At 74.3% G+C, this 56,919-nt stretch carries 50 protein-coding genes and 1 tRNA gene (1 of these 51 only partly in view); 20 read left to right on the plus strand and 31 right to left on the minus strand.

Annotated elements, in window-relative coordinates; genetic code table 11:
* Positions 1-696: 696 nt before the first annotated feature.
* Positions 697-1,482, minus strand: coding sequence for an anti-sigma factor (locus QRT05_RS10885; protein ID WP_289447253.1), 786 nt, complete (start codon positions 1,480-1,482; stop codon positions 697-699).
* The gene (sigK, locus tag QRT05_RS10890; protein WP_289447254.1) at positions 1,479-2,126 is read right to left on the minus strand and encodes an ECF RNA polymerase sigma factor SigK; all 648 of its coding nucleotides are present in this window, start codon (positions 2,124-2,126) and stop codon (positions 1,479-1,481) included. Before sigK ends, QRT05_RS10885 begins: the two co-directional genes overlap by 4 nt.
* A 178-nt stretch (positions 2,127-2,304) precedes the next feature.
* Here sigK and QRT05_RS10895 point away from each other — a divergent pair, with 178 nt between their 5' ends.
* The 3 genes from QRT05_RS10895 (at position 2,305) to QRT05_RS10905 (ending at position 3,943) form a co-directional block, all read left to right on the plus strand.
* The gene (locus QRT05_RS10895) at positions 2,305-2,709 is read left to right on the plus strand and encodes a DoxX family protein (RefSeq protein ID WP_289447255.1); all 405 of its coding nucleotides are present in this window, start codon (positions 2,305-2,307) and stop codon (positions 2,707-2,709) included.
* Between the two features lie 198 nt (positions 2,710-2,907).
* Positions 2,908-3,486 (plus strand): DinB family protein, encoded by a 579-nt coding sequence (locus QRT05_RS10900; protein WP_289447256.1) that lies wholly within the window; start codon positions 2,908-2,910, stop codon positions 3,484-3,486.
* A 34-nt stretch (positions 3,487-3,520) separates the two neighbouring features.
* Positions 3,521-3,943, plus strand: a complete 423-nt coding sequence (locus QRT05_RS10905; protein WP_289447257.1) for a nitroreductase/quinone reductase family protein — start codon at positions 3,521-3,523, stop codon at positions 3,941-3,943.
* A gap of 111 nt (positions 3,944-4,054) precedes the next feature.
* On the opposite strand, the gene QRT05_RS10910 is transcribed toward QRT05_RS10905, so the two are convergent.
* Positions 4,055-9,238, minus strand: a complete 5,184-nt coding sequence (locus QRT05_RS10910; protein ID WP_289447258.1) for a discoidin domain-containing protein — start codon at positions 9,236-9,238, stop codon at positions 4,055-4,057.
* Positions 9,239-9,615: 377 nt separating this feature from the next.
* Between QRT05_RS10910 and QRT05_RS10915 the strand changes: the two genes are divergently transcribed.
* The 5 genes from QRT05_RS10915 to QRT05_RS10935 all read left to right on the plus strand — a co-directional run bounded on the left by QRT05_RS10915 (position 9,616) and on the right by QRT05_RS10935 (position 14,234).
* A complete protein-coding gene (locus tag QRT05_RS10915) occupies positions 9,616-10,662 on the plus strand; it encodes a LacI family DNA-binding transcriptional regulator (protein WP_289447259.1) in 1,047 nt (348 codons plus the stop codon).
* A gap of 182 nt (positions 10,663-10,844) precedes the next feature.
* Positions 10,845-11,384 (plus strand): DoxX family protein, encoded by a 540-nt coding sequence (locus QRT05_RS10920; protein WP_289447260.1) that lies wholly within the window; start codon positions 10,845-10,847, stop codon positions 11,382-11,384.
* A gap of 233 nt (positions 11,385-11,617) precedes the next feature.
* Positions 11,618-12,535 (plus strand): metal ABC transporter solute-binding protein, Zn/Mn family, encoded by a 918-nt coding sequence (locus tag QRT05_RS10925; protein ID WP_289447261.1) that lies wholly within the window; start codon positions 11,618-11,620, stop codon positions 12,533-12,535.
* Entirely contained in the window at positions 12,532-13,326 is a 795-nt protein-coding gene (locus QRT05_RS10930) for a metal ABC transporter ATP-binding protein (RefSeq protein ID WP_289447262.1), read from the plus strand. The genes QRT05_RS10925 and QRT05_RS10930 overlap by 4 nt, the downstream gene beginning before the upstream one ends.
* A gap of 5 nt (positions 13,327-13,331) precedes the next feature.
* Positions 13,332-14,234, plus strand: coding sequence for a metal ABC transporter permease (locus QRT05_RS10935; protein WP_289447411.1), 903 nt, complete (start codon positions 13,332-13,334; stop codon positions 14,232-14,234).
* Between the two features lie 50 nt (positions 14,235-14,284).
* On the opposite strand, the gene galE is transcribed toward QRT05_RS10935, so the two are convergent.
* The 3 genes from galE to galT are packed head-to-tail and all read right to left on the minus strand — an operon-like array spanning position 14,285 to position 17,740.
* Positions 14,285-15,268, minus strand: a complete 984-nt coding sequence (gene galE, locus QRT05_RS10940; RefSeq protein WP_289447263.1) for a UDP-glucose 4-epimerase GalE — start codon at positions 15,266-15,268, stop codon at positions 14,285-14,287.
* A 1-nt stretch (position 15,269) separates the two neighbouring features.
* Positions 15,270-16,511 carry a galactokinase gene (gene galK / locus QRT05_RS10945; protein ID WP_289447264.1) on the minus strand — a complete coding sequence of 414 codons (1,242 nt, stop codon included), beginning with the start codon at positions 16,509-16,511 and terminating at the stop codon, positions 15,270-15,272.
* Positions 16,508-17,740: a galactose-1-phosphate uridylyltransferase gene (gene galT / locus QRT05_RS10950; protein ID WP_289447412.1), complete on the minus strand. Its 1,233-nt coding sequence runs from the start codon at positions 17,738-17,740 to the stop codon at positions 16,508-16,510. The genes galK and galT overlap by 4 nt, the downstream gene beginning before the upstream one ends.
* A 179-nt stretch (positions 17,741-17,919) precedes the next feature.
* On the opposite strand from galT, the gene QRT05_RS10955 reads away from it, so the two are divergent.
* Entirely contained in the window at positions 17,920-18,957 is a 1,038-nt protein-coding gene (locus tag QRT05_RS10955; protein ID WP_289447265.1) for a LacI family DNA-binding transcriptional regulator, read from the plus strand.
* A 69-nt stretch (positions 18,958-19,026) separates the two neighbouring features.
* Here QRT05_RS10955 and QRT05_RS10960 read toward each other — a convergent pair whose 3' ends face one another.
* From QRT05_RS10960 to QRT05_RS10970, 3 genes are read right to left on the minus strand one after another with little or no spacing between them, the layout of a single operon-like run.
* The gene (locus QRT05_RS10960) at positions 19,027-19,308 is read right to left on the minus strand and encodes a hypothetical protein (protein ID WP_289447266.1); all 282 of its coding nucleotides are present in this window, start codon (positions 19,306-19,308) and stop codon (positions 19,027-19,029) included.
* 32 nt (positions 19,309-19,340) lie between these two features.
* Positions 19,341-21,041: an alpha-glucosidase gene (locus QRT05_RS10965; protein ID WP_289447267.1), complete on the minus strand. Its 1,701-nt coding sequence runs from the start codon at positions 21,039-21,041 to the stop codon at positions 19,341-19,343.
* On the minus strand, positions 21,038-21,499 hold the full coding sequence (locus QRT05_RS10970) for a hypothetical protein (protein WP_289447268.1): 462 nt from the start codon (positions 21,497-21,499) through the stop codon (positions 21,038-21,040). Before QRT05_RS10970 ends, QRT05_RS10965 begins: the two co-directional genes overlap by 4 nt.
* 222 nt (positions 21,500-21,721) lie before the next feature.
* Here QRT05_RS10970 and QRT05_RS10975 point away from each other — a divergent pair, with 222 nt between their 5' ends.
* Entirely contained in the window at positions 21,722-22,219 is a 498-nt protein-coding gene (locus tag QRT05_RS10975) for a DUF427 domain-containing protein (protein WP_289447269.1), read from the plus strand.
* 12 nt (positions 22,220-22,231) lie between these two features.
* Here QRT05_RS10975 and QRT05_RS10980 read toward each other — a convergent pair whose 3' ends face one another.
* From QRT05_RS10980 to QRT05_RS10995, 4 genes are all read right to left on the minus strand, one after another.
* On the minus strand, positions 22,232-22,720 hold the full coding sequence (locus QRT05_RS10980) for a beta-class carbonic anhydrase (RefSeq protein ID WP_289447270.1): 489 nt from the start codon (positions 22,718-22,720) through the stop codon (positions 22,232-22,234).
* Between the two features lie 79 nt (positions 22,721-22,799).
* Entirely contained in the window at positions 22,800-23,555 is a 756-nt protein-coding gene (locus QRT05_RS10985) for a class F sortase (RefSeq protein WP_289447271.1), read from the minus strand.
* Positions 23,555-24,349, minus strand: coding sequence for a CHRD domain-containing protein (locus QRT05_RS10990; RefSeq protein WP_289447272.1), 795 nt, complete (start codon positions 24,347-24,349; stop codon positions 23,555-23,557). Before QRT05_RS10990 ends, QRT05_RS10985 begins: the two co-directional genes overlap by 1 nt.
* A gap of 133 nt (positions 24,350-24,482) precedes the next feature.
* The gene (locus QRT05_RS10995; protein WP_289447273.1) at positions 24,483-25,280 is read right to left on the minus strand and encodes a M15 family metallopeptidase; all 798 of its coding nucleotides are present in this window, start codon (positions 25,278-25,280) and stop codon (positions 24,483-24,485) included.
* A gap of 43 nt (positions 25,281-25,323) precedes the next feature.
* Between QRT05_RS10995 and QRT05_RS11000 the strand changes: the two genes are divergently transcribed.
* From QRT05_RS11000 to QRT05_RS11010, 3 genes are read left to right on the plus strand one after another with little or no spacing between them, the layout of a single operon-like run.
* Positions 25,324-25,713, plus strand: coding sequence for a nuclear transport factor 2 family protein (locus QRT05_RS11000; protein WP_289447274.1), 390 nt, complete (start codon positions 25,324-25,326; stop codon positions 25,711-25,713).
* Entirely contained in the window at positions 25,703-26,476 is a 774-nt protein-coding gene (locus QRT05_RS11005; protein WP_289447275.1) for an alpha/beta hydrolase family protein, read from the plus strand. Before QRT05_RS11000 ends, QRT05_RS11005 begins: the two co-directional genes overlap by 11 nt.
* Positions 26,473-27,060, plus strand: coding sequence for a mycothiol transferase (locus QRT05_RS11010; RefSeq protein ID WP_289447276.1), 588 nt, complete (start codon positions 26,473-26,475; stop codon positions 27,058-27,060). Before QRT05_RS11005 ends, QRT05_RS11010 begins: the two co-directional genes overlap by 4 nt.
* On the opposite strand, the gene QRT05_RS11015 is transcribed toward QRT05_RS11010, so the two are convergent.
* The 8 genes from QRT05_RS11015 to QRT05_RS11050 form a co-directional block, all read right to left on the minus strand.
* A complete protein-coding gene (locus tag QRT05_RS11015; RefSeq protein WP_289447277.1) occupies positions 27,054-28,010 on the minus strand; it encodes a helix-turn-helix transcriptional regulator in 957 nt (318 codons plus the stop codon). The two genes, QRT05_RS11010 and QRT05_RS11015, sit on opposite strands and share 7 nt — an antisense overlap.
* Positions 28,011-28,042: 32 nt before the next feature.
* Complete coding sequence (locus QRT05_RS11020; RefSeq protein WP_289447278.1) at positions 28,043-28,438, minus strand: HNH endonuclease; 396 nt, start codon at positions 28,436-28,438, stop codon at positions 28,043-28,045.
* 36 nt (positions 28,439-28,474) lie between these two features.
* Entirely contained in the window at positions 28,475-28,966 is a 492-nt protein-coding gene (locus QRT05_RS11025) for a hypothetical protein (RefSeq protein WP_289447279.1), read from the minus strand.
* Positions 28,963-29,382 carry a Fur family transcriptional regulator gene (locus tag QRT05_RS11030; protein ID WP_289447280.1) on the minus strand — a complete coding sequence of 140 codons (420 nt, stop codon included), beginning with the start codon at positions 29,380-29,382 and terminating at the stop codon, positions 28,963-28,965. The genes QRT05_RS11025 and QRT05_RS11030 overlap by 4 nt, the downstream gene beginning before the upstream one ends.
* A 72-nt stretch (positions 29,383-29,454) precedes the next feature.
* Complete coding sequence (locus QRT05_RS11035; protein ID WP_289447281.1) at positions 29,455-32,079, minus strand: AAA family ATPase; 2,625 nt, start codon at positions 32,077-32,079, stop codon at positions 29,455-29,457.
* A 46-nt stretch (positions 32,080-32,125) separates the two neighbouring features.
* Complete coding sequence (locus QRT05_RS11040) at positions 32,126-32,356, minus strand: hypothetical protein (protein WP_289447282.1); 231 nt, start codon at positions 32,354-32,356, stop codon at positions 32,126-32,128.
* Entirely contained in the window at positions 32,353-32,637 is a 285-nt protein-coding gene (locus QRT05_RS11045; protein WP_289447283.1) for a DUF4242 domain-containing protein, read from the minus strand. Before QRT05_RS11045 ends, QRT05_RS11040 begins: the two co-directional genes overlap by 4 nt.
* Positions 32,638-32,800: 163 nt before the next feature.
* Positions 32,801-33,589, minus strand: a complete 789-nt coding sequence (locus QRT05_RS11050) for a TetR/AcrR family transcriptional regulator (protein WP_289447284.1) — start codon at positions 33,587-33,589, stop codon at positions 32,801-32,803.
* A gap of 97 nt (positions 33,590-33,686) precedes the next feature.
* On the opposite strand from QRT05_RS11050, the gene QRT05_RS11055 reads away from it, so the two are divergent.
* On the plus strand, positions 33,687-35,147 hold the full coding sequence (locus tag QRT05_RS11055) for an MFS transporter (RefSeq protein WP_289447285.1): 1,461 nt from the start codon (positions 33,687-33,689) through the stop codon (positions 35,145-35,147).
* Positions 35,148-35,215: 68 nt separating this feature from the next.
* Here the strand turns inward: QRT05_RS11055 and QRT05_RS11060 are convergent.
* Positions 35,216-35,289, minus strand: a tRNA-Met gene (locus QRT05_RS11060).
* Between the two features lie 48 nt (positions 35,290-35,337).
* Positions 35,338-38,319 carry a UPF0182 family membrane protein gene (locus QRT05_RS11065; protein ID WP_289447286.1) on the minus strand — a complete coding sequence of 994 codons (2,982 nt, stop codon included), beginning with the start codon at positions 38,317-38,319 and terminating at the stop codon, positions 35,338-35,340.
* Positions 38,320-38,486: 167 nt separating this feature from the next.
* Here QRT05_RS11065 and QRT05_RS11070 point away from each other — a divergent pair, with 167 nt between their 5' ends.
* Positions 38,487-39,050 (plus strand): PPA1309 family protein, encoded by a 564-nt coding sequence (locus tag QRT05_RS11070; RefSeq protein WP_289447287.1) that lies wholly within the window; start codon positions 38,487-38,489, stop codon positions 39,048-39,050.
* Positions 39,051-39,066: 16 nt separating this feature from the next.
* On the opposite strand, the gene QRT05_RS11075 is transcribed toward QRT05_RS11070, so the two are convergent.
* Together QRT05_RS11075 and QRT05_RS11080 are read right to left on the minus strand one after the other, a co-directional pair.
* The gene (locus QRT05_RS11075) at positions 39,067-40,227 is read right to left on the minus strand and encodes a YlbL family protein (RefSeq protein WP_289447288.1); all 1,161 of its coding nucleotides are present in this window, start codon (positions 40,225-40,227) and stop codon (positions 39,067-39,069) included.
* A gap of 20 nt (positions 40,228-40,247) precedes the next feature.
* Positions 40,248-41,330, minus strand: coding sequence for a Rossmann-fold NAD(P)-binding domain-containing protein (locus QRT05_RS11080; RefSeq protein WP_289447289.1), 1,083 nt, complete (start codon positions 41,328-41,330; stop codon positions 40,248-40,250).
* A 68-nt stretch (positions 41,331-41,398) separates the two neighbouring features.
* Between QRT05_RS11080 and QRT05_RS11085 the strand changes: the two genes are divergently transcribed.
* Positions 41,399-42,787: a zinc-dependent metalloprotease gene (locus tag QRT05_RS11085; protein ID WP_289447290.1), complete on the plus strand. Its 1,389-nt coding sequence runs from the start codon at positions 41,399-41,401 to the stop codon at positions 42,785-42,787.
* Positions 42,788-42,793: 6 nt separating this feature from the next.
* Here QRT05_RS11085 and QRT05_RS11090 read toward each other — a convergent pair whose 3' ends face one another.
* Positions 42,794-43,453 (minus strand): YgjP-like metallopeptidase domain-containing protein, encoded by a 660-nt coding sequence (locus tag QRT05_RS11090; protein ID WP_289447291.1) that lies wholly within the window; start codon positions 43,451-43,453, stop codon positions 42,794-42,796.
* A 193-nt stretch (positions 43,454-43,646) separates the two neighbouring features.
* Here QRT05_RS11090 and QRT05_RS11095 point away from each other — a divergent pair, with 193 nt between their 5' ends.
* Positions 43,647-43,805 (plus strand): DUF5679 domain-containing protein, encoded by a 159-nt coding sequence (locus QRT05_RS11095; RefSeq protein WP_191788260.1) that lies wholly within the window; start codon positions 43,647-43,649, stop codon positions 43,803-43,805.
* 127 nt (positions 43,806-43,932) lie between these two features.
* Positions 43,933-44,895, plus strand: coding sequence for a ThiF family adenylyltransferase (locus QRT05_RS11100; protein ID WP_289447292.1), 963 nt, complete (start codon positions 43,933-43,935; stop codon positions 44,893-44,895).
* A gap of 39 nt (positions 44,896-44,934) precedes the next feature.
* Here the strand turns inward: QRT05_RS11100 and QRT05_RS11105 are convergent, their stop codons facing one another.
* Both QRT05_RS11105 and QRT05_RS11110 read right to left on the minus strand, forming a co-directional pair.
* On the minus strand, positions 44,935-45,282 hold the full coding sequence (locus QRT05_RS11105) for a WhiB family transcriptional regulator (RefSeq protein ID WP_289447413.1): 348 nt from the start codon (positions 45,280-45,282) through the stop codon (positions 44,935-44,937).
* A 546-nt stretch (positions 45,283-45,828) separates the two neighbouring features.
* Positions 45,829-47,820: an ATP-dependent helicase gene (locus QRT05_RS11110; RefSeq protein WP_289447293.1), complete on the minus strand. Its 1,992-nt coding sequence runs from the start codon at positions 47,818-47,820 to the stop codon at positions 45,829-45,831.
* A gap of 174 nt (positions 47,821-47,994) precedes the next feature.
* Here QRT05_RS11110 and QRT05_RS11115 point away from each other — a divergent pair, with 174 nt between their 5' ends.
* Positions 47,995-48,258 carry a mycoredoxin gene (locus QRT05_RS11115; RefSeq protein ID WP_289447414.1) on the plus strand — a complete coding sequence of 88 codons (264 nt, stop codon included), beginning with the start codon at positions 47,995-47,997 and terminating at the stop codon, positions 48,256-48,258.
* A 33-nt stretch (positions 48,259-48,291) separates the two neighbouring features.
* Here the strand turns inward: QRT05_RS11115 and nudC are convergent, their stop codons facing one another.
* The gene (gene nudC / locus QRT05_RS11120) at positions 48,292-49,329 is read right to left on the minus strand and encodes an NAD(+) diphosphatase (RefSeq protein ID WP_289447294.1); all 1,038 of its coding nucleotides are present in this window, start codon (positions 49,327-49,329) and stop codon (positions 48,292-48,294) included.
* 208 nt (positions 49,330-49,537) lie between these two features.
* On the opposite strand from nudC, the gene QRT05_RS11125 reads away from it, so the two are divergent.
* On the plus strand, positions 49,538-50,479 hold the full coding sequence (locus QRT05_RS11125) for a phosphotransferase (protein WP_289447295.1): 942 nt from the start codon (positions 49,538-49,540) through the stop codon (positions 50,477-50,479).
* Here QRT05_RS11125 and QRT05_RS11130 read toward each other — a convergent pair.
* Both QRT05_RS11130 and QRT05_RS11135 read right to left on the minus strand, forming a co-directional pair.
* A complete protein-coding gene (locus QRT05_RS11130) occupies positions 50,437-53,940 on the minus strand; it encodes an ATP-dependent DNA helicase (protein ID WP_289447296.1) in 3,504 nt (1,167 codons plus the stop codon). The two genes, QRT05_RS11125 and QRT05_RS11130, sit on opposite strands and share 43 nt — an antisense overlap.
* Positions 53,937-56,919 carry the 3' portion of an ATP-dependent helicase gene (locus QRT05_RS11135; RefSeq protein WP_289447297.1) on the minus strand. Its footprint extends 206 nt past the window's final position, so the window shows 2,983 of its 3,189 coding nt (coding positions 207-3,189); its start codon lies off the right edge, out of view; its stop codon occupies positions 53,937-53,939. The genes QRT05_RS11130 and QRT05_RS11135 overlap by 4 nt, the downstream gene beginning before the upstream one ends.

The raw sequence follows: 56,919 nt of genomic DNA on the forward strand, positions 1-56,919 counted from the left end.
CAGGCGCCCCGCCGCGTGCGCCGACCGCGGGTCCCGCGGGGTCGTGCTGGCGCGCCGACCGCGGGTCCGCGACCCCGTCGCGCGCGCCGACCGCGGGTCGGCGCCCCCGTCGCGCGCGCCGACCGCGGGTCGAACGGTGCGAGCGCTGGTCGCGCGCCACGCGCGCTCGCGCCGCAGAACCCACGCTCGGTGGGCAGCCCGCCGCAGGGTGACCGGGCGGCGCAATGCGAGCGGACACGCGGCCTCGTCATGCACGCGCACCGGGCGGGGGCCTTCGTGATGCACGCGCGCCGACCGCGGGTTGCGCGGCACGAGGGCTGGCCGCGCGCCACGCGCGGTCGCGGCGTAGGACCCGCGTTCGGCGCGACGGGCGCCCTCGCGCGGCAGCTGAACGGGCGCGGGTGCGAGCGGACGCAGCCGGCCCCGTCGTGCGCGTGCGCCGAGCACCGGTGGGGCCCGCGCAATGCACGCGCGCCGAGCGCGGGTTGCGCGGCGCGAGCGCTAGTCGCGCGCCACGCGCGGTCGCGCCGTAGGACCCGCGCTCGGTGCGACGGGCGGCCGCTGGTTGGTGCGGGTGGTGCGGGTGGTGCGGTCGGTGCGGGTGGTGCGGGCGATGCGGTGCGGGCGGTGCGGTGGTGAGGTGCGGGCGATGCGGTGCGGGCGGTGCGGTGGTGAGGTGCGGGCGGTGCGGGTGGGTCAGGTCTGGGTGAGGACGACGACCGGGGTGGTGGTCGGTTGGGCAGAGCCGCCCTGCGGCTCGACGGTCATCGCGAGGGCGTCGCCCGACGAGAAGTCGTCGGCCAGGCGGCGCACCGTGCCGCCGTCGGCGGACAGCACCCCGGCCGACGTCGCCTGGTCACCGCTGACGACCCACAGCTGGTAGACCTTCCCGTCCGCGAGCGCCGGAAGGCCGGTCGCGCTGAACAGGGCGTCGTCGGCGGCCAGCACGGCGGTCGCGGTGCCGCCGCCGGCCACGTCGCCGTGCACGAGCACGGCCGACGGGTCGCGCAGGATCTCGGCGAGCGCCTGCTGCTGGCTCGCGGCGTCCTCGGCCCGCTGGTGCTGCTGCACGAGCAATGCGCTGGGCACGGCCGCGCCGATGACGACGGCGGCGGCCAGCGACCACCAGCGCTGCGCGCCGCGCGGCTTGGCGGGACCGGGCGACGCCCCGGTGGTGCCGACCGGGCGCACGACGGGCGTGGCGCCGGGGGGCACCTCGGTGGCGCTCGCTGCGCGTTCCTCGCGGGCCACCGCGGCGAGCACAGAGGCGCGCAGTCCGGGGGGCGGCTCGGCGGCCACGGCCGAGCCGAGGCGGGCCGCGACGGCCTGCAGGTCCGCGAGCTCGCGAGCGGCCTCGGCATCGCTCGCCACGAGCCTCTCGACGGCGCGGCGCTCGATGTCGTCGACCGCGTCGAGCGCGTACGCGCCGAGCAGGGAGCGCACGTCGTCGCCGGCGGCGCGGGCGTCGTCGTTCTCGCTCATGCCGCCACCCCCAGGCAGCCCTTGAGCCGGAGCAGCCCGTCGCGGATGCGTGACTTCACGGTGGGCAGGGCGGCGCCCAGCGTGTCCGCGACCTCGCGGTACGTCTTTCCGCCGTAGTACGCGAGCACCACGGCGCGGTGCTGGGTCTCGGTGAGGGTCTTCAGGCAGTCCCGCACGCGGACCTGCTCCAACATCCCCTCGACCTCGTCGGCGACGACATCGAAGGGCCGCTCGCCGCTCTGGTCGAGCACGCGCTGGTCGCGGTCGCGCTGGGCCTGGACCGAACGGACCCGGTCGACCGCGCGGCGGTGCGCCAGGGTGACCACCCACGTGCGGGCCGAGCCGCGCAGCGGGTCGAAGCGCGAGGCGGTGCGCCAGATCTCGACCCACACCTCCTGGGCGACCTCCGCGGCGTGGTCCGGGTCGCGCAGAACGCCGAGGCAGGTGCCGAACACCGGGCGCTCGAGCTGGTCGTAGAGCTCCTCGAACGCGGACTGCTCCCCGGACGCGACGGCCGCGAGCAGATCGGGGGCGTCGCTCGTCGGTTCGGGGGCCTGCACCACGCGCGCCAGTGTGCCCCACGTGCGCGCAAACTGCGCGCGCGACGGGCTCAGGGCGAAGCTCGGGGCCAGCAGGTAGGGCACCAGACACCTTCCGGGGCGGTCGACGAAACCGGGTCGATGGAGGTTCGGAGTCGAGGTGGTCATGGATGGCTCCGGGCGCACGATCCGTCCGCAGCGCCGTCGCGGGCGGGTGAGAAGCGCACCGCCGCCGCAAGGCGGGTGAGGAGCGCACCGCCGCCGGCCGACGTAGGTTGCCGGGATGTCGACCCTCGCCGCCGCGCGCCGCCAGCTCGTCCAGCACGGGCCCGCGCTCGCCCTCGCCGCGCTGCTCGCCGCCTCCGGCGCCCTTCACCTGGTCAAGCCGGGCGTGTTCCGCCCGCTGATCCCGCGCAGGCTCGGCGACCCGGACCCCTGGGTGGTGGGCAGCGGCGTCGCCGAGCTGGCGTGCGCCGGCGCGCTCGCCGTGCCCGGTACGCGACGGGCCGGCGGGATCGCCTCCGCCGCGCTGCTGGTCGGCGTGTTCCCCGGCAACGTCACGATGGCCGTACGCTCGCGGCCCGACGCACGCTCCTGGGCCGGACGACCGGCCGTCGCATGGGGTCGCCTGCCGCTGCAGGTCCCGCTGATCGCGTGGGCCCTCTCCGTCGCCCGACGTGCGGCGTAACCCGGCGCCCGACGTAGCCCGTCATCCGACGCGCGCCACTCACCGTGCAGCTGCGCGACCCGGCCGGCCGGCCGGCGCACCGTGCAGCTGCGCGACCGGCCCGACGCGCGGCGCAGCCGCGCAGCCGCCCGACCGGCCGCCGACCGGCACGCGCGCAAACAAGAGGCGCACGCCGGGCAGTTCCCCCACAGTGGTCCGATGGACGAGAAAGCCACCCTGCTCCACCACCTGCGCACAGCCCGCTCCGACCTGCGCTCCAAGGTCGACGGCCTGGACGACTACGACGCCCGGCGGCCGCTGACGCCCACGGGCACCAACCTGCTGGGGCTCATCAAGCACGTGGCGAGCGTGCAGGTCGGCTACTTCACCGACACGTTCGGCCGACCGGCAGCGATCGCCGTCCCCTGGTTCGAACCGGACGCCGAGCCCGATGCCGACATGTGGGTGCCCGCCGACGAGAGCACGGCGTCGGTGCTCGCGTTCCACGACGCGTCGGCGCAGGCGTCCGACGCGGCGATCGAGGACCTCCCGCTCGATGCGCCGGGGACGGTGCCGTGGTGGCCCGACGACCGCAGCAGCGTGACCCTGCACCAGATCCTGGTGCACATGATCAACGAGACGGCCCGGCATGCGGGTCATGCGGACATCGTGCGGGAGCTCATCGACGGCGCGGCGGGGCGCAGGCCCGACGACCCCTCGATGCCCCAGCGGCCCGAGGAGGAGTGGGCGCGGTACCGCGCGCGCATCGAGGAGGCAGCTCGCGCCGTCGGCTCCTGAGGCGGCCGGCGCCGCCCGGGTCCACGATGTGCTCATGGTCGATGCCCAGCAACGCGAGATCAACGCGCGCGTGATCGAGCAGTTCCGCGCGGGCGGCGAGGTCGAGGGCATGCACCGCGAGCGGCTGCTGCTGCTCACGACGACGGGGCGCACCTCGGGCGAGCGCAGGACCACCCCGATGATGTTCCACGTAGACCCGGGGCCGCCCCCGCGCCACGTCGTGATCGCGTCGAACATGGGCGCCGCCGACGACCCCGCCTGGTGCACCAACCTGGTGGCCGACCCAGCCGTGCACGTCGAGCTCGCCGACGAGGAGTTCGACGCCCGCGCCGTGGTCGCGAGCGGTGCCGAGCACGACCGCCTCTGGGCCGACATCACCGCCGCCTACCCGTTCTTCCTGGACCACCTGGCACGGGCCGGGCGCACCATCCCCCTGGTCGTCCTCGAGCACGCCTGACATCGGCACGGCCCCCGGCACGACGCCCGGCGGCGCGACACCCCGGCACGACGAGGGCGGGGCGGGTGACCCGTGGCCACCCGCCCCGCCTTGTCGATCGTCCGCCGGGTGCTACGCCGAGGCGCCACCGCGACGGCTCCGTGCCACGACGAACGCCGCACCGGCCAGCAGCGCGACGAGCGCCGCGAGCGCGAGCCCTCGAGCGTCCGAACCCGTCGCGGCGAGGTCGTCGGCGGCGAGCACGCGCAGGTCCGCACTGCCCTCCGCACCCGAGGTGGCGCCGACCACGACCACCCGGTGGTCGCCCGCGGCCGTCTCGGTGGGCACCGTGACGACCACCGAGACGTGGCCCGCGGCATCCGCGGGGACCCGCGCCAGGAGCACGGGCCTCGAGTGCAGCCACACCGACACGTCCTCGCCGGCGAGGAGGCCGTCGGCCGCGATCGTCAGCTTCTGCCCGGCCGTGACCCGGGGGGTCGAGACCGAGACGTCGACGTCGCCGGGCGCCGCGGGGGCGGTCGGCTCCGACGGCTCCGTCGGCGCGCCCGTGGGGCTACCCGTCGGGGCCGCGGTCGGAGTACCGGTCGGCGTCGCCGTCGGCGTCCCCGTCGGCGTACCGGTCGGCGTCCCCGTCGGCGTACCGGTCGGCGTCCCCGTCGGCGTACCGGTCGGCGTCCCCGTCGGCGAACCCGTCGGCGTCCCCGTGGGAGTACCGGTCGGCGTCCCCGTGGGAGTACCGGTCGGCGTCCCCGTGGGGTCGTCGGAGGGCACCGTCTCCGGGTTGGTCCGCGGGTCCGTGGGCGCAGCCGGCGGCTCGATCCCGGCGCCCGGGTTGGCGGGGTCCGGGTACTCGGCCACGTAGCTGGGGATCGTCTGCGAGCTCTCGTTGCGCGCACCCACCCCGTTGATCACGTGCTCGAAGATGCCCTCGCCACCGAGCGAGACCACGAGCATGTGGTGCAGCTTCACGTCGGCCGTCTTCGGCACCTCGAACCCACCGTCCACGGTGATCTCGTCCGCCTCGGTGTCCGACGTGAAGTTGGAGTAGGAGCCCAGGCCCCACGCCTCGTGCTTCTCCACGGAGCTGTCGACCTTGTACGCGGCCCACCCCTTCACGCCGTCGTGGTTCCACGCGGCCTGGTCCGGGACGTCGTACGGCAGCTCGTTCTGGAAGAAGATCGTGCGGCCGTTCTCGCCCTTCCACAGCACGTTGTACCGCTGGAAGTGCTCGACGAACAGGCCGTACGCCGACACGTCGTCGCCGTTGACCACGAACCCGTAGTCCGAGGTGTTCTGGTCCCAGCCGATGCCGGCACCGTGGTCACCGCGCCACGACCAGACGTGGTCCACGATCGTGTCGTCGGCGTCGACCACCATCGCGGCGTCGACCTTGCCGGCCACGGCACCGCCCACACGCATGAACACGTCGCTGAGCACGATCGGGTTCGCGGCGTGGTCGACGTGGACGTCCTTGTCACCCACCACGAGCAGCGCGGGCGACTCGGTCACCGCCGCGTCGAAGAGCAGCCCCGCGACCCGGATCCCCTCGGCGTCGGCGACGTGCATGCCGATCCCACCACCCGTCGGGATGATCGTGGCCAGGCCGAGGCCCAGCACCACCGTGCCCGGGCGGGCGACCTCGATCGTCTTGTCCATCCGGTACACGCCGGGCGTGAACAGGAGGTTCTTGCCGTCGGCGAGGGCGGCGTTGACCTGCGTCGCGGTCGCGCCCTGCTTCACCACGTAGAAGTCCGTCAGCGGCAGCGAGACGCCGGGGGTCGTGCCGTTCTTCCAGGTGGTGCCGGTGGTGCCGTCCCGCAGGGCGGGAACCCGCACGGCCCAGTCGGCCGCCGATCCCTCGTCGTCGCCCGTGAGGTACAGGTACGGCTTCTCGGCGATCGTGCCCGTGTGCTCCACCGCGGTGATCGGCGGGGTCGGGAACGCGCCGTAGCTGTCGGGCAGCGTCGCCGTGGGGTCCCCCGGCCCGTCACCCTTGGAGACCTTGCCCGTGACACCCGAGTACACGAAGTTCCACACCCCGCCGGCCCACGTGCCGACCGAGCTGTCCCGGGCGTACCACTGCTGCTGGGTGAACGACTTGACGTAGCCCGTCACGTTCGAGTCGGCGATGAAGCCGCCCGACGACCACCCGTACCGACCGGAGTCGAGCTGGAGGTTGCCGTTGACCTGCACCCGGCGCAGCGGAGCCGCCTGCGACGTGGCCCAGTGCCCCGTGCCGCCCGTGGGCGTGTACGCGAGGTTCTCGGCCGAGCGCCAGAAGTTCTGCGTGGCGTTCATGTCGAACCACTCGGCGTCGACCCAGTCGCCACCCCGGATCTCGACGTCGGTGGGGTCGAGCCCCGCGCCGGACATCGCGGTGTAGAAGCCCACCCGGGCGTCGAGCGAGTACGTGCCAGGCTTGAAGAAGATCTGCCAGCGACCTTCGCCGAACTGGTCCTTCTCCTGGTCGGCGAACACGGAGTCGAAGATCGCCTGGATGTCCTTGCCGTCCATCGAGGGGTCGAAGACGAGCACGTGCGATCCGAGCAGGTCCGTGGTCGGGAGCTCGATCTTGCGCGCCTCGAACACCTCCAGGTCCCAGATCGAGACGCCGAACTGCGTGCCCCGCGTCACCGCCTCGAGGCGCACGTAGCGCGCTCGGACGGGCTCGAACCGCGTGACGTGCGGACCCTTCTCGCCCAGTCCACGCACCCGGGCCGCGGTGGTCCAGGTGGACCCGTCCGTCGAGACCTTGATGTCGTAGTCCTTGGCGAACGCGCCCTCCCAGTACGGCTTGAGGCCGCAGACGGGCGCCACCTTGCCGAGGTCCAGCTGGATCCACTCGCCGTCACGACCCACCCAGTTGCCGCTGCCGGCGGGGGTCTCCGCGACGCCCGAGTCCCACCGGGACCAGACGTTGTCGTCGATCGCGTCCCGGCCGTTGCCGTGCGACGCGGTCGCCGTGACACCCGCGTCGCGCACCAGGTCGCGACCGCACACGAGGTCACCCGTGCCGGGGACGACGGGCGTGCCCGGGTCGGTCGGGTCCGTCGGGTCGGTCGGGTCCGTCGCCCCGACGGGCTGCCCGGTGGTGGAGAACACCTGGAGCTCGTAGAAGGAGTACCCGAACGTGGACCCGCGGTGGATGCCCTTCATCCGCACGTAGCGTGCCGTGGTCTCGGTGAAGTCGACCGTGTGCGTGCCCTGGACCTGGTTGCGCTGCTGCGCGACCGTGGTCCACGTGGTGCCGTCGGTCGAGACCTCGAGGTCGTAGTCCTTGCCGTAGGCCGCGCCCTCCCACAGGAGCTTGGCCTGGTGGATGGCGTAGGGCGCTCCGAGGTCGACGCGGTACCACTCGTCGTCCTTGCCGTTCCAGCTGCCGTCGAGCGCGCTGCCCCACTTGGTGGCGGTGTTGCCGTCCACCCCGTTGGACGCCGGGTCCTGCGACGACGAGGCCGTCGCGGACTTGCCGAGCGCGACGTTGACGCCCGCCGCGCTCTGGACCTTGACCGAGCGCGTCTCGATGCCCAGGTTGCCGTTCCCGTCCCGTGCCTCGACGTACACCTTCCAGCTGCCCGGCTCCTGCGGTGCGACGACGTCGAACGTGCCGTCGCCCTTCGCGGTGAACGTGGCGGGGACCAGCGCCTTGTTTCCGGTGGCGTAGTTGCCCGACAGCTCGACGGCGTAGGTGATGGCGTCGCCGTCGGGGTCGGTGGCGCTCGCCGCCACGGTGAACGTCGCACCGGGCGCCACGGCCGCCGTGGGCACCGTCATCGAGGAGATCACCGGCGGGGAGTTGTCGTCGGCCGCGGAGCCGCCGTACGCCTTCGCCACCGCGTAGTACCCCAGGCGCTTCTCGCCGCCGGTCAGGACGTTGAGCCACACGCCGCCCATGTCCTTCTCGATGCCGTAGTGGAACAGCGTCGCGCCCAGGGCCTGGCCGGGATGGTCGGTGACGGCCTTCCAGGCTCGCGTGTAACCGGCGGCCTTCTGCACGTCGGTGGGCTCCACCGGCACGCCGTTGGCGTCGTCCGGCACCTCCCACTCGCCGGTGGGTCCGCCTTCGGTGATGACGTACGGCTTGCCGTAGTCGCCGGCCTGCCAGGCCGCGTGCACGTCGCCGATGGCGCCGTAGGAGTTGACCGCGAGCAGGTCGAGCGCGGGCGCGTTCTTCTTGTAGTACGGCCACGCGCCGACGTAGGCGTCGGTCGACGTCACGGGGTGGTTGGGGTCGATCGCGTGGATCGCCACCGCCGCCTCGTTGACGAACGACGTGTACGCATCACGCTGCGCCTCGAGCTGCGCGCCGGTGTAGCAGTTGCCCAGCCCGAGGACGGACTCGTTGCCCACGTCCCAGATGAGGACGGCGGGGTTGTCCTTGTACGCCGTGGTCCACTTCTTGATGTCGGCCAGGGCCGCCGCCTTGTAGCCCGCGGCGTCGACGACGAAGTCGGGGCAACCACCGCTGCCCGGTCCGCCGCCCGGCTGCAGCCAGTAGCCTGCGATCACGCGGATCCCGTTCGCCGCGGCCACGTCGAACAGGTGGGCCGACGACGCGTCGGTCCCCCACGTGCGGATCGTGTTCACGCCCAGCGCCTTGAGCTTGGCGACGTAGTCCTCGGCGTGCGCCTGGTCCGGGCCCCACGTCATGCCCTTGATCTGGTACGGCTCGCCCTCGACCAGCAGCTGCCAGCTCCCGTTCCCGCCGACCACCTCGACCGTCTTGCCCGAGGGCTCGACGGGCGGCGTCGGGACCGTCTCGCCGAACACCTGGATCTCGTACAGCGAGTAGCCGTACCCGATCGCGCGCGCGGTGCCGTTCACGCGGACGTACCGCCCGGTCACGGGGGTCTGCAGCGCGATGTCGTTCTCGTACAGCTCCGGGTTGGACGACCCCGGCAGCAGCGGGTCCGCGGCGGTCGCCGTGTGCACCGTCTCCCAGTGCGTCCCGTCCGCCGAGACCTCGACGGTGTAGGCGCTCGCCCGCGCCCGCTCCCAGTCCAGCTTGACGCGCTCGACGCTGCTGGAGGCGCCGAGGTCCACCTGGATCCACTGCGGGTCGACGTCGTGGACGGACTCCCAGCGGCTCTGCAGGTTGCCGTCGACGACGGCACCGGCCGTCTCGGGATGCGTCGACGCGGTCGCCGTCTTGCCCTGGGAGAGCAGGACGGGCGTGTCGGCGGCCGCGGGCAGCACGGCGGCGGCGACCGTCAGGGCGACGAGCGAGAGCACGCCGATCGATGCGATGCTCGCGCGCCGGCGGCGCCTCGCTGCGGGTGGGGCCAGGGCTGTCATCAGTCCTCCTCGTGTGCCGGTCGACGTCGACCGGTGGGGCACGCGCTGTGGTTCATGAGCTGTCGACGCCGGGCTGCGGCGCCAGTTCCGCGCGGGGGTCTGCGCGGCAAGGTGCGGGGCACGGCTGTGTGCGGGTGCGCAGGCGGGCGTCGGTGCCCGCAACAGAGAGCGCTCTCTGCGCGCTCGCAGTATGTCGACCGGACGCAAGCCGCCGCAAGAGAGCGCTCTATGAATCACCCAAGTGCACCCGTTCGAGGGTCACATCATCCGTTCGGCCTACCGCCCCGGCGGGTCAGATCCGGCCCTGACCAGGGCCGACGCGTCCCGGGCGCCGCGGCACGGCGCCCGGGACCCCGGCATCGCGCTACCGTGCGGGAGTGCAGGACGATGCCCCCCCGACGCGCGTGAGCACCCTCGAGGACGTCGCGCTCGTGGCGGGCGTGTCGAGGGCGTCGGTGTCGCGCGTGGTGAACGGCAAGCCGGGCGTCGCGGCGCACATCGTCGAAGCCGTCACGGACGCGATCGCACGCACGGGCTACGTGCCCAACCGGGCCGCTCGGTCCCTGGTGACGCGCCGGTCCGACACCGTCCTCGTGGTCGTGTCGGGCAGCGACACCAGCCGCGCCGGACCGTGGGGCCCGGGCGAGCTGCTGGCCGACCCGTTCTTCGGGCGCGTCGCCGGCGGGCTGATGAGCTCCCTGCGGCCGCGCGACATCCACCCCGTGCTCATGCTCGCCGTGACCGACGACGAGCGCAGCCGGGTCCTGTCCTACGTGCGCGAGGGCAGCGCCGACGGCGTGCTGCTCGTGTCGGCCCAGGCCGGCGACCCGCTGCCCCAGATGCTCACCGACGCGGGGCTGCCCGTCGTGCTGTTCTCCCGGCCGGACCATCCGCTGCCGCTGAGCTACGTGGACGTCAACAACCGGGCCGGCGGCGCGCTCGCCGCCGACCACCTGGTGGCCCGCGGCTGCCGGTCGGTGGGGATCGTGACCGGCCCGCTCGACATCCCCGGCGCGGAGGACCGGCTGCTGGGCTTCCGTGAGGCGATGGCCCGGCACGGCGTGGCCTACGTGCCGTCGGCGCCGGGGACGTTCTCCGTCGAGAGCGGGGCGACCGCGATGGAGGCGCTGCTGACGCAGCACCGGGTGGACGGCGTGTTCGCCTCGAACGACAACATGGCGGTCGGCGCCATCCTGGCCGCCCAGGAGCGCGGGCTGTCCGTCCCGGACGACGTCGCGGTCGTGGGCTTCGACGACAGTACCGCCGCCCTCATGTGCCGACCGACACTCACCACCGTGCGCCAGCCCATCGAGACCATGTCGGCCGAGATGGCACGCCTCCTGCTGGAACGGCTGGACGCTCCGGACCAGCGCCCCAGCGCGGCGATCTTCGAGCCCGTCCTCGTGGAGCGCGGCTCCGCCTGACCGCTCGCGCCGCCCGCGTCCGCGCCCGGGCGGACGACAGATCCGCGCAAACCGGACGTATCAGGACGCGGTGCGGGGTCTCCTGGTCGATCGTGCGTGCCCGATCGGGCCGCCGGCCCCCGTCCGAGATCACGGACGCCCACGGCCCCGACACGGGGCGCGACCACCTGAAAGGCACAACCATGTCCTCCACCCTGGCCACGAACACGCCGCGCCGCGACGCGTCCACGCCCGTCCCGTCGAACACCTACCGCCCCGCTCCGCGCGTGGCAGGACCGCTCGACGCTCTCGCCGCGCTGCTCGCCCGGTACTCGATCACGGCGCTGCGCATCAGCCTCGGGCTCGTCTTCCTCGGCTTCGGGGCGCTCAAGTTCTTCGACGGCATGAGCCCCGCCGCCGAGCTGGCCCAGCGCACGATTGACGCGCTCACGTTCGGCATCGTCGGGCCGGATGCGGCGCTGCTCATCACGGCGATCCTGGAGACCGTCATCGGTCTCACCCTCATCACCGGGATCTTCCTGCGGGCGGGCCTCGTGCTGCTCGCCGGCGCCTTCGTGGGCATCATGGCGCCGCTCGTCCTGTTCTTCCACGAGCTGTTCCCGCACGGGCCGACCATCGTCGGTCAGTACGTCATCAAGGACATCGTCCTGGTGTGCGCAGCGGCCGTCGTCGCGTCCCACGCGCTGGGTGCGCGGCTCACGCTGCCCGGCGCCCGGTCCTGAACCGGCCGGTCCGCCGCAGGCTCCGCGGCATCGGGGAGTCGCACCATCGGGGCCGCCTCGCGCCCGCCGTCCGCGGCGGCCGGGGCGGCCCCGCGGCGCGTCGCCGCCGGGTCCGTGGGCCAACTTGCTTTTGATAGTCGTTCCCAATAGCGTCGCACCGTCGCGCCATCGGGAAGCTGTCACCGGCACCGGGCGCGGTCACAACCGCCCGACCCACAGCCGCGAGGACCGCCATGACCAAGCCGAACGCCCGCTCCGCGTCCCTGGCCGTCACAGCCGCCCTCGCGGCACTCGCGCTCGCAGGGTGCTCGTCGGCCGCCTCGACGCCGCAGTCGTCGGACGGTGCCGTGCGCGTCGTCGCGTCCACCAACGTGTACGGCGACATCGCCGAGCAGGTGGGCGGCGACCTGGTGCAGGTGACGTCGATCGTCGACGACCCGTCCGCCGACCCGCACTCGTACGAGGCCAGCGCGCAGACGCAGCTCGCGCTGTCCAAGGCCGCGCTCGTGGTCGAGAACGGGGGCGGGTACGACGACTTCGTCGACACCATGCTCGACGCGGTCGACAACGACCCCGCGGTCGTGAACGCCGTCGACGTCTCCGGCAAGGCGGCGGCCGCGGGCGACGAGCTCAACGAGCACGTCTGGTACGACTTCCCGACCGTGACCAAGGTGGCCGACGCGATCGCCACCAGCCTGAGCGCGATCGATGCCGAGAACGCCGCGACCTACGATGCCAACGCCCGGGCGTTCGCGGACCAGGTGGACGGGCTCGTCGCCGCCACCGGGGAGGTCGAGGCCGACCACGCGGGGGCGGGCGTCGCCATCACCGAGCCCGTGCCGCTCTACCTGCTCGAGAACGCGGGGCTGGTGAACAAGACCCCCGCCGAGTTCTCGGAGGCGATCGAGGACGAGACCGACGTGCCGCCGGCCGCGCTGCGCGACACGCTGGACCTGTTCACCTCGGGCGCCGTCTCGGCGCTCGTCTACAACGAGCAGACCACCGGCCCGCAGACCGCCGCCGTGCTCGCCGCGGCGAAGGACGCCGGCGTCCCCGTGGTGCCTGTCACCGAGACGCTGCCGGAAGGCACAGACTATGTCTCGTGGATGACGGCCAACCTCGCCGCGCTGCGCACAGCGCTGGCGTCGTGACGGAGCACGCCCCGCTCGAGCTGCGCGACGCGAGCCTCTCCTACGGGGAGCGCACCGTGTGGTCGGACCTCGACCTCACGCTGCATCCCGGTGACTTCCTCACCGTCCTGGGCCCCAACGGGTCGGGCAAGACGAGCCTGCTGCGCGCGGTGCTGGGGCTGCAGCCGCTGAGCGGCGGCACGCTGAGCATCCTCGGCCGGCCCGCGCGCCGCGGCAGCAAGGACGTGGGGTACATCCCGCAGCAGCGCCTCATCGACCCGGCGACGCCCGTGCGTGCACGGGACCTGGTCCGCATGGGCATCGATGGCGACCGCTGGGGACCCGGCAGGCACAGCCACCGCGAGCGCGTCGACGAGCTTCTTGCGGCCGTCGGAGCCTCGTCGTACGCCGACGTACCGCTCGGCATGCTGTCCGGCGGCGAGCAGCAGCGGGTGCGGATCGCGCAGGCGCTCGGCACCCGGCCGGGCATCCTGCTCTGCGACGAGCCGCTGCTCTCGCTCGACCTGCGCCACCAGCACGAGGTCACCGCCCTGATCCACGAGACCCGGCGCGCCACGGGCACGGCCGTCGTGTTCGTGACCCACGAGATCAACCCGGTGCTGCCCTGGACGGACCGGGTGCTGTACCTCGCGCCCGCCGGCCACGCGATCGGCACCCCCGACGAGGTGCTGACCTCGGCCAACCTGACCTCGCTGTACGGCACTCCCGTCGAGGTGCTGCACTCGCAGGGACGCGTGCTGATCGTGGGCGGGGATGAGCACACGCACCACGTCGACGAGGCGGGCGAGTGAACGCCGTGCTCGCGCTGCCCGCGGCGGCGTCCGACGACTGGTGGCAGCGGCTGTTCAGCTTCGAGAACTACGGCGAGCTGCTGGCGCTCGTGCACAACTCCGTCATCGCGGGCGCCGTGCTGGGGCTCGTGGGCGGCCTGGTCGGCGTGTTCGTCATGCAGCGCGACCTCGCCTTCGCGGTGCACGGCATCAGCGAGCTGTCCTTCGCCGGCGCCGCCGCGGCGCTGCTGTTCGGCATCGACGTGGTGCTCGGCTCGGTGCTGGGGTCCGTCATCGCCGCGGTGCTGATCGGGGTCCTCGGCACGCGCGCGCGCGACCGGAACTCCATCATCGGCGTGCTCATGCCGTTCGGGCTGGGCCTGGGCGTGCTGTTCCTGTCGTTGTACCCCGGGCGCGCGGCGAACAAGTTCGGCCTGCTCACGGGTCAGATCGTGGCCGTGGACGACACCCGGCTGTCGCTGCTCGTGCTGCTCTCCGCGGTTGTCGTCGCGGGCCTGCTGATCATCTGGCGACCGCTGACGTTCGCGAGCATCGACCCCGACGTCGCCGCCGCGCGCGGCGTGCCCACGCGCGCGCTGTCGTTCACGTTCATGCTGCTGCTCGGCCTCGCCGTGGCGCTCGCGGTGCAGGTGGTGGGTGCCCTGCTGGTGCTGTCCCTGCTCATCACGCCGGCCGCGGCCGCGAGCCGGATCAGCGCCTCTCCCGTGGGGGTGCCGCTGCTCAGCGTGCTGTTCGCCGTGACCAGCGCCGTCGGGGGAATCCTGCTCGCGCTGGGCGGCAACGTGCCCATCAGCCCCTACGTCACGACCGTGTCGTTCGTGATCTACCTGGTGTGCCGGCTCGTGGGCAACGCGCGCACGCGCCGGGGCTGGACCCGCCGCGGCGCGCTCGCGGCAGCCCGCTCCTAGCCCCGCCGCATCGGGCCGACGCCAGGGAGCCCGCGGCCGCGCCCCGGACGTCAGCGGGACGCGCTCCCGCGGGCGCGCCAGTCGCTCGCCACCATCTCGGTGAGGTCGTGGCGCATCGCCCAGCCCAGGTCACGGGCCGCGGCCGCACCTGAGGCGACGATGCGGGCCGGGTCCCCCGGCCTCCGTGGGGCGATCGTGGGCTCGAGATCGCTGCCGGTCACCGCCGCGACCGCCGCCATGATCTGCCGCACCGAGACACCGTCGCCGCTGCCCAGGTTGTACGCCGCCTGGAGGGCGTGTCCCGCGTCGAGCGCCCGTGCCGCTGCGACGTGCGCCTCGGCGACGTCCGCCACGTGCACGTAGTCACGCACGCAGGTGCCATCCGGCGTCGGGTAGTCGTCGCCGAAGATCGTCGGGGGGCGTCCGGCGGCGACCGCCTCGAGCGCGAGCGGGAACAGGTTGTGCGGGCTCGTGTCCACCACGCTCTCGTCGCCCGAGCCGACGACGTTGAAGTACCGCAGGCTCGTGTGCCGCAACGGCAACGGGCCGTCGGCGCTGGCGCGCGCCTGGTCGCGGATGAGCCACTCGCCGATCAGCTTGCTCTCGCCGTAGGGCGACTCCGGAGCGGTGGGCGTCGCCTCGGTCACCAGCTCCGTCTCCGGCGTGCCGTACACGGCCGCCGACGACGAGAAGACCAGCGACGCGACGCCGGCCTCGGCCATCGCCGCCAGGACGCTCGCCGTGCCGGTGACGTTCTGCTCGTAGGTGTGCAGCGGGCGCTGCACGCTCACCCCGGCGTACTTGAACCCGGCGAGATGCACCACGCCGGCGACGTCGTGCTCCCGCAACGCCGCGACCACCGCGGGCGTGTCGAGGATGGTGGTCCGCACGAACGGCACGCCGTCCGGCACGAACGAGGCGTGCCCGCTCGACAGGTCGTCGAGCACGACGACGTCCAGGCCCTGCCCGACGAACGCGCGGACGATGTGCGCACCGATGTACCCGGCTCCGCCGGTGACCAGCCACGTGCTCATCTCACTCCCCCGCGTCGTCGAGGACGCGGGCCGCCGCGCCGTCTCCTGTGGCGGACAGCGTCCCGGGCTCGGCCCAGCCGCGCCCGACGAACGCCGCCCGCACGGACTCCGAGACGTCCTCCACCTGGTCCGCCGCGACGAGCGCGATCGCCGAGCCGCCGAAGCCGCCACCGGTCATCCGGGCGCCGAGGGCACCCGCCGCTCTCGCGGCCTCGACCGCCACGTCCAGCTCGGGGCAGCTCACCTCGTAGTCGTCACGCAGCGACGCGTGCGACGCGTCCATCAACGGCCCGACGTCGCGCGCCGCGCCCGAGGTCAGCGCCGCGACGAACTCCTCGACACGGCCGATCTCGGTCACGACGTGACGCACGCGCCGGCGCACCAGCTCGGCCGGCACCGTCGAGCCGTCGGGCAGCCGCACGTCGTCGAGGGCCGCGAGCGCGCTCGGCAGCTCCGCCGGCGCGACCTCGCGCAGGGTCGGGACGCCCAGCCGGGCCGCCGCCGCCTCGCACGTCGCCCGTCGCTGACCGTACTGCCCGTCGACGAGCCGGTGGGGCGCACGCGTGTCGATGACCAGCAGGGCCAGCCCCGCCGCGGCGAGGTCGAACGGGATCGGCGTGCGCGACCCGTCGCGCAGGTCGAGCAGGAGCGCACCACCGGGTCGGCTCAGGAGCGAGGCGGCCTGGTCCATACCGCCCGTGCTCGCCCCCGCCACCTCGTTCTCGGCGCGGATGCACGCCGCGGCCAAGGCCTGGCGGCCCTCGTCGTCAGCGCCCAGCCCCAGTCCGAACACGTCGTCGAGGGCGATCGCGAACGCCGACTCCAGCGCCGCGGACGACGACAGGCCCGCGCCGTACGGGACGCACGAGTCCACGGCGGCGCGGAACCCGCCCACGGCGTGCCCGTCCTGACCGAGCGCCCAGGCGACCCCCGCGGCGTACGCGGGCCAGCCGTCCACCGCGCCCGGGCCGACGTCGGCCAACGCCGCCGACCAGGTACCAGCCTCCTGGCGCGAGACGAGCGTGACGTCGGCAGCCTCCACCGCCGAGAGCGCGACGTAGGTGCGGTGGGCGAGCGCGATCGGCAGGCACAGGCCGCCGTTGTAGTCGGTGTGCTCGCCGATGAGGTTCACGCGGCCGGGCGCGGCCCACACCCCGTCCGGCTCGGCGCCGAACGCCGCCCGGTAGGAGGCGCGCGCACGCTCGGCGCCCTCGTCGAGCGTCCATGCACGGACCTGGTTCACGGCGCGATCTCCTGCAGACGGGCGGCGATCCGCTCGGGTGTGGTGTCACTGATCCACGCGGCCATGCCGGACTCGACGCCGGCGAGGTACTTGAGCTTGCCGGGCGCCCGCAGCACGGAGAACAGCTGGAGGTGCAGGCGGCCCAGGTCGCGGCCCTCGCCGACGACCGCCTGGTGCCAGCCCGAGATGTACGGCAGCGGGATGGGCTCGCCGGTCAGCGGATCGGCGAAGAACTGGTCGAGCCGCCGCAGCAGGGAGCCGTAGGCGACCGCGAGGTCGTCGCGCTCGGCGTCGGTGAGCGCCGGCAGGTCCGGTACGTCTCGGCGCGGCGCGAGATGCACCTCGACGGGCCACCGGGCCGCCGCGGGCACGTACGCCACCCAGTGCTCGGACTCGTGCACCACGCGGACGCCGGCACGCAGCTCGGCAGCCAGGACGTCGGCGAGAAGGGAGCCGCCGGTCCGGTCGCGGTACGCGCGGGCCTCGCGCAGCATCGCGGTGGTGCGCGGGGTGACGTAGGGCAGCGCGTAGATCTGGCCGTGCGGGTGCGGCAGCGTCACGCCGATCTCGCGCCCGCGGTTCTCGAACGCGAACACCTGCTCGATGCCGGGCAGCGCCGACAGGGCCCGGGTGCGCTGCGCCCAGGTGTCGACGATGGTGCGCACCCTCGACACGGGCAGGTCGCCGAACGAGGCGTCGTGGTCGCTCGAGAAGCAGACGACCTCGCACCGGCCGGACGCCGGGCGGACCGGCCAGAGGTCGTCCCCGTCGAGCGCGCTGGGTTCGGTGGACTCCCCCGGGACCTGCATGAGCGCCGGGAAGCGGTTCTCGAACACGGCCACGTCGTAGTCGGTGTCGGGGATCTCGCCGTCGCTGTACGCGGCCCCTGGCTTGGCGGGGCACAGCGGGCAGGAGTCCGCCGCCGGCAGGAACGTCCGGTTCATGCGGTGCGACGCCATCGGGATCCACTCGCCCGTGAGCGGGTCGCGACGCATCTGGGGGCCGACGAAGGTGGTGCTGCGCGCCTCCGGACCGGGGACCGGTGCGAACCGGTCGAGAAGCGGGCGTGGGTCGTCGCGGCGTCGCGTGGCGGCACCCGACAGGTACGGCTCGGTGTCGTCGACATACACGAGCTCTCGTCCGTCGGCGAGCCGGGTCGAGGTGAACCGAGGGCCCGAGGCCGGGCGGTCTCCCGCAGTGGCGGCGTCGCCCTGCGCCTCGTCGCGAATCGCCCCAGACACCTGGTCCTCCTGCGTGTTAACGTCATCATGCTCGGCGCACCGAGCGTGTCATGGCCCCTCAGTGCGTGTCAATCGGGATCGGCTGACCTGCTGCTACACCAGGGCGCCCACAGACGGTGCGGCAACGACGCTGGATGTTCACGTGAACATCGTCTATCGTCGGCGCCGTGGCAGCACCCACGAGCAACCCTGCGGCGCGGCGCCGTCCGGGCCCGTCGATCGGCGACGTCGCCCGGCTCTCCGGCGTCTCGGCCCAGACCGTCTCGCGCGTGGCCAACGAGGCGCCGAACGTGCTCCCGGCCACCCGTCAGCGCGTGCTCGCGGCCATGGAGCAGCTCGGCTACTCGCCCAACCGCGCGGCGCGCGCGCTGCGCACCGGCAGCTTCGCCACGATCGGCGTCGTGGTGCACCGGCTCGCCCGCACCGGCGAGTCCTCGACGGTCGACGCGATCGTGGAGGCGGCACGGCGCGAGGGCTACACGGTCAACCTCGTCGACGTCGCGTCCCCGTCGTCGGACGACGTCATGGCCGCGCTGCGGCAGCTCAGCAACCAGAGCGTGGACGGCCTGGTGATCGTCCGCGCCGAGACCACGACGCCCACCAGCCTGGCCCTGCCGGGTCGCACCCCCGTGGTCGTCGCGGACTCACGGTTCGTCGGCCACCACCCGTCGGTGGGCGCCGACCAGCTCGCGGGGGCGGCCCGCGCGGTCGAGCACCTGCTGGAGCTCGGGCACGACACCGTGCACCTCCTCGCCGGTCCGCCGGAGTCCGGCCCGGCGCAGCTGCGCGCGACGGGATGGCGCGCGGCGCTGGAGCGGGCCGGTCGCGAGGTCCCGTCCGCCGCGCAGGGCGACTGGTCGGCGCGCTCCGGCTACGACGCGGGTCGCCACCTCGCGGCCGACCCTGCCGTGGCCGCCGTGTTCTGCGCCAACGACGAGATGGCGGCCGGGCTGCTGCACGCCCTGCACGAGGCAGGGCGGAGCGTCCCCGGCGACGTGTCGGTGGTGGGCTTCGACGACATCCCCCTGGCCCGCCACCTCTGGCCGCCGCTGACGACGGTGCGACAGGACTTCGCCCAGGTCGGTCAGGAGCTGGTGCGCCTGCTGGTCGAGCAGATCCGTGACCCCGCGGCCTTCGTCACGCGGAACGTCGTGGTGCCCGCTCCCCTCATCGTGCGCAGCAGCACCGCGCCGCCCGCACGGTGAGCCCGCTCGGGGCGATGGGCGCCGGGCGCGCGCTCGGGGCGGTTGGCGGCGGGCGTCGGGCGGCCGCGCTCAGCGGGACGCGCGCTCGGGGCCGACGAGCCAGCTGACCGAGCGCGCCACGTCCCCCGCGCGCAGCCACTCGTGCCGTTCGGAGCGGGGGTCCCGCTCGTCGTCCCGCCACGCCACCATCACGTGCGTGCTCGTCCACCGGACGGCACGCGCCGGCCGCCACTCCTCGGTCCCGTCCGTCCACACCACGCGGACGATGACGGGCACGTCGCCCGTGGGGCGCAGCGGGACGTGCTCCGGGATCTCCCGGTTGGCGACGAGCCGTTCGGTGGGGGGACTCACCCGGGCATCGTATCGAACATCTGTTCGACCAGTCACGCCTCCCTCAGCGCGACCACGGCCGCCCACGGGCCGAGCGTCGCCTCGCCACCGAGCTGTACGCCGGTCACGTTGGCCAGCAGCACGTGCTCGTCCGACCACCCCGGCTCGAGCGAGAGCCGTACCGGCTCCGGCCCCAGGTTCGCGGCGACCAGCAGTCGGTGTCCCTCGTACCGGCGCTCGTAGACGTAGGCGTGCGCGTGCTCGGGGTGCAGCATCCGGAAGTCGCCGTGCGCGACCACCGGCAGCCGGTGGCGGAGCTCGATCAGACGCCGGTAGTGCTCGAACACGGACTCGGGGTCGTCGTACTGGCTCGCCGCGTTGAGCCACGTGTGGTTGGGGTTGACCGCGATCCACGGCTCGCCCGTGGTGAAACCTGCCTGTGGCGAGCCGTCCCACTGCATCGGGGTGCGGGCGTTGTCGCGGCCCATCGCACGCAGCCCGCGCAGGACGTCGCGTGGCGAGTGACCGAGCGCCGTGGCGCTGGCCCAGTAGTTGAGCGCCTCGACGTCGCGCACGTCCTCGATACCGGCGAAGGGCGCGTTGGTCATGCCCAGCTCCTCGCCCTGGTAGACGTACGGCGTCCCGCGGTGCAGGTGCAGCACCGTCGCGAGCGCGGTCGCCGACTCGCGCCACCAGCGCTGGTCGTCGCCGAACCGCGACACCACGCGCGGCTGGTCGTGGTTGTTCCAGTACAGGCTGTTCCAGCCCACGGTGCCGAGCTCGGTCTGCCACCGCCCCAGCGACGCCTTGAGGTCGCGCAGGTCGAGCGGCACGGGGTCGAACTTGCCGCCCACGCCGTGGTCCAGCCCGACGTGCTCGAACTGGAACACCATGTCGAGCTCACCGCGTGCAGGGTCTGTGAACAGCCGCGCCTGCTCCCACGTGACCCCCGGCATCTCGCCGACCGTGAGGAACTGGCCGTCGCGCCCGGCGAACACCTCCCGGTGCATCTCCTGCAGGTGCTCGTGCACCCGCGGCCTGGTCGCGTAGTGCGGCGAGCCGTCGCCGAACCCGCCGCGGGTCGGCGGGCCGTCCGGCAGCGCGGGGTCCTTGCTCAGCAGGTTGATGACGTCCATCCGGAAGCCGTCGACGCCGCGGTCGAGCCACCACCGCATCATGGCGTACACCGCCTGCCTGACCTGCGGGTTCTCCCAGTTGAGGTCGGGCTGCTTGCGGTCGAACAGGTGCAGGTAGTACTCGCCCGTGGCGCGGTCCAGCTCCCACGTCGACCCCGAGAAGAACGACTCCCAGTTGGTGGGCTCCGCGCCCGGGTCGCCCGCCTGGTAGCCCGCACGCGGCGGACGCCACCAGTACCAGTCCCGCTTCGGGTTGTCGGTCGACGACCGCGACTCGACGAACCACGGATGCTCGTCGGAGGTGTGGTTCACCACCAGGTCCATGAGCACCTTGATGCCGCGTCCGTGCGCCTCCGCGAGCAGCTCGTCGAAGTCGGCGAGCGTGCCGAACAGCGGGTCGATGGCCTGGTAGTCGCTGATGTCGTAGCCGTTGTCGGCCTGCGGCGAGGCGTACACGGGCGAGAGCCACAGCACGTCCACGCCCAGGCGCTCGAGGTGGTCGAGTCGCGCGGCGATACCTCGCAGGTCGCCCACCCCGTCGCCCGACGCGTCGGCGAAGCTGCGCGGGTACACCTGGTAGACCACGGCCGACTTCCACCACTGCTGGTCCCCGCTCACGCCGGCTCACCACCGTGCGTCGCGGCCGGCTGCGCCTCGTGCCCGGGCCGTCCCCGCGTCCGCTCGCGCTCCTTGAGCTGGGCCTCGTAGACGTGCTGACGCCCGCCCAGGGTCGCGTCCCGGACCGAGCGCTCGGCGTCGGCGAACGCGCGGTAGTAGCCCGCGTCAAACTCCTCGACGAGCTGGAACGTCCAGCGCCCGTCGATCACGTTCCTGCCGACGACGTCCGTGCGCAGCACCTCCGCGAGGTCGGCGCGCCCGGCGGTCTCGAGCTGATCCAGGGCCTCGACGAGCTCCTTGTCGGCCCGGCCGACGAGCCGGTGGAAGGCGTAGAGCATGCCGCGGGCGTGCTCGATCACCTCGAAGGCGGCGGTGACTCCTCCCACCGCCTCGACGAGCTGGTCGGAGACGCCCGCGGGGGCGGTGTGGTCGGCGTCCGGGCCGTCGTGTGAGGTCATCGCCCCATCGTCACCCGGACGGCGCCACGCCGCGCGGCCGGCCTGCCCGCACGACCGGGGCGCCACAGGCCTGCGCGCCCGGCCCGCGCTCCGCGCCCGCCCGTCGGTCGAGGAGCCCCGGCCCTGCCCGCCCGTCGGTCGAGGAGCCCCGGCCCTGCCCGCCCGGCGGCGAGCGGCTGCGACCGGCTGCGCCCCGCGCGGGGCGGACGTACCGTCGACGCCGTGACCCGTCCCGACCCCGTCCCCGCCGCGCCCGGGCAGGAGTCCGTGTGGGACTACCCGCGCCCCCCACGAGTCGAGCGCTGCACCGCCGAGCTCGTGATCGAGCTCGGCGGCGAGGTGGTCGCCCGGACCACGTCGGCGTGGCGCGTGCTCGAGACGAGCCACCCACCGACGTACTACCTGCCGCGCGAGGCCTTCGCCGCGGGGGCGCTGCAGCCCGCCGACGGCGCCTCCTGGTGCGAGTGGAAGGGCGAGGCGGCCTACCTCGACGTCGTCGGCGGATCGGTCGTCGCGCCGCGTGCCGGGTGGACCTATCCGCACCCGTCGCCCGGGTACGAGGTGCTCGCCGACGCCGTCGCCGTCATGCCCGGAGCCATGGACCGGTGCACGGTCGACGGCGAGGTGGTGCGTGCGCAGGAGGGCGGCTTCTACGGTGGGTGGATCACCTCGGGCGTCGTCGGACCGTTCAAGGGCGGACCGGGCACCTGGGGCTGGTGAGCCCTGCGCCGGCTACTCGACCTCGGTCAGCAGCCCGGTCGCGACGTCGAACACGAAACCCCGCACGGAGTCGGTGTGGGGGACGAACGGGCTCGCCTTGATGCGCGCCACGGACTGCCGGACGTCCACGCCCAGGTCGCCGAACGCCTCGGCCGACCACGGCGGCTTGATGCCCGTCTCCTGCTGGATGGACGCCTTGAACTCGTCGTCCGTGAACGTCAGCATCCCGCAGTCCGTGTGGTGGATCAGGATGATCTCGCGCGTGCCGAGCAGCCGCTGGCTGATCGCGAGCGAGCGGATCTCGTCGTCGGTCACCACGCCCCCGGCGTTGCGGATCACGTGCGCCTCGCCGGCGCCCAGCCCCAGCAGGGCGTAGACGTCCAGGCGCGCGTCCATGCAGGCCACCACGGCGACGTGCTTCGACGGCGGCAGGGGCAGGGGGCCGGTGAAGGTCTCGGCGTAGGCACGGTTGTTGCTCAGGTACTCGTCCGTGACGGACATGGTTCCTCCTGGTCGCAGTCCCCCCGTCGGTCTGACGGTAGCGAAATTCCGACCGAAGCGCTCGGGCATTCACCAGCATTCACTCTTGGTGTGCGAAGACCACGGTGTTGTCGACGTAGTGGCCGGTGCCGCGGTCGAACGCGCCGCCGCAGGTGATCAGCCGGAGCTCGGGGCGAGACGTGTTCGCGTAGACCTTGGTCACCGGGAAGTTCGACTTCGGGTACGACGCCACGCCGTCGACGACGAAGTGCACCTTCGAGCCGTCGGCGCGGGTCACCGTGACCCGCGCGCCCTTGGCGATGGCGCCGAGCTGGTGGAAGACCGACGGTCCGTCGGGGCCGTCGACATGCCCCTCGATCACGGCCGGGCCGACCGCGCCCGGTCGGGGCGAACCGTCGAACCACGCCGCACGGTCGTAGTGCGGGCCCCTCGCGGGGACGGCGATCGTGCCGTCGTCGGCCAGCCCCAGTGTCAGGAGCTTCGAGGAGATCCGGAGCGACGGGATCGAGACCTCGACCGGCCGGGGCACCTTCTTCACGGGGGCGGGGGCACGCGTCGCGCTCGTGGGCGATGCCGGCGCAGGCGGTGCCGGCGCGGGCGGTGCCGGCGCGGGCGGTGCGGCCGGCGTGGTGGCGGGAGCCGGCGCCTCGGCCGCCGCCGGCACGGGCGGGGCCGGCTGCTGGTCGTGGAGACCCACCAGCACGGCCGCCGAGCCCCCGAGGAGCAGGGCGGTGCCCAGCACCGTCGCGACGGTGCGACGGCGCCCGGCCCCGGGCGGGCCCGCCGGGCCTTGCCGGTCGTGCACCTCCCGGGCCCGGGCGTCGTCGCCGGCCATCAGTCGTTGACGGTGACGTCGGCCGTGGTACGGCGGCGGCGAGCGATCAGCAGACCGCCCACCACGAGGGCGGCGCTGCCTGCGACGAGCAGTCCGCCGTCCTGGACGCCGGCCGTCGAGCCGCTCCCGGTCTGCGCGCCACCGGACGGCGTGGCGGACATCTGCGAGACCTCGAGCACGCCGCACAGCGCCGGGTCGGTGGCCTCGGTCGGCAGCGTCGGGTCGAGGTCCGACTTGGTGTCGCCGTCGTACTTGCCGTCGTGGTTGTGGTCGACGCCGTGGATCACGACGGCGGACTGCCCCGCGACGATCGCCTTGGCGACGTCGTCGGAGACCTTGATCGAGCCACGCTGGTAGTTGATCTTCCCGCCCTTGGCGGTGTCGAAGCGGTCGACCGCCAGGCCGGACTTCGGCGAGGTGTCACCCGTCTTCGTGAGCGAGACGACGATGTCCCCGTACGCCGGGCCGCCCTCGCTGGTGTTCAGCGTGCCGTCGCCGCTCGCGTCGTCGCTCGCGGCCGGGCACTCGTGCCGCGCCTCGGCGCCGAAGTGGATGTGCGCGGCGTGCGGGCTGTCCGGCAGCAGGCCGTCGGCCGTGAACGTGACGGTCAGGACGCCGTCCTTGATGGTCGTCATGGCCATGCCGGAACCGTCGACGCCGTTCAGGGCGACGGGCTGCAGGTTGGCCTCGTTGGACCCGTCGCTGGACGCGGCGGATGCGGGCATCGCCATCGCGAGCATGGCCGCCAGGGACAGGGCGGGAGCTGCAAGTGCGACGCGCTTGGTGGTCTTCATGATGTCGTTCCCCTCGGTTCGTCCTGGTGGAGGCCACCAGGAGTCGTTCCCGGAACGCCGCACGTCGTGCGGCCTCGTACGGGGAGTTCGGCGCGGGCGTGCGCGCGGATGGGTGCGGACGGGGAGCAACCGGTCAGCGGTAGTCCGGTCCGCCGTCCACGTCGAAGACCTCTTCGAGGGTCGTCACACCCTCGGCCGCCATGTGGGCGGTCAGGCCACGGCCCACCCAGCGCAGGTGCCACGCCTCGGGTGAGTACCCGGTCACGGCCTGGTTGGCCCGGGTGTACCGCACCAGGAAGCCGTACTCGCCAGCGTGCTCGGCGATCCACCGGCCTTCCGGTGTCCGGGCGAAGCAGGTGGTGAAGTCGCAGTCCGGAGACGTCGCGCTGCCCAGGTCCACGGCGAGGCCGGTCTGGTGCTCGCTGTACCCGGGACGCGCGGAGTACCGCTCGGCGTGGTCCCGCCCGTGGATGGCGAGCATGTTGCCGAAGATGCGCTCCTGGTAGGCGTACGAGCGGTAGCCGCTCTGCATCGTCAGCTCGACGCCGTCGGACGCGGCGGCGTCGACCATGTCCCGCAGGTCCCGGACCACCTTCTCGCGCACCTTCTCGCCCTCGAACCCGACCAGGTCGTCGGGGGCGTACCGGACCGGGTCGAGCCGGTGGTGCTTGTTCGCCACCACCCACGGGCTCGCCGGGTCGGTCGTCGAGTGGGCGGTGAGATCGAACGCGGGCGTCGGGGAGGGGGTCGGACTCACCGGTGCGCGAGACACGGTCGCGGTGGGCGCCGCCCGCGAGGGGGTGGGCGAGTCGAGGGCGTCACCGCGGTGCTGGTCCTGTGCCCGCCCGACGGACCACGCCGCCCCGGCGCCGACCAGCAGGGCCGCCACGACGACGGCCGCACCCAGGGCGCGAGGCGGTCGGTGGCTCACGGGGGTCACGGTATCCCGGGCGCGCCGGTGCCATGATCGGCGCATGACCACGCCGGACCCGCTGGAGTTCGCCGCCGCCTGGGTAGCCGCCTGGAACGCCCACGACCTCGAGGCCGTTCTTTCTCACTTCCGCGAGGACGTCGTGTTCACCTCGCCGGTCGCCACACGCGTGGTGCCCGACTCCGGTGGCGTGATCCGCGGCAAGGGCGCGCTGCGCGCGTACTGGACACGCGGCCTCGAGCTGATCCCCGACCTCCGCTTCTCGGTGGAGCGGGTGTTCGCGGGCGTGGACGTGCTGGTCATCAGCTATCGCAACCAGCGCGGCGCCCTCGTGGACGAGGTGCTCGTGTTCCGCGACGGGCTGGTGATCGAGGGCCACGGGACGTACCTCACGGGCGACGACAACCCGGCCGGGGTCGTCGATGCAGCCTGACGTCGTCGTCCCGTACGGCCCGCACGCCGACCAGGTGGTGGACCTGCACCTGCCCGACCGACGCGACGCGCCGCTCGTCTGCCTGCTGCACGGCGGGTTCTGGCGCGCGGCGTACGACCGCATGCACGTCCGCGTGGTGGTCGACGCCCTCACGGCGGCCGGCTACGCGGTGGCGAACGTCGAGTACCGGCGCGTCGGCTCCGGCGGCGGCTGGCCGGGCACGTTCGACGACGTCGCGGCCGCGCTCGACGCCGTCCCCGCGATGCTCGCCGAACGTCTCCCGGGCCGCGCCAACACGGGCTCAATCGTGTACGTCGGACACTCGGCCGGTGGGCACCTCGCCCTGTGGGCGGCGCTGCGCTCCCCCGCGCCGCGCGTGCTCGGGGTGGTGCCCCTGGCGCCGGTCGCGGACCTCGGAGCCGCCCACGCGCTCGGCCTGAGCCGCGGCGCCGTCTCCGAGCTCCTGGGCGGTTCCCCCACGGACGTGCCCGACCGGTACTCGGCCGCGGACCCGATGGCGCTCGGCCGGCCACACGCCCGCGCGGTGGTGCTGCACGGCGAGCGCGACGACGTCGCACCGCTCGCTCTCTCGCAGGCCTACGCAGCGCGCACCGGCGTCGAGCTCCGTGCGTTGCCGGGCATCGGCCACTTCGAGCTCATCGATCCGACGTCGAGCGCATGGCCGGCCGTGCGGACGGCGATCGACGACGTGGCACAATCAGGACGCGAACCGTCCGGAATGGGTCCTACGGTCGCCCCATGACGAAGATCGCACCGTGGGAGACGCCCCTCGCCCGGAGCGAGGTCGACCACCTGGTCGGCTCGCTCGACCTCATGCGCACGACGTTCCGCTGGAAGGCCGACGGGCTCGACGCCGCCGGCCTCGCCGCGACCGTCGGCGCCTCCACCCTGACGCTCGGCGGCCTGCTCAAGCACCTGGCCGCCGTCGAGGACACCACGTTCTCGTGGAAGCTGGCGGGCCAGCACCCGGGCCCGATCTGGCACCCGGAGACGTGGGAGGAGACGCACTCCGAGCTCCTGGCCGCAGGGGACGACGAACCCGCCGCCCTGTACGCCGTCTGGGACGGCGCGGTCGCCCGCTCGCACGACCGGCTCGAGCGCGCGCTCGACGGCGGAGGTCTCGACCAGCTGGTCGCGGACACCTACGACGACGGCAGCCACCCCAGCCTGCGCCGCCTGCTGCTCGACCTCATCCAGGAGTACGCGCGCCACGCCGGCCACGCCGACCTGCTCCGCGAGACCGTGGACGGCCGGGTCGGCGAGGACCCGCCGCTCGACTGGCGACCCGCCTCCGGCGGACCGCTCACCTGGATCCGCGCCTACTGAGGGTCCGTGGCGGCGAGCAGCCGGCGCCCGACGCTCCGCACGCACGCGACCAGCTCCGGGCCGCCGAGGACGCGCAGCGGCACGGGCACGTCGGCGAGGCGCGCCGCGTACCAGGGCGGGTTGCTGGTGGTCGCGACGAGCCGGCACGACGAGCCGTCGACCGGCTCGAGCCGCCCGAGGTCACGGGGCAGCCACGTCTGCGCCCGGTGGGCGGGAGCGGCGACGACGACGTCGACCGCGTACTCCCACCCGACCGCGAGGTGCGCCTCGAGCTCGGCGACCGCGTCGAGGCCCACCGGTGGCTTGAACGCGTCGGCGAGGACGTGGACCGACGTCACCCGGTCCACCCGGCAGGTCCGCCGAGCATCCACGGCATGCGAGTGGCACAGCAGGTACCAGCGCCCGTGCCGGACCACCACCGCCCAGGGATCCACGTCCGCCGTCCATGTCCGACCGGACTCCGAGCGGTACTCCACCCGGACCCGTCGCCCGGCCGCGCACGCCTGCACCAGCGCCGACGCGGTCGCGGGATCCGGCCGCGCCGCACCCCGGTCCGGCACGGGCGATGCGACGTCGCGCACCGCGCGGACCGGGTCGGCCAGCGCCTCGGGGAGGGACCGGACGATCTTCCCGAGCGCGGAGCCGACCGGCGCGGAAGGGTCGTCGGCCGCGTGGTGCCCGTCCAGGACGGCCATGACGAGGGCCATCGCCTCGGTCGCGGTGAACACCAGCGGCGGCGGGCGCACGCCGCGGCCCAGCCGGTAGCCGCCGTACGGGCCGCGGACGGCCACCACGGGGATGTCGGCGGCGCGCAGCGTCGCGACGTACCGGCGGGCTGCCCGGTCGGACACCCCGAGACGCTCGGCGATGCGCTCCGCGGTGATCCCGGGAGCAGCCTGGATCAGCTCGAGCGCGGCGAGAGCGCGCGCGGTCGGGTTGCTCTCCCCCACCGAGGCCTCCTTCCGGACGCGATCCGTCCGGGTCAGACGCTACTGCCACCGGCGGCGGTGGGTTCCTCGGCCGGCTCGGAGTCGGCTCCGGCGGCCAGGTCCGCCTGGATGCGCACGTGCCGCTCGAGGAACGACCGCTCGTCGAGCCGTTTGCGCCGCAGCCACCCGGTGACCTCGTCGTTGCACTTGCTCGCGTTGCAGGACGCGCAGGCCGGGGCGATGTTCGCCAGGGTGTACCGGCCGCCGCGCGAGATCGGCAGCACGCAGTCGCGCTGCAACGGCACGTCGCGGGCTCCGCAGTAGGCGCAGCCACCCCACGCGGCGGTCAGCGCGGCCCACTGCGCGGGTGTGAGGTCGTGCTCGACGGCGTCCATCCGCTTCTTGCGGCGGCGCGCGTAGCGGGCCTGGCGCGAACGGGTGGCGGGCATGGGGCCGAGGCTAGCCGTCCGGCCCGCGGTGCCGGGTCAGGCGGGGCGGACCAGCTCCACGTCGGTCAGCCGGCTCTGCGCCGCGCTCCGCACCGCCTGGGTCCGGCCCCCCTCGGCCAGCGCCGCGATGACCGACTGGGTCGGCACGTGATCGATGACCCGGCGCTGCAGCCAGTCGCTCCACGCCATCGCCTCGCCGGTCGTCGCGTTCTCGCCGGCGACGAGCTCGCGCAGGCGGACCGCCTCTGCGGCGCGGCGCACGTGGAAGTCCTGCCGCGGTGGCTCGACGAGCGCGATCCAGTCGTCGGCCGGCTCGTCCGCACGCTGCTCGATGATGCGCAGCACGGCCGACCCGACGATCGCCTCGTCCGTCTCCTCGACCAGCGCCGCACGCAGCGGAGCGAGGTCGGCCAGCCGGTCGACGGCTCGCGCGTACACGGGCCAGACGGCCACATCGAGCGACGCGTCGGCGTCCTGCTCGACCGGCACACCCACCAGGTCCGCGAGCCGCACGAACTCCTCGGTCATCGATTGCCCTCCTGCTCGGCGCGAGCCGCCGCCGCGCAAGCCGCGCACGTGCCGAACAGCTCGAGAGTGTGCGTCACGTCGACGAACCCGTGGCGGCGGGCCGTCGCCGAGACGAAGGCCTCGATGTCCGGGCCCTCGATCTCGACCGTCTTGCCGCACGACCGGCAGACGACGTGGTGGTGGTGCGCGTCGCGCTCGCACCGCCGGTAGAGCGACTCGCCGCTCTCGGTGCGCAGCACGTCGAACTCGCCGCTCTCGGCCATCGCGCTCAGGGCGCGGTAGACGGTGGCCAGGCCGATCTCGGCCCCGCGCTCCTGCAGCAGCGCATGGATCTGCTGGGCGCTGCGGAAGTCGTCGAGATCCTCCATGAGGGCGCCGACGGCAAGCCGCTGGCGCGTCACTCGCTGCCCGGTCATCTCGTCCTCCTGGTCTGCGCGTGCGTGCCGCACGCGCGATGGCGGGACAAGCCTACGGGCCCGCCGGCGCGGTCAGGCATGACCAAGGGCGCCGTCGACGTGGGCGACGTCACGCATCTCGCCGGGCCGACCGAGCCCGAGGCTCGCCGCGTTGCGGACGATCTCCCGACGGCTCGACAAGCCGAGCTTGGCAAGGATCGCGGACACGTGATGGTCGGCGGTCTTCGCCGAGATGTACAGCGCGGTCGCCAGCTCCGCGTTGGTGAGCCCCTGCGCCACGAGGCGCGCGACGTCCAGCTGCCGGTTGGTGAGACCCGAGGGGTTGGCGAGGGTGCCGGGCCGAGGGCGCGAGGGCAGCGCACGCAGGCCGCGGGCCGTGAGCATCGCCCGGGCCCGGGCCGCCGTGGCGGGGACGTCGAGCGCGTCGAGGCGCGCGAGGCCGGCCGCGGCGGTGGCGGCATCGCGGGCGTGGACCTCGGCGACCGCCGCGTCATAGGGGGCGCCGAGGTCTCGCCACGCACGCGCCGCGTCGGCGTGCGCACCGTCGAGCTCGAGCCGGTACGGCTCCGGCAGACCCGCTGTCGGCCCGCCGTCGCCACGGCCGGTACGCGCCAACCAGACGCGCAGGTCACCGACGGCCCACTGCGTGCCCGGCCGTTGCTCCGCGTCGGCGAGGCGACGTGCGACGTCGTCGAGGCGTGCGTCGTCGGCGCGCCCGTGCCACACGCCCTCGGCGACCGCACTGCGCAGCGCGAGGGTGACCAGCGACTCGTCGAGGTCACGCGCGATCTGCTCCGCCGACGCGAGGTGCGCTTCCACCCGGGTGGTGTCCGCCCCGGTGCGGATCGCGAGGAGGGCCGCCACGATGTGGGGCCACACGGCGGTGAGCGGAGCGCCCTGGTCGTCGAGCACGGCAGCCGCGTCCTCGGCAGACGCGGCCCAACGGCCACGAAGGAGATGGAGCCGGGATCGCATGCCCGTCTGCCACTGGCGGCACAGCGCGATGTCGAGGTCCACGGTCATGGGGATGGACGTCGCCAGCACCGCCTCCGCATCGTCGAGCCGTCGGTGCTCGACGTCGAACGCCGACAGGTTCGAGTACGCGGTGGTCGCCACCTCGTCGAACGACCGGCTCAGTGCGGCGTTCGCGGCGTCGACGAGCCTCGTCCGCGCCGACGCGCGGCCCTCGACCAGGTCCGCGCCCGCCTCGGTGATCGCCAGACGCAGGTCCGCCGCCCCCGTCGTCGGCCGGTCCCGCTGCGCGTCGGCGATGGCGCGCGCCTCGTCGACGTCCAGGTGGCGGTAGGCGAGGTACGCCCGGGTCGCGTGCGCGGACGCGAGCGCCTCCGGCCCCGCGCTTGCCGCCGCCGCGGCGTCCGCGTGCCGCTCGGCCTCGCGCCGCTGCGCGGAGTAGTACTCGACGACCGCGCGCCGGTCGTGCGCCACGCTGACGCCGTCGCGGTCCCCCAGCAGCTCGCGGATGCGCAGCGCTTCGTCGATGGAGGTCAGAGCCGCGGGGAGTCGGCTGACCATGTACTGCTCGGTGCTCAGCTGCTCGAGGAGCGTCGCGCGCTGCGCGGTCGCGTCGTCGAGGTGCTCGAGTGCCAGGCTCAAGAACGCGACGGCCTCGGTGTGGGCTCCCGCCGCCGTCGCGTCGGCCGCCGCCAGGATCGCGTACCTGCGTGTGCGCTCCACGTCGCCGCCCGCGGCGGCGTGGTGGGTCAGCACCGCGTCGGATCCAGCCCCGACCTGCTCCCAGGCATCGAGCACGCGCAGGTGCAGCAGGGCGTCGACACCGGGCTCGATGCTGCTTGCGACGGCGAGCCGGGCGAGCTCGTGACGGAACGCGACACCTCGCGGCGAGCGCACGAGAAGTCCGGTCGACTCGAGACGTCGGAGCAAGGGCACGTCAAGCCCGAGGTAGGGCAGCAGACGGTTGTCGAGGACGTCGGGAGCCGTCGCGATCAGCTGCAGCGCGTCCACCTCGGCGGGCGCCAGCCCGGCGGTGCTCGAGAGCACCGCGTCCCGCACGGTCGTCGGGAGGACCTGGCCCGGGTGACGCGCGATCTCGGCGACGAAGAACGGGTTGCCGCCCGTGAGGTCCCGGATCGCCTGGTGGTCGACGCCGTGCTCGCCGACACGCTCGCCGACGAGCGCGCGGACGGCCTCGGCGGACAGCGGCGGCAGCGTGAGGCGCTCGGTCGACTCCATCCTCGCGACGTCGCCGAGGAGTGCGAGCAGCGCGTGGCCGATGGGCACGTCCCGGTACGCGACGACCACGACCACCGGGATGCGCTCGATGCGTCTGACGAGGAAGCGCAGGACCTCGACCGACGCGGCGTCGATCCACTGGGCGTCGTCCACGACGAGGACGCTGGGGGTCGTGGAGACGGTCGCGGCGAAGTCCGCCTCGGCGCCGAGCAGGGTCTCCGCCGACGCCGGACCGTCGATCCCGGCCACGACGTCGCGGATCGGCCCGAGCGGGCGCGGCGTCGAGAGCGGGTCGCAGCGGGCGGCGAGCACGCGCAGGCCCGCCGGTCGTGCCGCGAGCGCGGCACCGACGACGCTCGTCTTTCCGGCGCCCGCAGCCCCCGCGATCGTGACGACCGTGCCCGACGCCGAACCATCGGTCCGCAGGACACGCTCCATCGCTCGTCCGAGCGCATCGAGCTGCGGCGCGCGCTCGAACAGCCCCACGGCGCCATGGTAGACGCCGGGGGCCGTCCGAGAACCGGGTGACGTCTCAGCGAAAGAACCGGCCACCGAGCGCCGCCTCGGTCAGTGCGGCGTGGCGGATCGCCTCGACCACGCGGGCCGTCTCGCGGCGGCGGGCCCTCTCCTCGTGGTCGCCGGGCACGCGCGCCGTCGTCGGCCGGGTGTCGCGGCGCACGCGACGTGCCGCCCGAGCCACGACCCCCGGCCGGCCGAGCCGAGCTGGCAGCTCGACCGGCGAGGTGACCACCGCCGTCGTCATGCCGCGACCTCTCCCGCGGTCTGCGGCCCGAACTCGGCGACGACCTCCGCGACGAGGTCGGCGGGGAACCCGCCGCGGCGGGCGTGCTCCCGGACGGTCTCCGGCTCGTCGGTCCGGTGGAGGCAGTAGAGCTTGTCCCCCGCGACGTAGGTGGTCACCCACTCGTAGGGCAGACCGAGCGACTCGACCGCCAGGTTGGAGGTCCGGGCGATGGTGACGAGGTCCTCGTGGCTGAGCTGCGAGGCGCCCGGGACGTTCCGCTCGATGATGAAGGTGTGCATGGTCTCTTCCGATCCCTGAAGCTGCCCGGGCTTTCCGGGCAGGTCCCAGGCTGGTCGGAGCGGGTCGTGCCGACATCGGGAGGTCCTCCCCATGTTCGCGCGGCCCGGTCCCCATGCAGACCCGGCCCGGGAAGCACCGGGGCGGTCGGTGCTCGCGCCCCGGTCAGTCCGATGCGGCTCGGGTGTCGGCGGAGGACGAGCCCGCCTGCAGCCGCAGCCCCGCGAGCATCAGGTCCAGCCCCGCGCGGAACTGCTCGGCGTCGTCGTGCGCCGCGAACTCGTCGACGATGTGGTGCAGGAACGGGAAGTCGTCCACGTCGAGCGCGCGGAGCTCGTCCCGGAAGCTCGCGACGAACGCCCCGCGGTCGACGATTCCGTCGCGGACCTCCTGCGGCGGGTCCTGACCGCGGTCGGCCGCGACGCCGACGACGTACGCCATGACGGCCGACACGGCGTCGAACTGCTGCCGCCGGGTCAGGTCGAGTCGCATGACCTCGCGCCCCATCCGGTCGTAGAGCATCAGCCCGTTGGTCTGGGTGCCGGTGTCCTGCAGGAAGTAGGCGCCGAGCCACGGGCGGCCGACGGTCGCCTCGTAGAACGCGATCGCCATCTCCCGGATCTCGGCGATCGGGTCGTCGCCGGCTCCGAGGTGGTCCGTCTTGGCCAGGACGTCGGCGAGCACGCTGTCGGCCGCACGCTCGAGCAGCTCGTCCTTGCTCGACACGTACCAGTAGATGCTGCCGACGCCGCCGCCGAGCCGCGCCGCGAGGGCGCGGAACGTGAGCCCGGGCTCGCCGGACTCGTCGAGCAGCGCCACCGCCTCGGCGACGACCGCCTCGAGCGAGTGCGAGGCGCGCTGCCGCCCAGCCGCCCCGCGGCCGCCTCCGCGCCCACGCCCGGCACGGGATGCCGGGGTCTGTGACGCAGGGCTCATGCCGTCGTCGGTCGTCATGGTTGCACTGTACCGAACGGCGTTCTACCGTACAGAACAGCGTTCGATAAACGAACACTGATCGATCAAAGAACAATGTTCTCTCGAAGGACTCGCCATGACCACCACTCTCACCGCTCCCGCGGCGAGCCGGACGTACCCATCCCTGCGCGCCGCGTGGATCCCGATGTTCGCGCTCTGTCTCGCCTTCTTCGTCGAGATGGTCGACAACACGCTGCTGACGATCGCGCTGCCCACCATCGGCCGCGACCTCGGCGCCGGCACCACCGCACTCCAGTGGGTCACCGGCGCGTACTCCCTCACCTTCGGCGGCCTGCTGCTGACCGCGGGCTCCGCCGCGGACCGGATCGGCCGCCGCCGCGTCCTCCTGTGGGGCCTCGCCGGCTTCGGGCTCATCAGCCTGCTCGTCGTGGGCGTGTCGACCTCCGGCCAGCTGATCGCGCTGCGCGCCGCGCTCGGCATCACGGCCGCGGCGATGGCGCCGATCACGAACTCGCTCGTGTTCCGCCTGTTCGAGTCGGCGGAGCTGCGGATGCGGGCGATGACGGTGATGATCGTCGTCGGCATGAGCGGCTTCATCCTCGGCCCGCTGCTCGGCGGCACCGCGCTCGCGCACGTCGGCTGGCAGTGGCTGCTGCTGGTCAACGCGCCGATCGCGCTGATCGCGTGGGTCGGTGTGCGCAAGGGCGTCGCGGCCGACGACCCCGCGGGCCTGACGAAGGACCGCCTCGACCTGCCCGGCTCGGTGCTCAGCATCGCCGCGATCGGCTTGGCCTGCTACACGCTCACGAGCGGCGTCGAGCACGGCTGGATGTCGGCGTGGACGTGGGCGACGGGAGTCGGCGCGGTGCTCGCGCTCGTCGCGTTCGTCCGGCACGAGCGCCGGACCGCGCAGCCGATGCTGGACCTCACGGTGTTCCGTGACGGGATCGTCCGCGGCGCGAGCATCGCCCAGGTCGGCACGTCCGTCGCCATGGCTGGTGTCATGTTCGGCCTGATCCTGCACTTCCAGTACGCGTACGGCTGGAGCCCGGTGCGCGCGGGCCTGGCGAACCTGCCGCTGATCGTGACGATGATCGCCGCGACGCCGCTGTCCGAAGCCCTCGCCAAGCGGTTCGGGCACCGCGTCGCGTGCCTGGTCGGCGCGGCATTCCTTGCGGGATCGCTCGCCGGTCTGGCCTGGGGTGTGTCGCACGGCTACCTGGCGATCGCGTTCTTCATGGTCACGTTCACGTTCGGGCTCCGCACCGTCATGACGATCTGCGCCGTGGCCCTCGTCGACGCGATGCCCGAGAACCGCACCTCGCTCGGCGCCGCGCTCAACGACACCGCGCAGGAGGTCGGCAGCAGCGTCGGCACCGCGGTCGTCGGCACCCTCATCGCCGTGCTCGTGACGACGGTGCTCCCGGACGGGGCGTGGGGGGCGGACCTCGTCGCGTCCTTCTTCCACGGGGAGCGGATCGTCTACCTGGCCCTGGCCGTGCTGGTCGGGCTCCTCGCCGGCGCGGGCGCGCTGACCCTCAGCAGCTCCCGCTCGGTCGACGAGCAGCACGACTGACCAGCGAGCCGATGGCGTCGCGCCGACGACGAAGGCCCGGACCATCAGGTCCGGGCCTTCGTCTTTTGTAGCGGGGGCAGGATTTGAACCTGCGACCTCTGGGTTATGAGCCCAGCGAGCTACCGAGCTGCTCCACCCCGCGTCGGCTCCGTAACCATACGTCAGCCACGGAGCGAGGCCAAATCGGCCGCTACTCGCCCAGCCGCGCCTCCGCGTCGAGCGCGTCCTGGATCGCCTTGTCCAGGCGGTCCTGAGCTGCGCCGTAGGCGGCGAAGTCGCCGTCCGCGAGCGCCTTCTGCCCGGCCGCCACGGCGTCGTTCGCCTCCTTGAGCGCCTTGTCGAGGTCGGCGCGGGCGGTGGCCGGCGTTCCCGTCGAGGTGGGTGCGGGAGTCGGCGTGGCGGTCGCCCCCGGCGTCGGGGTCGCGGTGGGGCTCGGGGTCGGCGTGGTCGGCGTCCCGGGCGAGGAGCCCTTGTCGCCCGCGTCGGCGCCGGAGTCGCCCCCGAACACGTCGTCGAGGGCCTTGTCGAGCGTCGCCGCGAAGCCGACCTTGTCGCCGAAGCCGACGATCACGCGCTGGAGCAGCGGGTAGGACGTGCCCGTGCCCGCCGCCTGGACGTAGACCGGCTGGACGTAGAGCAGACCGCCGCCCACGGGGAGCGTCAGCAGGTTGCCCTTCACCACGGTCGAACCGCCGCGGCTCAGGATGTTGAGCTCCTGGGCCACGTCCGGGTCGGTGCTGAAGATGTTGCTCATCTGGCCGGGTCCGGGCACGGACGTGTTGCTGGTCAGCTCGAGCAGCCGCAGCTTGCCGTACTCCGACGAGGGCTTGCCCGCCACGTCGCCCGCCTCGGCGTCGACCGCCAGGTAGCCGGTGAGCACGTTGCGGGCGCCCTCACCGGCGGGGATGAACGTGGACGTGAGCGAGAACTTGGCCGCGTCCTGGTCCGGCATCTGCATGGTGAGGTAGTACGGCGGCTGGGGCGTGCGCGCGTGGTTCGGGTCGTCCGGCGTGGTCCAGAAGTCGTTGCCGACGAAGAACTGGGCCGGGTCCGTGACGTGATACCGCGAGAGCAGCGTGCGCTGGACCTTGAACAGGTCCTCCGGGTAGCGGATGTGGCTCATCAGCGCGCTGCTGATCTTCGACACGGGCTCCAGCGAGGTGGGGAACACCTTCGACCACGCCTTGAGCACCGGGTCCTCGGGGTCCCACGCGTAGAGCGTGACCTTGCCCGAATAGGCGTCGACCGTGGCCTTGACCGAGTTGCGGATGTAGTTGACCGTCTTGGGCTGCAGCGCCTGGATCGTCGTCGACGTCTCCGTGAGGGAGTCGGTCGTGGCGTTCTCCAGCGACCGTGACGCGGCGTACGGGTACTGGTCGCTCGTCGTGTAGCCGTCGACGATCCACACCACGTGGCCGTCGACGACCGCGGGGTAGGTCCGCCCGTCGAGCGTGAGGTACGGCGCCACCTTGGCCACCCGGTCGCGCGGGCTGCGGTCGTAGAGCACCTGCGACGCCGAGGTCACACGGTCCGAGAACAGGATCTGCTCGGACCCGAACTTGATGGCGTACAGCAGCTTGTTGATCGGGTTGCCGATGTCGGGACCGGCCGAGACGGTGTCGGTGGGGAATGCCGTGTTCACCGAGCCCGTGCTGCCGCCCGGGTAGTCCAGCTCCCAGGGCGCCTTGCCCTCGGGCACGCCGACGATCGAGTACGCCGGCGAGGTGGGGCCGAAGTAGATGCGCGGCTCGTACGGGCCCATGTCGCCCGTCGAGGGGATGTCGGCCTCCCAGAACGCGGGCGCACCACCCGGGGCGGTGGTGTTGCCGTACGCGGCGGCCACGCCGTACCCGTGCGTGTACACGGTCGTGTCGTTGGTCCAGTTCCGCTGCTGGGCGGACAGCCCGGCGAGGTTGAGGTCGCGGACCGCGATCACCGTGTCGCGCGTCTTGCCGTCGATCGTGTACTTGTCCACCGACAGCGAGTCGGGGAACTGGTAGAAGTTCTTGTTCGCCTGCAGCTGCTTGAACGACGGGCTGACGATCTGCGGGTCGAGCAGGCGGATCGAGGCCGTGGTCTCGGCGTCCTGGCGCAGCGCGTCCTTCTCCGCCGTGACCACTGCGGAGTACGGCTGGACGTCGACGTCGTTGAGGCCGTAGGCGGCCTTGGTCGCCTCGATGTTGCGCTCGATGTACTCCGACTCGGCGTCCTGCTGGTTGGGCTGCACCTGGAAGCGCTGCACCACCGCCGGGTAGATGCCGCCGACGGCGATCGCGGCGATCACCATGAGGCCCACGCCGATCAGCGGCAGCCGCCAGTTGCCGCGCGCCGCGGTCACGATGAACGTGATCGCGACGAACACCGCGATGCCGGCCAGGATCGCCTTCGAGGGGATGACGGCGTGCACGTCGGTGTACGCGGCGCCCTCGAACTTCTCGCGCGTCTTGGTGAGGATGGAGTAGCGGTCCAGCCAGTAGTTGGCCGCGACCAGCAGCATGAGCACCGCGCCGATGACCGACAGGTGCACCCGCGCGGCCTTCGTCGTGCGGGGTGTGTCGCTCTTGGGACCGCCGATGCGCAGGCCGCCGTACAGGTACTGCGTCGCGACCCCGGCGATGCCAGCCAGCACGGTGACGGCCAGCAGGAACGAGACGACGAACCGCAGCCCGGGCAGGGTGAACAGGTAGAACCCGAGGTCGATGCCGTACTGGGGGTCCGCGGTGCCGACCTTCGAGCCGTGCATCCACAGCTGGATGGTCGCCCACTGCTGGGAGGCGGCCCCGCCGGCGAACAGGCCGACGATGACGGGGGCGACGATGAGCACCAGGCGGCGCAGCGGCTCGACGGCCTCGCGGTACTGGTCGAGGTTGGCCTGCTCCTGCGTGCTGGGCGCGTACACGGGCCGCGAGCGGTAGCCGTACGACAGGCTCCACCAGACCGCGCCGCCCATGATGAGGAAGCCCGCGAGACCGAGCAGCGCGCGCGTGCCCCACTCGGTGCGGATCACCTCGACGAAGCCGAGCTGCTGGTACCAGAGCACCTCCGTCCACACCTGGGCGAGGATCAGGACGATCACCACGATCGCTGCCAGGACGAGGAGCGTCGGGATCAGTGGTCCGCGGCGCCGGCGCGGGCCGGCGGGGCGGGGGCGGGTCGAGCTGGCGAAGGTCACGGAACTCCCAACGGGTCGGTCTGAGCACAGGTTCCCACAAGGTTCCGACGAAACGCCCGCAGACCTGCGGATCGACCGGTGGCCGGCGAGGGGGCCGGCGATGGGCCGTCCGATGGGCCGTCCGGTGGGCCGACGATGGGCCGTCGGGTGGGCCGTCGGGTGGGAGCATGGGACGCGTGACCGAGCCGCTCCCCCCGCACCCCGCCACCGCCGACCTCGCCGACGCCGTCCGGGAGATCGAGCACCACGTCGCCGCCGCCGGGTGGGACGCGCCAGTCCGCGTCTTCGCGCTGGTCCGCACCCAGGCGGCGCTCGAGGCCGAGCCCGGCCTGGCCGACCAGCTGCACGACGACGTGCTCGCCGCGGCCGGGTCCGCGCCCTGGCACCTGACGTCGATCGAGCAGGAGGGGCTCCCGGCGGCGGCCGATCTCGAGGCGCTGCTGGCGGAGCTCTCCTGGCCCGCGTCGGTGGACGGCGTCGCGGTGACCGTCGAGCGCGTGGTGCTGCCGCCCGAGGCCGAGGCGCAGATGCCGCGGGACAAGGCCCAGGCGCTCGACTACCTGCTCACCCACCCCGACCGCCAGGACGTGCGCCTGGCCGTCGGCGTGCTGCGCGACGGGCCGTCGTGGTGCGCGGTCCGCACGCGCGCGAACGACTCCGACGACCAGGTGGGCCAGGGCCCCCACCTGGTGCCCGGTCTGGTCGCCGCCCTGCGCTCCACCCTGGACTGACGCCGCGGGGTCGCCGTCAGCCGGCCGTGCAGGTGGGCAGGCTCGCGCCCTTCCCGGCGCCGATCGCCGTCATCGCCTCGCGCGCCTCGTGCAGCGTGGCGATCTTGGCGACGTGCAGGTCGCCGGGGACGTGACCGACGACCTCCTTGCAGTTGCTGGCGGGGGCGAGGAACCACGTGGCGCCGTCCCGGCGGGCACCCTCGAGCTTCTGCCGGATGCCGCCGATGGGGCCGACCGCGCCGTTGACGTCGATGGTCCCGGTGCCCGCGATCACCTCGCCGTTCGCCTCGTCGAGCTTGGTCATCTTGTCCACGATGCCGAGCGCGAACATGGTGCCCGCACTGGGCCCGCCGATCCCGTCGATGCTGATGGTGATGTCCACGGGCATGTCGAACGTCGGGTCGATGTACACGCCGATCATGGCGCTGCCGTCGACCTTGGTGCCCGTCTCGATCGTCAGGTCCTTCTCGGCGCCGTTGCGGCGCACGGTGAGCGTGATCGTGTCGCCCGCCTCGACACCGGCCAGGCCGTCCAGCAGCGACTGGTAGTCCGGCAGCGGCGTGCCGTCGAGCGCCACGATGATGTCGCCGGTCTGCACCACCCCCTCGGCGTGGCTGCCCTGCACGGCGCCCGCGACGGTGAGCGTGGCCGGCACCTCGTACCCCAGCTCGGTGAGCGCGGCGACGCTCGCGTTCTCCTGGGAGGACACCATCGCCTGCTGGTTCGCCTTGTCGACCTGCTCGCGCGTCTCGCCGGCGTCCGGGAAGAGCACCTCGCGCGGCTGCACGTTGGACCACGGCGAGAACCACCCCTGCAGCACCCGCAGGGGGGTCGAGGGGTAGCCGGGGCCGCCGGTCGCGGAGACCGTGGTCAGGTGCAGCTCGCCCGTCGAGGGGTAGGTGGGCGCGCCCGAGATGGTGATGAGGGGCTTGCCCTGGTCCTCGCCGAGCACGTCCTTGGTGGGGCCGGGCGAGCTGACCGCGTACGCGGTGGGGACGACGAGCATGACGGCGAACACGGCGGCGCTCACGAGCATGCTCAGCGTGAGGGTCACGGCACGCGCGCCGGGCCGCGGGGCGTCCGCGGGCACGTCGTCGGTCCGCGCGACCTCCGCCGGCCCGACGTCGCCGTGCGCGGGCTCGTCGGACGGCGGGAACGGCAGGGGCTCGTCGGGCACGGCCCGATCATGCCCCACGCTCATGCGCGTCGCCGTCCGCGCGCCTGGCGCCACACCGCCGCGGTGCCGATGAGCGCCACGGCGGCGCCCGCGGCACCCAGTGCGGCGGCGTCGCGCGCGCCCACGCGCCGGCCCGCCACCCCCAGCCGGCCACGCACGCCCTCGAGCAGCACGTCGAGGCTGGCCGCGTTCGACCAGCGCGGCGTCCAGCCCGCCGCCAGCAGCCGGTCGGCGGCGACGGTCCACGGGTAGACGACGAACGCGAGCTCGGAGGCCGGCGCCGGCAGCACGCCCACCCGGTGCAGCCGCTCCGCGGTGCCGAAGGCGGTGGTCGCGGCCAGCTCGATGCGGCGCATGCCGGACGCGGCCTCGACCTGGGCGGGCGTCAGCACGTCGGGCGCGCCGACCGTGAGGGCCCCGGTCAGTGCGTGGTCCACCGCGAACCGGGCGGCCGACGCGACGTCCTCCACATGTGCGAACTGCCAGGCCCGGACCGAGCCGCGCACCGTCAGCAGCCGCGGCGCCTCGAAGTGGCGGGTGACGAGCGTGTCCACGCCCGGGCCGACGAGCGCCGCCGGCCTCAGCACCGTGAGCAGGGGCGTGCGACGGCGGGCGGCGCGCGCCACGACGGCCTCGACGCCCAGCAACCCGCCCACGAGCAGCCCGCGGTCCGCCTCGTCGGGCTGGAACAGGTCGTCGCCGTCGTGGATCACCGGCCGGTCGGACCAGGCGCCATGCACCACGGCCGAGGTCACGACCACGACGTGCGCCACCCCGGCGTCCCGCGCCGCCGAGAGGGTGCGCTGGGTGGCGGCGACCAGCTCCGCAACCTCCGCGCTCCCGCCGCGGGACCCCGGCGGGGCGATGTCGCCCGAGTGAGCCACGAGCACGAGCACCCGGGCTCCGTCCAGCGCCGCCGCCGGCTCGCGCTCGGGCAGCGCCTCGAGGGTGCGCACCGGGCCGTCCCAGGCGGCGGTCATCGCGGCCGCGAGCGCTCCTGAGCCGACGACGACGACGTCGCCGCCCGGTCCCGACGCGGAGCCGGGGCTCGCGGCGGCGGCCTTCGCGCGCGCACTGCGCCCTGAGCGAACCTGCGAGATCACCTGCCCTCGTTCCCCGGCCACGTGGTTACGGTGGGCGTAGCCGGCCCCCATCGTCGCAGGAGTCCCTCATGAGTTCCGACACCCCCGCCGTCCCCGGTCCCGACGGGTCGGGCGAGCCCTGGGAGCAGATGCTGCGCGCGATGCTGGGCCCCGGGGCCGACGAGGCGATCCGCGAGCTGCGTGAGCGCGGCATCGACCCGTCCGCGATGCCGGGTCTGCCGACCGACCCGGTGCAGCTGCAGCAGGCGTTCACCCAGATGCAGAGCATGCTCGCGGCGTCGGGCGACGAGCCCGTGAACTGGCAGATGGCGCACGACCTCGCTCGTCAGCAGGCGTCCGCCGAGGGCGACCCGTCGCTGACCCCCGCGCAGACGCGCCAGGTGCTGGAGGCGCTCACGGTCGCCGAGCTGTGGCTCGACGCCGCGACCGAGCTGCCGCCCGCGTCCGGCTCTCCGCGGGCATGGAGCCGCGCGGAGTGGGTCGAGGCGACGCTGCCCACGTGGCGGACGCTGACCGAGCCCGTCGCGACCTCCCTGTCCCATGCGCTGGTCGGGACGCTGGGCGACGCGATGGGTGAGGGGCTCGGCGCCGAGCTCGAGGGCGTGCTGCCGGGCGGCATCGACGCGACCGCGCTCCTGCGCCGCCTCGGCTCGGCCGTGTTCGGGCTCCAGGTGGGCCAGGCCGCGGGGACGCTGGCCCGCGACGTCTTCGGCACCACGGACATCGGCCTGCCGCTGCTGGCCAGCCCGGCGCCCGCGCTCGTCGCGAGCAACGTCGACGCCTTCGCGGCCGGCCTGGACGCCCCCGTGGACGAGGTGCGGCTGTTCCTGGCGCTGCGGGAGGCCGCCGCCACCCGCCTGTTCACGCACGTCCCCTGGCTGCGCGCCCACCTGCTCGCGACCGTCGAGGCCTACGCGCGCGGCATCACGATCGACGCCGAGCAGCTCGAGGAGGCGGTGCGCTCGATCGACCCCACGGACGCGGCCGCCCTGCAGCAGGCGCTGTCCGGCGGCGTCTTCGCGCCGCACACCACGCCCGAGCAGAAGGCCGCGCTCGAGCGGCTCGAGACCGCGCTCGCGCTCGTGGAGGGGTGGGTCGACGAGGTGGCCGCCGCGGCGGCGATGCCGCACCTGCCCCACACGGTCGCCCTGCGGGAGATGATCCGCCGCCGCCGCGCCGCCGGCGGACCGGCGGAGCAGACCTTCGCGACGCTCGTCGGCCTGGAGCTGCGGCCGCGGCGCCTGCGCGACGCGGCGGCGCTGTGGGCGCAGATCGCGCGCGACAACGGCACGCACGCCCGTGACGCGGTCTGGGACCACCCCGACCTGCTGCCCACGGCGGAGGACCTCGACGACCCGGCGGGCTACGCGACCCGGCGGGCCGCGGCGGTCGACGAGGCGGCCGAGGTGGACCGGGCGCTGGCCGAGATCCTCGGCGAGGAGCCCGGCACGCCGTAGCGGGGACTACGCCCGCGGCGGGACGTCGTCGAACAGGGTGAGGCGACCCCCGTCCTCCGGCGGCTCCTCGTCGGTCACCTCGGGCTCGCCGTCCACGAGGTCGGGCGTCTCGTCCTCGTCGGCGTCCGTCGCCTCCGGCCCGGACGGCTCGTCACCGCGGTCGGCGCCGTAGGCGAAGCCCTCGAGGAAGCCCTGGGCGCGCTGCGTGCGCGGGTACGCCTCGAGCTCGGCCCAGAACTCGGGCCCGTGGCCTGCGTGCAGCAGGTGGACCAGCTCGTGCAGCAGCACGTAGTCGATGACCCAGCGCGGCATGCCCCGCACGCGGTCCGAGATCCGGATGGTGCCCTCCGACGGCGTGCACGACCCCCATCGGCGCCCCTGGTTGCTGGACCACCGGACGCTGGTGGGCACCGCGCGGCTCGACAGGTACCGCGCGGAGAGCTCCCGCGCGCGGGTCGCCAGCTCGACGTCCGACGGTCGCCTCCGGCGCTCCTGCGCCGCCAGCCGGGTGACCATGCGGTGCACCCACTCCTTCTCCTGCGCTCGCGTGAACCGGGCCGGGATGGCGATGACCGTCCGCTCCCCCTCCCGCCACGCGCTGACGGTCCGCACGCGCTTGCGCGACCTGCGGACCTCGACCAGCGCCGGGTCGGGATGGGGGCTCACACGGGCACGCTAGCGCGCGGCACCCGCGGCTCACCCGATTGCCGCACGGACATCCCGGCGCGTCACGCTCAGAGATCGGCTCGGCGACCTGCCGCCGCGGCTAGGGTTGTGGCGCCCGACCTGGTCGATCGACCGGTCACAGCGCCGGCCCGCGGAACCCCGGTCCGGCTCACGACACCGAGGGAGAACGGCGATGGCCGAGACCTATGCAGGCGAGTTCTACTGCGTGAAGTGCAAGGAGAAGCGTGAGGCCGAGGGTGACGTCGTCGTCTCCGAATCCGGCCGCAGGATGGCCAAGGCCACGTGTCCGGTCTGCGGCACGAAGCTGAACCGCATCCTCGGCAAGGCCTGAGCACCAGCACCTCCGCGAGGGGCGTCGTCCACCAGGACGACGCCCCTCGCCGCGTCTGCCCGGCTGTGGATGGCGCCGGTCGGCGTCCCCGCGTGCGTGGCAGGGTGAGCGCGTCGAAGGAGGGGCGATGCGCCTGCGAGAAGGGCTGCGGGTGGTGCGCCGCTCAGCGAGCGAGGTCCAGGTCGGCACGGACCCGCGGTGGGCGGTGCGCGTGACCGACCTGACGCCCGACGAGGTCGGCGCGCTGCTCGCCGCGGACGACGGCCATCGCCGCGTGCTGCCGACCGCGACGGCCCGGCTCCGCGCGGTGGCCGGACAGCTCGCGGCGGCTCAGCTCGCCACGGCGCGTGACGAGCGCAGGTCGACCGGCACCGCCGCTCCCGACGCGACCGCCTGGGACCTGCACGACGGGGACGGCCCCGCCCGGGTCGCGGCGCGGCGCGCGCGCAGGGTCGGCGTGCTCGGCCTGGGCCCCACGGGCACCACGACGGCCGTCAGCCTCGCGGCGGCCGGGGTGGGAACCGTGCTGGTCGACGACGCGCGGCCGGTCCGGTCGGTCGACGTCGGGGCGTGCGGGTTCCGGTGGGCCGACGTGGGGCGAGAGCGCGAGGCGGTGGTCGCCCGCCTGCTGCGCGACACGGCCCCGGACGTGGCGATCGATGCGGCCGGCGACCCCGACCTGCTCGTGGTCGTGGAGCACGGAGCGACCGACCCCGTGCGTGCCGCGATGCTGCTGGCCGCCGACGTGCCGCACCTGTCGGTCGTCGTGCGCGAGGCGGACGTCGTCGTCGGGCCGCTGGTGGTGGGCGGCGAGGGGCCGTGCCTGCTGTGCCTCGACCTGCACCGCACCGAGGTGGACCCGGCCTGGCCGCTGGTGGCCGACGGGCTGGCGAGGCCCGCGTGGGACGGCCAGGAGGTGGCCGTGCTGGCCGGCGTCGCGGGAGGGATGGCCGCGGCGGCCGCCCTCGCCTATCTCGACCGGGACGTGCGCCTCGCCGCGAGCTACGAGATCGGGCTCGCGGACGCCGTGCCCCGTCGGCGCGACTGGGCGGTGCACCCCTCCTGCGGGTGCACCGCCCCGTCCGTGTGAGCAGCCGGCCGCGTGGTCACGCGGCCGCCGTCCCGGCCGTCACGCGACGACCGCGTTCTTCCGTGGCCGTCCCCGGCCGCGCTTGGTCGCGACCACGACACCACCGACGAAGACCTCTCCTCCCCAGACGCCCCACGGCTCGGCGCGCTCGATCGCGCCCGCGAGGCATCCCTCGATGAGCGGGCACTCGCGGCACAGGGCCTTGGCGCGCTCGACCTGAGAGGTCTGCTCCGCGAACCAGAGCTCGGGGTCGCCCGAGCGGCACGGGATGAAGTCGGCGACGAGCTGGTCGAAGCTCTGGCGCTCGTCGTTGGTCGTGGTGCTGGCGGCGGCCGGCCACGGACCGGAGCCGGTCCGGTCGGTGTCGAGCAGCGTCGTGAGCCGCACGATGTCCTCCTGATGTCCTTGCTGGTGGATCGAGGTCGGAGGGATCACGGCCCCGATCCCCGCATCAGGGGGAAAGAGAAAGGCCGCGGATCCGGTGACGGACTCCGCGGCCTGCTGATCGGTGAGGATCAGAGTGGCGGTGTCCGAGGGAGTCGGTGATCGGTCGTGCCGATCGCTCCGAGGGCGATGACCTGGGTGTCCCACGTGGCGGGAGCGCCGCCGACGGGCTTGGTCACCTGAACGTCGGTCCCGATGGGCGCAAACCCGTACGTGGACACAGAACGCCCCTGGAACGTCGTAGCGACGGGTGCGAGGGAGCGCAGGCGCGGCTCAGACACAAGCGTCGACGTGACCGTCATGTTCTTCATCGCGGACTCCACCCCCTTCTGCTACGAGCCAGCCTCTCGGCGTGGCCTCTCTACAAGGACGTGACCACCCTAGGCGGGGGCCGGAAGTGCGGACAACCGAATATCGGAGATTTCTTCGACGAGTTTTTTGAGCGCCCGCGAAGGCCGGAAATTCCGCCAGGAATGGGGCGACGACGCCCTAGCGAACCGGCGCGACGGCGTCCGCGACGACCTCGAGGATGCGGTCGCCGACGGTGGCGAGCGTCTGTTGGCCGACGCCTCGCAGCTGTGCGAGCTCCTCGAGCGTCGCGGGCCGGCGGGCGGCGATCGCCTCGAGCGCCGTGGTCGTCAGCACCCTGGTCGCCGTCACGCCCGTCTGGCGCGCCTGCTCCTCGCGCCAGATCGTGAGCCGCTCCGCGACCCTGCGCGCCGCCGGGTCGTCGCTCACCTCGCGGGGGACGTGCGGCTGGGAGCGCGTCGCGCCCGGCCACAGGGGTACCAGGAACCGCGACAGCGACCGGGACGCGCGCCCGCCCGGCATCCGCGAGCGCGCCCAGGAGAGCTGCAGGTGCTCGCGCGCGCGCGTGACGCCGACGTACAGCAGCCGACGCTCCTCGGCGACGGCCGCGGGCGTGTCGGCGAGCGCCGTGGGCAGCAGCCCCTCGCTGAGCCCGGCGAGGAACACCGCGTCCCACTCCAGGCCCTTGGCCGCGTGCAGCGACGCGAGCGTCACCCCCTCGACCGTCGGCGCGTGCTGGGCGGCGGCACGCTCGACGAGCTCGGCGACGAAGTCGGCCACGGTGGCCTCGGGCGTCGCCGCCGCGAGCTCGTCGGCCAGGGTGACCAGCGCCTGCAGCGCGTCCCACCGCTCGCGCGCGGCACCCCGCGTCGCCGGCGGCTCGGGCGTCCAGTGCGCCCCCACCAGGATCTCCCGGACCGCCTCCGGCATCGGCTGCGTGGGGTCGGCCGCGCGCGCACCGCCGCGCAGCAGCACCAGCGCGTCGCGCACGTCGCGGCGGGCGAAGAACCGCTCGCCGCCGCGCACCTGGTAGCCGACGCCGACGGACGCGAGCGCCTCCTCGAAAGCCTCGGACTGGGCGTTGGTGCGGTAGAGGATCGCGATCTCGCTGGGCCGCGTGCCCGCCGCGATGAGGCGTGCCGCGGCACGCGCGATGGCGGTCGCCTCCGCGTCGTCGTCGTCGTAGGTGGTGAATCCCACCTCGGGACCGTCCGGCCGCTGCGCACGCAGCTCGAGGGGGGTCGGGCCGCCCGCGCGCCGGGTCGCGTCGATCACGCGGTTGGCCAGCGAGACGACCTGCGGCGTCGAGCGGTAGTCGCGCACGAGCCGGACCACCTGCGCACCCGGGTAGGCCGAGGCGAAGGACGTGAGGTGGTGCGGCGTGGCCCCCGCGAACGAGTAGATGGTCTGGCTGGGGTCGCCCACCACGCACAGCTCCTTGCGGCCGCCGAGCCACTGGTCCAGCAGGTACTGCTGCAGCGGGCTGACGTCCTGGTACTCGTCCACCACGAAGTGCCGGTACTGGCCGCGCACCTCGTCGGCGACGTCCCGGCGCTCGGCGAGCATGGCGGCGAGCAGCAGCAGCACGTCCTCGAAGTCGATGACGGCGCGCTCGTCCTTGACCTCCTCGTAGGCGGTCATGAGGCGGGCGACGGCCTGCGCGTCGTTGCCGCCGGGCACCACCCGGTCGATGGCTGCCGTCGCCTTGGCGTACTCGTCGGCCACCACGAGCGAGACCTTCGCCCACTCGATCTCCGACGCGAGATCACGCACGGCCGTGCGGTCCGCGGCGATGCCGACGCGGCGGGCGGCCTCCGCCACCAGCTGCGCCTTCTGCTCGAGGATGCGCGGCGGGGCGCCGCCCACCACCTTGGGCCAGAAGAACCCGAGCTGGCGCAGCGCGGCGGCGTGGAACGTGCGGGCCTGGACACCGCCCGCTCCGAGGGCCCGCAGTCGTGTGCGCATCTCGCCCGCGGCGCGGGCGGTGAACGTCACGGCGAGGACGTTGCCCGGCTTGTACACGCCGGCGGCGATGCCGTACGCGATGCGGTGCGTGATGGCGCGCGTCTTGCCCGTGCCCGCACCGGCGAGCACGCAGACGGGTCCGCGCAGGGCGGTGGCGACGGCGCGCTGCTCGGGGTCGAGCGCGGCCAGCAGGTCGTCGGCGGACATCGTGCCCAGTCTCGCAGCCGCCGCCGACAACCACGGACCGTCCACAGGTGCGACCGTGGTCCGACCTCACGCCGCACGCGGGAAGAGGACGGGTACGGTCGCGGTTGCACCAAGCGGCCGGCGTCCGAGGCGTCGGCCATGAGCGAAGCCCACGACGACCACCCCGAGGACTCGATGACCGCGCAGACCCTGCCCGCACCCGGCACCATCACGATGTACTCCACCGCCTGGTGCGGCTACTGCCGCCGGCTCAAGACGCAGCTCGACTCCGAGGGCATCGGCTACACCGAGATCGACATCGAGGACGTGCCGGACGCAGCCGAGCTCGTGGCGTCGCTCAACGGCGGCAACCAGACCGTGCCGACCGTGATCTTCCCCGACGGCTCCGCGGCCACCAACCCCTCGCTCGTCGAGGTCAAGCAGCGCGTCTCGGCCTGACCGCCCGCCCCGCACCGGGGCGGGTCACGGCACTCAGCGCCAGGTGTCGCGCGGGTCGAGCGGCTCCGGCAGCGGACCGCCGAACCAGTCCTCGACCAGCGCCCGCGCGATCGACGCGCGTCCCGGGGGGATCACCTCGCCGGCCCGCACGGCCGCCGCGAGCTCCTCGCGCGTGAACCAGCGCGCGTCGACCAGCTCCTTGCCGTCGGGCCGCGGCACCGTGCCGGTCGCGTGCGCGACGAACCCGACCATGAGCGACGCCGGGAAGGGCCAGGGCTGGCTGCCCTGGTACTCCACCTCGCCGACGACGACGCCGGCCTCTTCGAGCACCTCGCGGCGGACCGCGTGCTCGAGCGACTCCCCCGGTTCGACGAAACCCGCGAGCGTCGAGAACCGCTTCTCGGCCCACGCGGCCGAGCGCCCCAGCAGCAGCCGGTGCTCGGGATCGAGGACGGCCATGATCACCGCGGCGTCGGTGCGGGGGTAGTGCTCCGAGCCGTCGACCGTGCACCGGCGCACCCACCCGGCCTGCTCGACGCTGGTGGCGGCCCCGCACCGCGGGCACCGCGGGTGTCGGGCGTGCCAGGCGTCGACGGCGACCGCGGTGGTGGCCAGCCCGGCCTCCAGCGCGCCCAGCTCTCCGCCGATCTGGCGCAGGGACGACCATCCGGCGGACGAGGCGGACGGGGTGCCCGGGCCGCGGTGCACCAGCACGTCCGCCGACTCGCCCCGCGGCGGCGCCGGGTGGTCGGCGGGGACGCGCAGCGCGAGGTACGTCACGTCGGCGTGCCGGCCGAGCAGCACCCAGGCATCGACATCGGCTGATTCCTGCGCCGCGGCTCGCGCGGGCTCCGGGGTCGTCCGGGCCCCCGAGGCTCCGGACGCGATCGCCTCGGCGACCGTGAGCAGTGCCAACGTGCTCGGCCCCTCGGTGAGCACCTTGCCGTCGGAGACCAGCAGCACGCGGGTCGCGGGATCGGCGAGCGCGTCGGCCAGCGCGCCCGGGCTCGTCCGGAGCTCGGCGGAACGGTCGGCCTCCGCACGCGAGAGGGGCAGCTCGTCGGAGTTCACGGCGCCACCTTAGGCAGGCGCACGCGCGACGGGTCGGGCGACCAGCTGCCGGGCATCCGCCCGGGTCGGTCGTCACGGGCGACGTGGGCATCGCTGGACGCCGGTCTCCCCTCACGCGCGCGCCGACTTCGGCCATGACGGGACGAAGCGGGCAGACACGCCGCGTGGCCCGCCGGGACTGAGCCCGTGCGCGCCCTACTCTGGGCGCGTGCCTCGCTCTCCGCTCGCTCTCGCCGCCCTGGCGACTGTCGCCGTGCCCGGACTGGACGCCTTCGACGTCCGGCGCCCCGCGCACCCGGGGACCGACTACGACATCGCGGTGGTCATCGACTCCACCCGGCGCCGCTGGGTGGTGCGTGCCCCCGTCCACGCGAGCGCGGGAGCGGCGCTCGAGGCCGAGGTCGTGCTGCTCGAGGCGTTGGGCGCCGCCGTCGAGGCGGAGGTCCTCCCGTTCGACGTCCCCCGGCCGGTCGGCTTCGCGCACCTGCCCGAGGGGGGTCGCGCCACAGTCCACGCCGAGATCCAGGGCCGGACCCTGTCACTGGGCGAGCTGCACCCGGGTCCCGGGCTGTCGGCATCGGTGGGCAGGGCCATCGCTGCCATCCACGAGCTGTCGCCGTCGGTCGTCGAGAACGCGGGTCTGCCCGTGTACGACGCCGAGAGCTACCGCGCCCGCCGGCTGGCCGAGGTCGACGAGGCGGCCCGCACCGGACGCGTGCCCGCCACGCTGCTGCGCCGGTGGGAGGAGCGTCTCGAGGACGTCGCGATGTGGCGGTTCCGTCCCGTCGTCACCCACGGCGACCTGACCAACGAGCGCATCCTGGTCCGCGACGGGGTGGTCAGCGGCATCCTGCACTGGGGCGACGCCTGCGTCGCCGACCCGGCAGACGACCTGTCCTCGATCCTGGTGGCCGCGCCGCCGGACGCGACCGACTCGATCATCGAGGCGTACCAGCTGCGCCGCACCGAGCTGCTCGACCCCCACCTGGTGGATCGCGCCCTGCTGGTGGGCGAGCTCGCGCTCGCGCGCTGGCTGCTCTACGGCGTGCGGTCGGGCAGCGCCGAGATCGTCGAGGACGCCGTCGCCATGCTCGAGGACCTCGACGCTCACACGCGCGCAGGCGCCGACGCGGAGCCCTCGCTGGCCTGATCCGCGGCGGTCGACGACCGCAGCAGCGCGACGATCTCCTCCTCGCCGAGCAGCCGCTCCGGGTACACCGTCTCCTGGGCCCGCACGTAGCAGAACGCCGCGGAGACGTCCGCGAGCGGCGTGCCGGTCCAGCGCGACCAGGCGAGCCGGTACACGGCGAGCTGGATCTCGCGGGCAGCCCGCGTCTGCGGGTCGGTGGGTGGCGCGCCGGTCTTCCAGTCGACCACCACCACCCGCCCGCGCGACGATCCGTCGGCTGCGGCTGCCGCTCCGGTCCCCGGCGCCGCTCCGGCCCCCCGCGGCGCGGGCCGCGGATCGGGGAACACCGCGTCGATCCGCGAGCGCAGGACGTAGCCGTCGACGCTCGTCTCCACGTCCACCTCGACCGCGACCGGCGTACGGTGCGCCCACTCCCCGGCCATGAACGCGGCGCGCAGCGCGCCGACGTCCGCGTCGAGCCCCGTGGGATCGGCGTCGCCGTCGCGCGCGTCCTCCGCTCCGGGCAGCGCGTCCACGTCGACGAGGGCGGCCGAGCCGAAGTAGCCCTCGACCCACGCGTGGAACAGCGTCCCGACGCGGGCCTGGGCCGACGGCTCCTGCGGCACGGGCCGGCGCAACGCGCGCGAGAACTCGTCGCGGTCGGCACCGAGCCGCACGAGCGCCGAGGCCGAGAGGTGCGCGGGCAGCTCCACGTCGCGGGTCGACGCGCGCGCGCGTGACTGCTCGGCGAGCAGCCGCTCGGCGAGCGCCGCCCAGCCCTGCGCGTCGGCGTCCGCCGGCTCTCCCGCATGCACGCCAGCGACGGCGTTCGCGGGCTCCGCCGGACGCGCGCCGCGCGCCGGGGCCGCGCGCTGCGAGTCCTCGATGGCCTGGCGCACCCACCGCGCGGCCACCTCCAGGGCGGGACGTCTGCCGGCCGAGCCGTCCTCCGTCGCGAGCGGGTCCGCCGGCCACGGTGCCGTGACCGTGACGCCCGCACGCGGGTTGCCGGCGGACTCGTCGGGGGCGGGCGCCCAGTCGGCCCGCTCGACCAGACCCGCCTCCGCGAGCTCGAGCAGGAACGTCGACACCTTCCGCGCGCGGCTGCCGTCACCCCACCACGCCGCCGTCAGCAGCAGATCCGTGCGCGCGCGGGTCAGGGCGACGTACGCGAGCCGGCGCTCCTCGGCGACCTCGTGGTCGCCGGCCTCGAGGACGAAACTCCGACGCCGCTCCTCGAGGTCCTTGGGGTCCGCGGCACCCTCGTAGGCGAAGGCCGGCAGGTGGGCGCGGTCGCCGCGCAGCGGGTACGGCAGGGTGCCGAGCCCGACGAGCCACGCCGAGTCCTTGGGGCCGTCCTTGCCCTGCGTGGCGGTGGCGGGCAGCCCGCCGTCCACCATGCCCGCGACGGCGACCACGTCCCACTCGAGTCCCTTCGCGGCGTGGATCGTGATGATCTGCACAGCGTCGGGGTTCGGCTCGGTGACCGGCATCTCGAGGCCGTTCTCGCGGGCGTCGGCTGCCTCGAGCCAGGACAGGAACCCACCGAGCGTCGGGTGGTCCGAAGCCCGCGAGAACTCCACCGCGACGTCCCGGAACGCGTCGAGATGGGCGCGCGCGGCGCCCGGGCTCACGCCCGGTCGGGCGGCCACCTCGATGTCCAGGCCCAGCACGCGCTCGGCCTCCGCGACGAGCTCGGGAACGGCGAGGTAGGCGTGCGCCCGGAGCGTGCGCAGCAGGCCCGCGAGCTCGACCAGCCGCGCCCTGCCGGTCTCCGAGAGGGCCCTCCCGGCGGGGCTGCGCCACCCGGGGCGCGGCAGGTCGTCGAGCGCGTCGACGATGCTGCGCGCGTCCACGGAGTCGGCCTCGACGCCCGCGTCGCGCCCCCGCCCCGCGAGCCGGCCCGCGAGCTCGCTGGACCACGCACCGAGCGCGTGCAGGTCCGACGCGCCGAGCCGCGTGCGCGCTCCCGTCAACAACCGCATGAGGGCGTCGCCGCGCGTGGGGTCGTGCGCGGCCTGCAACGCCGCCAGCAGGTCCACCACCTCGGGCACCGACAGGAGCCCGCCCAGGCCGACCACCTCGACCGGCAGCCCGCGGGCACGCAGCGCACGGCGCAGGGGCTCGAACTGCGAGCGCTTGCGGCACAGCACCGCGGCGCTCACGCGCGTGCCGTCGCGGCCGGCGGGCCGCCACCGCTCGGCGACGAACTCCGCCACGGCGCGCGCCTCGTCCTCGACGGTCTCCGCGACGTGGGCCAGGACGCGACCGCGCCCGGCGCCTGGACGCGTGGCGAGCATCGGGACCGCGACCGGCGCGTCCGCGACCCGCAGCGGCGCCGCCACCTGGTTGGCCGCGTCGAGCACGGCAGCGTCGTTGCGCCACGACGTGGAGAGCTGGTGCACGTCCGCACGCCGCAGACCGCCGCCGTCCTCCACGATCGGGAACGTGGCCGGGAAGCCCTCGAGACCGCCCGCACTGGCACCGCGCCACCCGTAGATGGACTGGTGCGGGTCACCGACGGCCGTCACGGGGTGGCCACCGCCGAAGAGCGCGGACAGCAACGTGAGCTGGGCGAACGAGGTGTCCTGGTACTCGTCGAGCAGCACCACGCGGAACCGCTCGCGCTCGGCGGCGCCCACCTCCGGCACGTCCCGCGCGAGCCGTGCCGCGAGCGCCACCTGGTCGCCGAAGTCGATCGCGTCGGCGGCGCGCTTGCGCTCCCGGTATCGCGCCACGACGTCGAGCAGGCGCGCGCGCTCCCCCAGCGAGCCGACCAGCTTGAGGATCTCGGCGTACGGCTTGCGCGGCGGCATCCCCGCGGGGGTTGCGAGCAGGGCGTCGGCGATGCCCTCGATGCCGGCCCGCGCCCGGGACGGGTCGAGCAGGTGCTCGTCGAGCGCACCGGACATGGCCAGCACCGCCTCGACGACCGTCGAGAGTGCCGCGTCGGTGCCGAGGTCGTCGTCCCAGGCCTCGACGACCTCGCTGGCGAGCTGCCACTGGGCCGCCTCGCCCAGCAGCCGCGCGGACGGGTCGAGGCCGAGGCGCAGGGCGTGGTCGGAGACGAGCGAGGCGGCGTAGGAGTTGTAGGTCGAGATGGTGGGCCGCGCCAGCCCGTCCAGCACGCCGCCGGCGCCGAGCGCGTCACGGCCCGGCAGCTCGACACCCGCAGCCGCCGCGCACCGCACGAGCAGGCGCACGCGCCGCCGCACGCGCTCGCCCAGCTCGCCCGCGGCCTTGCGGGTGAACGTCAGCCCGAGCACGTGCTCGGGGGCCACCCACCCGTTGGCGAGCAGCCACACCACGCGGGCAGCCATCGTCTCCGTCTTGCCGGAGCCCGCCCCCGCCACCACCAGCGCGGGCAGCAGCGGGGCCTCGATGATGCGCTCCTGCTCCGCGGTGGGGCGCGGCTGGCCAGTCAGCTCCGCGATCTGGACCGCGCTCAGCGTCGAGGCCCTGGGGAGTGCCACGGTGCTCATGCGACCACCTGCGCACCCTCGCCGCGCACGGGGCACGAGCGGCGCACGGGGCAGCGGTCGCACAGGTCGTTGGCGGTCGCGACGAAGGTCGAGGCCGCCATCGAGCCGGCGACGGCGTCGACGAGCGTGCGAGCCCACCCGGGCCCGTCGACCTCCCGCTCCAGGCCGGGCTGGGTACGCAGCGTCGCGGACGACCCCGTGCCGAGGAAGACCAGCGCAGCCTCCGCCGACCTCACGCCCTCGGGCAGCTCCGCGAAGGCGCCCTCGTCGACCGCGAGCTGGTACGCCGCGAGCTGCGGGTTCTCGGCGGCCTTGGCCACCGACGGTGGGCTCGCACCCGTCTTGAGGTCGACGACCCGCACCGCGCCCGGGCCAGCGGACTCGATCCGGTCGGCGGTGCCCCGGACGAGCGCGCGGTCGGTGGCGAGCTCGAAGCCGCCCTCCACGAGCAGCGCCTCGCCCGCGCCCGCGAGGTAGCCGGCCAGCCGCCTGACCATGGCCTCGGCCTTGGCGCGGGTGGCTCGTGCCGGCCAGCCCGTCCCGAGCCCGAGCTCGCCCCACCGCGCGTCGAGCGCGGCGACCAGCTCGTCGTAGGTGCCGTCCGGGTGCTCCTGCGCGATCGCGTGCACGAGCGTGCCGAGCGTCTGGTGACCGGTGTCGGCCGCGGTCCCTCCCGCCGCCTCGAGCGCCCAGCGCAGCGTGCACCGCTGGGCCGTCTCGATGCGCGACGGCGACACCGGCACGCGCTCGTCCGGCCCCCACAGCGGCTCGTCGCTGGACGGCTCGGCCAGCCCCTGCCAGGTGCTCGGGTCCGCACCGTCCACGCCCGCGGCCGCCAGGCGCGCGAGCGTCGCGACCGCATCGGGGTCGGGGTCGTCGCCCCGCTCCGCCGCGGCCTCCACCGTCGACCGCAGACGAGCCACCAGCCCGCGCAGGTCCAGCGGCGAGCCCACCGACGTGCGCCGCGGGTCGTCGGTCTCGTCGTCGACAGCGTGGACCAGGTCGAGGAACGGCGACGGCTGGGAGTCCGCGTCCGCGACGGCGGTCACGAGCAGCCGGGAGCGCGCCCGCGAGCACGCCGTCGCGAACGAGCGCAGCTCGTCGGACAGCACGGCCTGCCGCGCCTGGGCGGCGCGCTCCGCGGCGTCGGCGCCCGGTGCGGGCGCTCGTCCCGCGACGACGTCCGCGAGCACCTGCGACCCGAGCATGGAGTCGCGCAGGCGCAGGTCGGGCCACGTGCCCTCCTGCACGCCCGCCACGACGACCACCTGCCACTCGCGACCCGCCGCTCCCGCGGGGGTCAGCACCTGGACGTCGGCCCGCCGCGCGCGTGCGGCGATGCTGTCCGAGGGCAGGTCCTGCGCCTGCAGCCAGTCGACGAACGCGGCGGGGGTCGCGCGCGGCATGCGGTCGACGAAGGTCTCGGCGGCGCGGAACAGCGCGAGCACCGCGTCGAGGTCGCGGTCGGCGCGCTCCCCGGCGGCGCCGCCGGCGAGAGCCGACCGGCGCCACGGCTCGGCCAGCCCGGAAGCCGCCCACAGCGCCCACAGGACGCGCTGGGCGTCGGCGCCGGGCGCCTCGGCCGCCTCCCGCGCCGAGGCGAGCACGTCGGCGAGCCGGTGCACCGGACGCGCGACCGACGACGCGAGGGTGATGGCGCGGTCACGACCGCCGAGCGCCTCCACCAGCAGCGCGTCGCTGCTGCGGCCGCCTCCGCCGGCGAGCTCCTCCGCACGCAGCGCGCGCCGTACCCGGCGCAGCGCGACGGCGTCGAGTCCGCCCAGCGGCGAGCAGGCGAGCTGCGTGGCGACCGCGGCGTCCAGCGACCTGCTTCCCACGGCGACCGCCATGGCGAGCAGCAGCGGGCGCACGGCCGGCTCGTCGCGCAGCGGCACGTCGCTGCCCAGCACGCTCACCGGCACCGCGGCGCTCGCCAGCGCGCGGCGCATGGCGGTCACCTGAGCCCCCGAGCGGGCGACGACCGCCATGTCCGACCAGTCCACCGCGTCCTGCAGGTAGGCGCTGCGCAGGGCGCGGGCGACGAACGCCGCCTCCTGCGCGGCGCTCGGAAGGACCGCGGCGCGCACGGACCCGCCCGTCTCGTCGTGCGTCGCGGCCCGCCGGTGACGCACCGCCCCGACCGTCCCGACGCGCTCGGTGATCCGGGCGACCACCTCGCGCACGGCCGCACCGTGCCGCCACACCGCGTCGAGGCATATGACCCGCGCGCCCAGCTCGCCCTCGCCGTCGCCGACCACGGCGGCCCTGCCCACGAGGGCCGGGCTGGCACCGCGGAACGTCTGGACCGCGACGTCGGGGTCGGCGAGCAGCAGCAGTCGCGCGCCGTCGTCGGCCAGGACGCGCAGCAGCCGCGCGGTGGCCGACGTGCTCTCCTGGTAGTCGTCCACCACGACGAGGTCCCAGCGTGGCCGCGCAGCGCGCGGGACCTCGTCGTCCCAGGCGAGGAGGGCCTGCGAGGCCTCGTCGACCACGACCGCGGGGTCGTACCGGACGCCCAGGTCGGGGGTGCCGCTGCGCAGCTGGAGCACGTCGAGGTACTCCTCGTACAACCGGGCAGCAGCCCCCCACTGCGGCTGGCCGTGCCGTGCGCCCAGCTCCGCGAGGTCCACGGGCGACAGGCCACGCTCGGCGGCGCGCATGAGCAGGTCGCGCAGCTCGTCGCGGAACGCACGCACGCCCAGCGCCTCCGGCGGCACCTGCGGGGGCCAGTCGATGCGGACGCCCTCGCCCTCGGCGTGGCCCGCGAGCAGGTCCCCCAGCAGCAGGTCCTGCTCGGCGCCGGACACCAGCGTCGGCGCCGGCTCGCCCAGGAGCCCCGCCCGGGCGCGCAGCACGGCGAACGCCGCCGCGGCGGGCGTCTGCACCAGCCCTCGCCCGGCGGTGCGCCGCAACCGCGCGGCGAGCCGGTCGCGCAGGTCCGCCGCCCCCCGGCGGCTGGCGGCGAGGACGAGGACGCGG

The sequence above is a fragment of the Cellulomonas edaphi genome (assembly GCF_030362815.1).
GTDB lineage: Bacteria > Actinomycetota > Actinomycetes > Actinomycetales > Cellulomonadaceae > Cellulomonas > Cellulomonas edaphi.

Excerpts from the sequence above, each read along its gene's own strand:
- QRT05_RS10885 (WP_289447253.1), bottom strand. The coding sequence starts at position 1,482 with ATGAGCGAGAACGACGACGCCCGCGCCGCCGGCGACGACGTGCGCTCC.
- QRT05_RS10895 (WP_289447255.1), top strand. The coding sequence starts at position 2,305 with ATGTCGACCCTCGCCGCCGCGCGCCGCCAGCTCGTCCAGCACGGGCCC.
- QRT05_RS10900 (WP_289447256.1), top strand. The coding sequence starts at position 2,908 with ATGGACGAGAAAGCCACCCTGCTCCACCACCTGCGCACAGCCCGCTCC.
- QRT05_RS10905 (WP_289447257.1), top strand. The coding sequence starts at position 3,521 with ATGGTCGATGCCCAGCAACGCGAGATCAACGCGCGCGTGATCGAGCAG.
- QRT05_RS10910 (WP_289447258.1), bottom strand. The coding sequence starts at position 9,238 with ATGACAGCCCTGGCCCCACCCGCAGCGAGGCGCCGCCGGCGCGCGAGC.
- QRT05_RS10920 (WP_289447260.1), top strand. The coding sequence starts at position 10,845 with ATGTCCTCCACCCTGGCCACGAACACGCCGCGCCGCGACGCGTCCACG.
- QRT05_RS10925 (WP_289447261.1), top strand. The coding sequence starts at position 11,618 with ATGACCAAGCCGAACGCCCGCTCCGCGTCCCTGGCCGTCACAGCCGCC.
- galE (WP_289447263.1), bottom strand. The coding sequence starts at position 15,268 with ATGAGCACGTGGCTGGTCACCGGCGGAGCCGGGTACATCGGTGCGCAC.
- QRT05_RS10970 (WP_289447268.1), bottom strand. The coding sequence starts at position 21,499 with ATGACCTCACACGACGGCCCGGACGCCGACCACACCGCCCCCGCGGGC.
- QRT05_RS10980 (WP_289447270.1), bottom strand. The coding sequence starts at position 22,720 with ATGTCCGTCACGGACGAGTACCTGAGCAACAACCGTGCCTACGCCGAG.
- QRT05_RS10985 (WP_289447271.1), bottom strand. The coding sequence starts at position 23,555 with ATGGCCGGCGACGACGCCCGGGCCCGGGAGGTGCACGACCGGCAAGGC.
- QRT05_RS10990 (WP_289447272.1), bottom strand. The coding sequence starts at position 24,349 with ATGAAGACCACCAAGCGCGTCGCACTTGCAGCTCCCGCCCTGTCCCTG.
- QRT05_RS11000 (WP_289447274.1), top strand. The coding sequence starts at position 25,324 with ATGACCACGCCGGACCCGCTGGAGTTCGCCGCCGCCTGGGTAGCCGCC.
- QRT05_RS11005 (WP_289447275.1), top strand. The coding sequence starts at position 25,703 with ATGCAGCCTGACGTCGTCGTCCCGTACGGCCCGCACGCCGACCAGGTG.
- QRT05_RS11010 (WP_289447276.1), top strand. The coding sequence starts at position 26,473 with ATGACGAAGATCGCACCGTGGGAGACGCCCCTCGCCCGGAGCGAGGTC.
- QRT05_RS11020 (WP_289447278.1), bottom strand. The coding sequence starts at position 28,438 with ATGCCCGCCACCCGTTCGCGCCAGGCCCGCTACGCGCGCCGCCGCAAG.
- QRT05_RS11025 (WP_289447279.1), bottom strand. The coding sequence starts at position 28,966 with ATGACCGAGGAGTTCGTGCGGCTCGCGGACCTGGTGGGTGTGCCGGTC.
- QRT05_RS11030 (WP_289447280.1), bottom strand. The coding sequence starts at position 29,382 with ATGACCGGGCAGCGAGTGACGCGCCAGCGGCTTGCCGTCGGCGCCCTC.
- QRT05_RS11040 (WP_289447282.1), bottom strand. The coding sequence starts at position 32,356 with ATGACGACGGCGGTGGTCACCTCGCCGGTCGAGCTGCCAGCTCGGCTC.
- QRT05_RS11045 (WP_289447283.1), bottom strand. The coding sequence starts at position 32,637 with ATGCACACCTTCATCATCGAGCGGAACGTCCCGGGCGCCTCGCAGCTC.
- QRT05_RS11050 (WP_289447284.1), bottom strand. The coding sequence starts at position 33,589 with ATGACGACCGACGACGGCATGAGCCCTGCGTCACAGACCCCGGCATCC.
- QRT05_RS11055 (WP_289447285.1), top strand. The coding sequence starts at position 33,687 with ATGACCACCACTCTCACCGCTCCCGCGGCGAGCCGGACGTACCCATCC.
- QRT05_RS11070 (WP_289447287.1), top strand. The coding sequence starts at position 38,487 with ATGGGACGCGTGACCGAGCCGCTCCCCCCGCACCCCGCCACCGCCGAC.
- QRT05_RS11085 (WP_289447290.1), top strand. The coding sequence starts at position 41,399 with ATGAGTTCCGACACCCCCGCCGTCCCCGGTCCCGACGGGTCGGGCGAG.
- QRT05_RS11095 (WP_191788260.1), top strand. The coding sequence starts at position 43,647 with ATGGCCGAGACCTATGCAGGCGAGTTCTACTGCGTGAAGTGCAAGGAG.
- QRT05_RS11100 (WP_289447292.1), top strand. The coding sequence starts at position 43,933 with ATGCGCCTGCGAGAAGGGCTGCGGGTGGTGCGCCGCTCAGCGAGCGAG.
- QRT05_RS11110 (WP_289447293.1), bottom strand. The coding sequence starts at position 47,820 with ATGTCCGCCGACGACCTGCTGGCCGCGCTCGACCCCGAGCAGCGCGCC.
- QRT05_RS11115 (WP_289447414.1), top strand. The coding sequence starts at position 47,995 with ATGACCGCGCAGACCCTGCCCGCACCCGGCACCATCACGATGTACTCC.
- QRT05_RS11130 (WP_289447296.1), bottom strand. The coding sequence starts at position 53,940 with ATGAGCACCGTGGCACTCCCCAGGGCCTCGACGCTGAGCGCGGTCCAG.